This window comes from Mucilaginibacter aureus (genome assembly GCF_053514885.1).
Genome location: NZ_CP170601.1, coordinates 4,837,947 through 4,895,617 on the forward strand (window position 1 = coordinate 4,837,947; position 57,671 = coordinate 4,895,617).

The 57,671-nt window shown below is 43.3% G+C and carries 55 protein-coding genes (2 of these 55 cut by a window edge); 32 read left to right on the top strand and 23 right to left on the bottom strand.

Features of this window, described 5'->3' with window-relative positions; all coding sequences use genetic code 11:
* On the bottom strand, window positions 1-545 hold the 5' portion of the coding sequence (locus ACFGVR_RS20675; protein ID WP_448699417.1) for a maleylpyruvate isomerase N-terminal domain-containing protein. It extends 295 nt beyond the left edge of the window; only the first 545 of its 840 coding nucleotides appear in the window; the start codon lies at window positions 543-545; its stop codon lies off the left edge, out of view.
* A gap of 166 nt (window positions 546-711) precedes the next feature.
* On the opposite strand from ACFGVR_RS20675, the gene ACFGVR_RS20680 reads away from it, so the two are divergent.
* Window positions 712-870, top strand: a complete 159-nt coding sequence (locus ACFGVR_RS20680; RefSeq protein WP_448699418.1) for a hypothetical protein — start codon at window positions 712-714, stop codon at window positions 868-870.
* 167 nt (window positions 871-1,037) lie between these two features.
* Window positions 1,038-1,244, top strand: coding sequence for a hypothetical protein (locus ACFGVR_RS20685; protein ID WP_448699420.1), 207 nt, complete (start codon window positions 1,038-1,040; stop codon window positions 1,242-1,244).
* A 57-nt stretch (window positions 1,245-1,301) separates the two neighbouring features.
* On the opposite strand, the gene ACFGVR_RS20690 is transcribed toward ACFGVR_RS20685, so the two are convergent.
* A complete protein-coding gene (locus ACFGVR_RS20690) occupies window positions 1,302-1,754 on the bottom strand; it encodes a hypothetical protein (RefSeq protein ID WP_448699421.1) in 453 nt (150 codons plus the stop codon).
* A 38-nt stretch (window positions 1,755-1,792) separates the two neighbouring features.
* A complete protein-coding gene (locus tag ACFGVR_RS20695; RefSeq protein ID WP_448699422.1) occupies window positions 1,793-3,685 on the bottom strand; it encodes a RecQ family ATP-dependent DNA helicase in 1,893 nt (630 codons plus the stop codon).
* A gap of 190 nt (window positions 3,686-3,875) precedes the next feature.
* On the opposite strand from ACFGVR_RS20695, the gene ACFGVR_RS20700 reads away from it, so the two are divergent.
* The gene (locus ACFGVR_RS20700; protein WP_448699423.1) at window positions 3,876-4,307 is read left to right on the top strand and encodes a DUF6526 family protein; all 432 of its coding nucleotides are present in this window, start codon (window positions 3,876-3,878) and stop codon (window positions 4,305-4,307) included.
* Between the two features lie 55 nt (window positions 4,308-4,362).
* On the opposite strand, the gene ACFGVR_RS20705 is transcribed toward ACFGVR_RS20700, so the two are convergent.
* Entirely contained in the window at window positions 4,363-5,367 is a 1,005-nt protein-coding gene (locus tag ACFGVR_RS20705) for a carboxypeptidase-like regulatory domain-containing protein (RefSeq protein ID WP_448699425.1), read from the bottom strand.
* Between the two features lie 387 nt (window positions 5,368-5,754).
* Here ACFGVR_RS20705 and ACFGVR_RS20710 point away from each other — a divergent pair, with 387 nt between their 5' ends.
* From ACFGVR_RS20710 to ACFGVR_RS20725, 4 genes are all read left to right on the top strand, one after another.
* On the top strand, window positions 5,755-6,315 hold the full coding sequence (locus tag ACFGVR_RS20710) for a GNAT family N-acetyltransferase (protein WP_448699427.1): 561 nt from the start codon (window positions 5,755-5,757) through the stop codon (window positions 6,313-6,315).
* Between the two features lie 234 nt (window positions 6,316-6,549).
* On the top strand, window positions 6,550-7,224 hold the full coding sequence (locus ACFGVR_RS20715) for a hypothetical protein (RefSeq protein ID WP_448699428.1): 675 nt from the start codon (window positions 6,550-6,552) through the stop codon (window positions 7,222-7,224).
* A 175-nt stretch (window positions 7,225-7,399) separates the two neighbouring features.
* Window positions 7,400-10,642: an amidohydrolase family protein gene (locus tag ACFGVR_RS20720; protein WP_448699429.1), complete on the top strand. Its 3,243-nt coding sequence runs from the start codon at window positions 7,400-7,402 to the stop codon at window positions 10,640-10,642.
* A gap of 407 nt (window positions 10,643-11,049) precedes the next feature.
* Window positions 11,050-11,751: a DsbA family oxidoreductase gene (locus tag ACFGVR_RS20725; protein ID WP_448699431.1), complete on the top strand. Its 702-nt coding sequence runs from the start codon at window positions 11,050-11,052 to the stop codon at window positions 11,749-11,751.
* Between the two features lie 92 nt (window positions 11,752-11,843).
* On the opposite strand, the gene ACFGVR_RS20730 is transcribed toward ACFGVR_RS20725, so the two are convergent.
* Window positions 11,844-13,058, bottom strand: a complete 1,215-nt coding sequence (locus ACFGVR_RS20730) for an NAD(P)/FAD-dependent oxidoreductase (RefSeq protein WP_448699432.1) — start codon at window positions 13,056-13,058, stop codon at window positions 11,844-11,846.
* On the opposite strand from ACFGVR_RS20730, the gene ACFGVR_RS20735 reads away from it, so the two are divergent.
* The 3 genes from ACFGVR_RS20735 (at window position 13,057) to ACFGVR_RS20745 (ending at window position 15,152) form a co-directional block, all read left to right on the top strand.
* Window positions 13,057-13,671: an NADH-quinone oxidoreductase subunit A gene (locus ACFGVR_RS20735; protein WP_448699433.1), complete on the top strand. Its 615-nt coding sequence runs from the start codon at window positions 13,057-13,059 to the stop codon at window positions 13,669-13,671. The genes ACFGVR_RS20730 and ACFGVR_RS20735 overlap by 2 nt on opposite strands.
* Entirely contained in the window at window positions 13,664-14,137 is a 474-nt protein-coding gene (locus ACFGVR_RS20740; RefSeq protein WP_448699434.1) for an NADH-quinone oxidoreductase subunit B, read from the top strand. The genes ACFGVR_RS20735 and ACFGVR_RS20740 overlap by 8 nt, the downstream gene beginning before the upstream one ends.
* A gap of 295 nt (window positions 14,138-14,432) precedes the next feature.
* A complete protein-coding gene (locus ACFGVR_RS20745) occupies window positions 14,433-15,152 on the top strand; it encodes a J domain-containing protein (protein WP_448699436.1) in 720 nt (239 codons plus the stop codon).
* Window positions 15,153-15,237: 85 nt separating this feature from the next.
* On the opposite strand, the gene ACFGVR_RS20750 is transcribed toward ACFGVR_RS20745, so the two are convergent.
* From ACFGVR_RS20750 to ACFGVR_RS20760, 3 genes are all read right to left on the bottom strand, one after another.
* Window positions 15,238-15,756, bottom strand: coding sequence for a fasciclin domain-containing protein (locus tag ACFGVR_RS20750; protein WP_448699437.1), 519 nt, complete (start codon window positions 15,754-15,756; stop codon window positions 15,238-15,240).
* 100 nt (window positions 15,757-15,856) lie between these two features.
* Window positions 15,857-16,471, bottom strand: a complete 615-nt coding sequence (locus ACFGVR_RS20755) for a hypothetical protein (protein ID WP_448699438.1) — start codon at window positions 16,469-16,471, stop codon at window positions 15,857-15,859.
* 102 nt (window positions 16,472-16,573) lie between these two features.
* Entirely contained in the window at window positions 16,574-18,037 is a 1,464-nt protein-coding gene (locus ACFGVR_RS20760) for an NADP-dependent isocitrate dehydrogenase (RefSeq protein WP_448699439.1), read from the bottom strand.
* Between the two features lie 118 nt (window positions 18,038-18,155).
* On the opposite strand from ACFGVR_RS20760, the gene ACFGVR_RS20765 reads away from it, so the two are divergent.
* Together ACFGVR_RS20765 and purE are read left to right on the top strand one after the other, a co-directional pair.
* Window positions 18,156-19,295 (top strand): 5-(carboxyamino)imidazole ribonucleotide synthase, encoded by a 1,140-nt coding sequence (locus ACFGVR_RS20765; RefSeq protein WP_448699440.1) that lies wholly within the window; start codon window positions 18,156-18,158, stop codon window positions 19,293-19,295.
* A gap of 160 nt (window positions 19,296-19,455) precedes the next feature.
* Window positions 19,456-19,947, top strand: coding sequence for a 5-(carboxyamino)imidazole ribonucleotide mutase (gene purE, locus ACFGVR_RS20770; RefSeq protein ID WP_448699441.1), 492 nt, complete (start codon window positions 19,456-19,458; stop codon window positions 19,945-19,947).
* A 36-nt stretch (window positions 19,948-19,983) separates the two neighbouring features.
* On the opposite strand, the gene ACFGVR_RS20775 is transcribed toward purE, so the two are convergent.
* The 4 genes from ACFGVR_RS20775 to ACFGVR_RS20790 form a co-directional block, all read right to left on the bottom strand.
* Window positions 19,984-20,466, bottom strand: coding sequence for an acyl-CoA thioesterase (locus tag ACFGVR_RS20775; RefSeq protein ID WP_448699442.1), 483 nt, complete (start codon window positions 20,464-20,466; stop codon window positions 19,984-19,986).
* A gap of 47 nt (window positions 20,467-20,513) precedes the next feature.
* Window positions 20,514-21,110, bottom strand: coding sequence for a TetR/AcrR family transcriptional regulator (locus ACFGVR_RS20780; RefSeq protein WP_448699444.1), 597 nt, complete (start codon window positions 21,108-21,110; stop codon window positions 20,514-20,516).
* Window positions 21,111-21,228: 118 nt separating this feature from the next.
* Entirely contained in the window at window positions 21,229-23,799 is a 2,571-nt protein-coding gene (locus ACFGVR_RS20785; protein ID WP_448699446.1) for a TonB-dependent receptor, read from the bottom strand.
* A gap of 399 nt (window positions 23,800-24,198) precedes the next feature.
* Window positions 24,199-25,284 carry a DNA topoisomerase IB gene (locus ACFGVR_RS20790; RefSeq protein ID WP_448699448.1) on the bottom strand — a complete coding sequence of 362 codons (1,086 nt, stop codon included), beginning with the start codon at window positions 25,282-25,284 and terminating at the stop codon, window positions 24,199-24,201.
* Between the two features lie 109 nt (window positions 25,285-25,393).
* Here ACFGVR_RS20790 and ACFGVR_RS20795 point away from each other — a divergent pair, with 109 nt between their 5' ends.
* The 5 genes from ACFGVR_RS20795 to ACFGVR_RS20815 all read left to right on the top strand — a co-directional run bounded on the left by ACFGVR_RS20795 (window position 25,394) and on the right by ACFGVR_RS20815 (window position 29,971).
* On the top strand, window positions 25,394-26,689 hold the full coding sequence (locus tag ACFGVR_RS20795) for a DNA polymerase Y family protein (protein ID WP_448699450.1): 1,296 nt from the start codon (window positions 25,394-25,396) through the stop codon (window positions 26,687-26,689).
* A gap of 23 nt (window positions 26,690-26,712) precedes the next feature.
* Window positions 26,713-26,931, top strand: coding sequence for a type II toxin-antitoxin system HicB family antitoxin (locus tag ACFGVR_RS20800; RefSeq protein ID WP_448699451.1), 219 nt, complete (start codon window positions 26,713-26,715; stop codon window positions 26,929-26,931).
* Between the two features lie 30 nt (window positions 26,932-26,961).
* Window positions 26,962-27,135, top strand: coding sequence for a type II toxin-antitoxin system HicA family toxin (locus ACFGVR_RS20805; protein WP_448699452.1), 174 nt, complete (start codon window positions 26,962-26,964; stop codon window positions 27,133-27,135).
* Between the two features lie 96 nt (window positions 27,136-27,231).
* Window positions 27,232-29,019 (top strand): translation elongation factor 4, encoded by a 1,788-nt coding sequence (lepA, locus tag ACFGVR_RS20810; RefSeq protein ID WP_448699453.1) that lies wholly within the window; start codon window positions 27,232-27,234, stop codon window positions 29,017-29,019.
* A gap of 70 nt (window positions 29,020-29,089) precedes the next feature.
* Window positions 29,090-29,971 (top strand): bifunctional 5,10-methylenetetrahydrofolate dehydrogenase/5,10-methenyltetrahydrofolate cyclohydrolase, encoded by an 882-nt coding sequence (locus tag ACFGVR_RS20815; RefSeq protein WP_448699454.1) that lies wholly within the window; start codon window positions 29,090-29,092, stop codon window positions 29,969-29,971.
* Between the two features lie 70 nt (window positions 29,972-30,041).
* Here ACFGVR_RS20815 and ACFGVR_RS20820 read toward each other — a convergent pair whose 3' ends face one another.
* Window positions 30,042-31,100, bottom strand: coding sequence for a glycoside hydrolase family 130 protein (locus ACFGVR_RS20820; protein WP_448699455.1), 1,059 nt, complete (start codon window positions 31,098-31,100; stop codon window positions 30,042-30,044).
* 181 nt (window positions 31,101-31,281) lie between these two features.
* Between ACFGVR_RS20820 and ACFGVR_RS20825 the strand changes: the two genes are divergently transcribed.
* Window positions 31,282-31,500 carry a hypothetical protein gene (locus ACFGVR_RS20825; protein WP_448699456.1) on the top strand — a complete coding sequence of 73 codons (219 nt, stop codon included), beginning with the start codon at window positions 31,282-31,284 and terminating at the stop codon, window positions 31,498-31,500.
* Window positions 31,501-31,541: 41 nt separating this feature from the next.
* Here ACFGVR_RS20825 and ACFGVR_RS20830 read toward each other — a convergent pair whose 3' ends face one another.
* A complete protein-coding gene (locus ACFGVR_RS20830; protein WP_448699457.1) occupies window positions 31,542-31,868 on the bottom strand; it encodes a Rieske (2Fe-2S) protein in 327 nt (108 codons plus the stop codon).
* A gap of 6 nt (window positions 31,869-31,874) precedes the next feature.
* Window positions 31,875-32,639: a hypothetical protein gene (locus ACFGVR_RS20835; RefSeq protein WP_448699459.1), complete on the bottom strand. Its 765-nt coding sequence runs from the start codon at window positions 32,637-32,639 to the stop codon at window positions 31,875-31,877.
* 92 nt (window positions 32,640-32,731) lie between these two features.
* Between ACFGVR_RS20835 and ACFGVR_RS20840 the strand changes: the two genes are divergently transcribed.
* Complete coding sequence (locus ACFGVR_RS20840) at window positions 32,732-33,355, top strand: 7-carboxy-7-deazaguanine synthase QueE (RefSeq protein ID WP_448699461.1); 624 nt, start codon at window positions 32,732-32,734, stop codon at window positions 33,353-33,355.
* Window positions 33,356-33,395: 40 nt separating this feature from the next.
* Window positions 33,396-35,291, top strand: a complete 1,896-nt coding sequence (locus tag ACFGVR_RS20845; protein ID WP_448699463.1) for an OmpA family protein — start codon at window positions 33,396-33,398, stop codon at window positions 35,289-35,291.
* On the opposite strand, the gene ACFGVR_RS20850 is transcribed toward ACFGVR_RS20845, so the two are convergent.
* The 4 genes from ACFGVR_RS20850 to ACFGVR_RS20865 are packed head-to-tail and all read right to left on the bottom strand — an operon-like array spanning window position 35,292 to window position 38,169.
* Entirely contained in the window at window positions 35,292-35,546 is a 255-nt protein-coding gene (locus ACFGVR_RS20850) for a hypothetical protein (protein WP_448699464.1), read from the bottom strand. It lies immediately after the preceding gene.
* 30 nt (window positions 35,547-35,576) lie between these two features.
* A complete protein-coding gene (locus ACFGVR_RS20855) occupies window positions 35,577-36,326 on the bottom strand; it encodes an ABC transporter ATP-binding protein (protein ID WP_448699466.1) in 750 nt (249 codons plus the stop codon).
* Window positions 36,323-37,192 (bottom strand): ABC transporter permease, encoded by an 870-nt coding sequence (locus tag ACFGVR_RS20860; protein WP_448699468.1) that lies wholly within the window; start codon window positions 37,190-37,192, stop codon window positions 36,323-36,325. The genes ACFGVR_RS20855 and ACFGVR_RS20860 overlap by 4 nt, the downstream gene beginning before the upstream one ends.
* A complete protein-coding gene (locus ACFGVR_RS20865) occupies window positions 37,192-38,169 on the bottom strand; it encodes an ABC transporter substrate-binding protein (protein ID WP_448699469.1) in 978 nt (325 codons plus the stop codon). Before ACFGVR_RS20865 ends, ACFGVR_RS20860 begins: the two co-directional genes overlap by 1 nt.
* Before the next feature lie 506 nt (window positions 38,170-38,675).
* Here ACFGVR_RS20865 and ACFGVR_RS20870 point away from each other — a divergent pair.
* The 4 genes from ACFGVR_RS20870 (at window position 38,676) to ACFGVR_RS20885 (ending at window position 44,156) form a co-directional block, all read left to right on the top strand.
* Entirely contained in the window at window positions 38,676-39,821 is a 1,146-nt protein-coding gene (locus ACFGVR_RS20870; RefSeq protein ID WP_448699471.1) for a methionine aminotransferase, read from the top strand.
* Window positions 39,822-39,863: 42 nt separating this feature from the next.
* Window positions 39,864-40,643, top strand: coding sequence for an amidohydrolase (locus tag ACFGVR_RS20875; RefSeq protein ID WP_448699472.1), 780 nt, complete (start codon window positions 39,864-39,866; stop codon window positions 40,641-40,643).
* A gap of 248 nt (window positions 40,644-40,891) precedes the next feature.
* Window positions 40,892-43,921 carry a GH92 family glycosyl hydrolase gene (locus ACFGVR_RS20880; RefSeq protein ID WP_448699473.1) on the top strand — a complete coding sequence of 1,010 codons (3,030 nt, stop codon included), beginning with the start codon at window positions 40,892-40,894 and terminating at the stop codon, window positions 43,919-43,921.
* Window positions 43,922-43,952: 31 nt separating this feature from the next.
* Complete coding sequence (locus ACFGVR_RS20885) at window positions 43,953-44,156, top strand: hypothetical protein (RefSeq protein ID WP_448699475.1); 204 nt, start codon at window positions 43,953-43,955, stop codon at window positions 44,154-44,156.
* Window positions 44,157-44,293: 137 nt separating this feature from the next.
* Here the strand turns inward: ACFGVR_RS20885 and ACFGVR_RS20890 are convergent, their stop codons facing one another.
* On the bottom strand, window positions 44,294-45,175 hold the full coding sequence (locus ACFGVR_RS20890) for a polyphosphate kinase 2 family protein (RefSeq protein WP_448699476.1): 882 nt from the start codon (window positions 45,173-45,175) through the stop codon (window positions 44,294-44,296).
* 111 nt (window positions 45,176-45,286) lie between these two features.
* Here ACFGVR_RS20890 and ACFGVR_RS20895 point away from each other — a divergent pair, with 111 nt between their 5' ends.
* From ACFGVR_RS20895 to msrB, 4 genes are all read left to right on the top strand, one after another.
* Window positions 45,287-47,611, top strand: a complete 2,325-nt coding sequence (locus tag ACFGVR_RS20895) for a penicillin-binding protein 1A (RefSeq protein WP_448699477.1) — start codon at window positions 45,287-45,289, stop codon at window positions 47,609-47,611.
* A gap of 75 nt (window positions 47,612-47,686) precedes the next feature.
* Window positions 47,687-50,839, top strand: coding sequence for a DPP IV N-terminal domain-containing protein (locus ACFGVR_RS20900; RefSeq protein WP_448699478.1), 3,153 nt, complete (start codon window positions 47,687-47,689; stop codon window positions 50,837-50,839).
* A gap of 13 nt (window positions 50,840-50,852) precedes the next feature.
* Window positions 50,853-51,440, top strand: coding sequence for a fasciclin domain-containing protein (locus tag ACFGVR_RS20905; protein WP_448699479.1), 588 nt, complete (start codon window positions 50,853-50,855; stop codon window positions 51,438-51,440).
* A 112-nt stretch (window positions 51,441-51,552) separates the two neighbouring features.
* Window positions 51,553-52,029, top strand: coding sequence for a peptide-methionine (R)-S-oxide reductase MsrB (msrB, locus tag ACFGVR_RS20910; protein ID WP_448699480.1), 477 nt, complete (start codon window positions 51,553-51,555; stop codon window positions 52,027-52,029).
* On the opposite strand, the gene ACFGVR_RS20915 is transcribed toward msrB, so the two are convergent.
* Complete coding sequence (locus ACFGVR_RS20915) at window positions 52,019-52,387, bottom strand: GIY-YIG nuclease family protein (protein WP_448699481.1); 369 nt, start codon at window positions 52,385-52,387, stop codon at window positions 52,019-52,021. The genes msrB and ACFGVR_RS20915 overlap by 11 nt on opposite strands.
* Before the next feature lie 80 nt (window positions 52,388-52,467).
* Here ACFGVR_RS20915 and ACFGVR_RS20920 point away from each other — a divergent pair, with 80 nt between their 5' ends.
* The 4 genes from ACFGVR_RS20920 to bioD are packed head-to-tail and all read left to right on the top strand — an operon-like array spanning window position 52,468 to window position 55,480.
* A complete protein-coding gene (locus ACFGVR_RS20920; RefSeq protein WP_448699482.1) occupies window positions 52,468-53,244 on the top strand; it encodes an XRE family transcriptional regulator in 777 nt (258 codons plus the stop codon).
* A 24-nt stretch (window positions 53,245-53,268) separates the two neighbouring features.
* Window positions 53,269-53,700, top strand: a complete 432-nt coding sequence (locus ACFGVR_RS20925) for a hypothetical protein (RefSeq protein ID WP_448699483.1) — start codon at window positions 53,269-53,271, stop codon at window positions 53,698-53,700.
* A 57-nt stretch (window positions 53,701-53,757) separates the two neighbouring features.
* A complete protein-coding gene (locus ACFGVR_RS20930; protein WP_448699484.1) occupies window positions 53,758-54,873 on the top strand; it encodes an aminotransferase class I/II-fold pyridoxal phosphate-dependent enzyme in 1,116 nt (371 codons plus the stop codon).
* Window positions 54,854-55,480, top strand: a complete 627-nt coding sequence (gene bioD / locus ACFGVR_RS20935; protein ID WP_448699486.1) for a dethiobiotin synthase — start codon at window positions 54,854-54,856, stop codon at window positions 55,478-55,480. Before ACFGVR_RS20930 ends, bioD begins: the two co-directional genes overlap by 20 nt.
* On the opposite strand, the gene ACFGVR_RS20940 is transcribed toward bioD, so the two are convergent.
* Both ACFGVR_RS20940 and ACFGVR_RS20945 read right to left on the bottom strand, forming a co-directional pair.
* Window positions 55,465-56,145 carry a hypothetical protein gene (locus ACFGVR_RS20940; RefSeq protein WP_448699487.1) on the bottom strand — a complete coding sequence of 227 codons (681 nt, stop codon included), beginning with the start codon at window positions 56,143-56,145 and terminating at the stop codon, window positions 55,465-55,467. The two genes, bioD and ACFGVR_RS20940, sit on opposite strands and share 16 nt — an antisense overlap.
* A gap of 162 nt (window positions 56,146-56,307) precedes the next feature.
* Window positions 56,308-57,671: the 3' portion of a RagB/SusD family nutrient uptake outer membrane protein gene (locus ACFGVR_RS20945; RefSeq protein WP_448699488.1), read on the bottom strand. The gene runs 79 nt beyond the window's last position; the window shows 1,364 of its 1,443 coding nt (coding positions 80-1,443); its start codon lies off the right edge, out of view; the stop codon is at window positions 56,308-56,310.

Consider the following 57,671-nt stretch of genomic DNA (forward strand, 5'->3'; position numbering starts at 1 on the left):
ATAAAAATGTCGATAAACGGATAAAAAAGTTCAGGGGTCATTAAGCCCGGCTTGTTCACTGCATCGCGTATCTGTTGCTGGTGCAAAAATTTTTCGGTGTATTCGCGGGCAATATGCATCCAGTTTTTGCTTTCGCTCTCTCCTGCCCAATCAACAGCAAATGGCGCTTTGGCCATCATATCCGCCGATGCATAGATCTCACAAAACATCGGGCCGGTAATTTCATGCAGCAGTATCAGCATTTGGGGGCTAACCCTTTTCATGGCATTAACCCAATCGGCGTTAAGCGTGTTAAGATAATCAACCAGGTCGCGGGTTGAATTGATAGCCGGCGGTGCCTCGCCTGTAAAGCCATCCGTTGATGAGATAACACGCATATTGATATCGAGCAAATGCGCTGCCACATCTTTAACCTTCCACAATTTGGCAACGGTTTGCATTTGCCACTCGTGCGGGGTTAATGATCTGAGCAGTTCCATCAGCCGGGAGTCCAATACCGGCAGTAAATGCATCACATTAACAGGTATAATAGGCTGGCTTTGCATATACTTATTTTGTTACAAACCCAAAATAAGGTTTTACAAACAAAATTTATAATTTAAACTTTTTATTCCCTTTTTCAATGAAGAAATTTTACCTGACCTTGTTATTGTTACCCGCGATACTCTGGCGAACGCCTTAATTAAAGCCAACAAACGTTTTGATTTTGTATTGTTACCAGGACAGCGCCATGCTTACGGCGACATGACGGAATACTTTTTTTGGCAAAAGGCCGATTACTTTGTTAAATGGCTGTTAGGCGATTTTAGTCAGCCGGTTGATATTGTAGAAATGGACCGGGAAGTGGAGATGACGGGGAAAAAGAAGTAAAAATTCAACAGTAAAAATTCAAAATTTTCAATAGAGAGATCAGTTTTTTTACTTTTAAATTTTGAATTTTGACTTAACACAGGTAACATTTAAGCTACAATTTAAAACTGGCGGGCAAATTGCTTTGCATAGGTATCGCATAAGCGAATAACTAAATAGCCATATTTATGAAAACGTTAAAAGTATTACTGATAGCCTTTGTTGCCTTGTTAACCTTTGGCAGTGCCAAAGCACAGATAGTTTTAAGACCACATGTAGGCCCACCACCACCACCACCGCCGCACCCCAGGATTGTACTTCATCGTCCGTTCCATCATCGGGTGGTAGTTGTACGCCACCATTACCGTCATGACAGGTATCACCACAGATATTAATAGCAAAAGCCTCCGGAAACGGGGGCTTTGTTGTTTGGGTACAATTGCAATCACCCGCTAAGCGTCGGGAAATAAAACAGCCAGTACAAATATAATACTGGCAAATGCCGCCAGCGTAACTATAGCACCAATAACACCCACTAAAGCAGCACGCCATTGGCTATAAACACCGCCACTCGCTTGTACATGTGCTTTAATATCACTACCCTGATAATATTGAATGATCCAATAAGTTATACCGCCAAAAATTATCGGCACAATATATCTTGGCATTTTGTCGGCGTTGGGTGCAAAACACAATGCCCCGAATATGATTACAGTTGCGGCGATCGAAATTATCCAGGCTCTTTTTGCCTTCTCAGGCTGTCCAAAAAGTTTATAATTTTCGGCAATAAAATAGCCTGCAACTATTGGCCCGCCCAAAAACACACCTGTCCATGCAGCGCGTTCACCATATACTTTTCCGGCAGGTATTTGTTGTTCTAAAATAATGTCGTCGTTTTGCTCCACTTTGGTTTAGGTTATAGTTGACTAAAGATAATTATTCCTTACACATAGTACCGCTCGCCGTCCGTTTTAATTTTACCTGCATCCAGCAATAAGCGGATCACCGCTATGCGCTCTTTATCTGCACCGGTAGTTATGGCCTGCATCAGGTCATCCAGCGAAAGCGGATCGGTGCTCAGTGCCCTGGCAATTTCGTCGGTTATTTTATCGGTAACATCGTGTATGTTAAACAGGCGTTTTTCATCCAGGCAGATATCGCACACGCCGCATTTATGGGCATTGTGCTCATCAAAATAGCTCAACAGCATGCGGCTGCGGCAGTTGGGTGCTTCGGCATAATGAAAAACCGATTCCATTTTTTGCCTGAACACCTGCTTGCGCTGCTCGATGTAGGCTTTATCGATAAATACATTTTTGATATCCTGCCGCTGGCTTAAAAAAGTGACCTGCGGCTTATCTGTCTGCGGTTCATAATTCAGCACATCCATTTGCTGCAGTTGCTGCAAACCCTCGATCACCTGCTGCACGCTTGCGTTCATGCGCCGGGCCAGATCAAACTCGCGGATATGCACATAGCTTTCAAACGCACCGGCATAGCTGCGTAAAATGGTTTTTACAAAGCCATCCCAGGCGCTATATTGGATCTGGAATTTATATAACTCTTCGTGGCCAACCAAAAACCTGAACCGCGATGGTAAAAACACACTTTCGGTAAATGATACGTATTCGTTACGCTCTAAAAATTTTAATGAATTTAAAGTTTTGATGGGCTCAAGTTTAAAGCGGGCACAAAAATCGCCGATATCCATATCAAAACTTACACCCTCGCCGGTGCCATAAGCCAGCTGGTAATAATTGCCCAGGTTATGGTAAACCTTTTTGATCTCATCAATAGTAGGGAAACTCATTTCGAATTTCTTTTCCATTTTATAGCGGTCGCCATAATTATACAGCAGCACGGCGTATGATTTGTGCCCATCGCGCCCGGCCCTGCCCGCTTCCTGGTAATAAGCTTCGAGGCTTTCGGGTATATCTTTGTGGATCACAAAACGCACATCGGGTTTGTCAATGCCCATCCCAAAGGCGTTGGTAGCTACAATAATGCGTGTTTGGTTATTTTTCCAGGCTTCCTGTTTTAGTGAGCGTACTGCGGCATCCAGCCCGGCATGGTAAAACTCGGCGGCGTAACCATGCTGGTTAAGTATTTGGGCAATCTCCAAAGTTTCCTTGCGGCTGCGCACATACACAATTCCGCTCCCCTTTACACCTTTAACCACATCGAGCATTTTTTGCAATTTGTTTTCCTGGTGCTGTACCACGTAGCTAATATTTTTACGCTCAAAGCTTTGGCGAAAAACGTTGTGCTGTTTAAAACCGAGCTTTTGCTGAATATCATCAGCAACGTCGGCGGTGGCAGTAGCTGTAAGAGCCAGTACCGGTACGCCGGGATGCAGCTCGCGCAGATCGGCCAGGTGCAGGTACGGCGGCCTGAAATCATATCCCCATTGCGAGATGCAATGCGCCTCGTCAACCGCGATGAGATTTACCTTCATGTGGCGGATACGTTCCTTCGCCATTTCTGACAAGAGTCTTTCGGGCGAGAGATACAAGAATTTCACATCGCCGTAAATACAATTATCAAGCGCGGTTTCAACTTCGCGTTTGCTCATGCCCGATACTACGGATACCGCGTTAATGCCTTTAGCCTGCAGGTTTTCAACCTGGTCCTTCATCAAAGCGATGAGGGGTGATATCACGATGCAGATACCATCCTTTGCCAAAGCAGGCACCTGGAAACATACCGATTTACCACCACCTGTAGGCAGCAGCGCCAAAGTATCGCGCCCAAGCAAAACAGATTGAATGATCTCTTCCTGCAACGGGCGAAATTCTTTGTGTTTCCAGTAATGTTCAAGTATTTCCTGTATCGTCATGCAAAATGGCTTTTGCTGTATTTATGCGGGCATAATATCCGAATTAAATTTGATACGACGCAAGCACACCGTTTACTATCGTGACAATTAGTTTCGATGGAGGAAAATTAGAGTTAAAGTACTGAGAAACTTTGAATTACTTATTGCGATTGATGCGCATGTAGTTGTATATTGCGTAAAAAATCAACCCATGGAATCCCAAAATTACACTAATCATGCCCGTTATGTAAAAGGCTATCATTTTTTGCTGAGCCTTTTATTATTTGCGGGCTTACTTATTTCGTCGGTTAACCTGGCCAGGCACTGGAATGTAAAAGGTTTTGTAAGTGCCTCCATGATCGTGTTACTTTATATTTGTTGCGGTTTAATGTATTGGTACCTAAGGCGCTTCCCCGTTAGGGTTCAGGATCGTACCATACGCGCCGAAGAAAGCCTTCGCTATTTTATAATGACTGGCAAAGCTATTGATAGCCGTTTAACAATGGGCCAGATCATTGCGCTGCGTTTTGCCCCGGATGAAGAATACCTGGAACTGGCCGAAAAAGCAATAGCCGAAAACCTTTCGCCAAAAGAGATCAAAAAAAGCATAAAAAACTGGAAGGCCGATCATCACAGGGCATAATTACTTTGCAAAAAGGGCAGCATTTGCAAATGCTGCCCTTTTTTATTCGGCAAATTTAATGTGGTTTATCATCCTCAACCGAGTGATACTCGTAAGGCAGCATATCGCCCACCCGCTGTATGGCCATGCTGCCTATCCATTGCAATTTATCTTCACAAAAACCATTTTTATCAATGTAACAGTTTTTTTGTGTTTGACCCAGATCGGTCGGTGTGCGCTTATCGTCATTAAACAATATGGTGATTTTGTAGGGCAGAGCAATAAATTTTGCACCGGTTTTATCCATAAATAAAATACTATCTACAGTTACAGGGTCCTCATCGGGCGAAAATATCCCGAAAGAATGCGCGTCCAGGGTATTGTTCCATAAAGCACGTATAAACTGCATCCGCGAACCATAATAGGCATTTTCGCGACTATTATTAATAGCTTTACGATTGGCATCTGTAGCCTTATCCTTAAAAACAAAATGGCCATCGTAACTGGTTGTACTACCTTTTTTGTTAAAATAATCGAGGTAATAACTGATATGGTAACCCAATTTGTTATTCTCTATTTCGATGGCTTTATCACAAAAGGCCGTAAGGGTACCCGTTTTCCGGCTATAGCTCAGCTCAACATCATCCATATTTAAAATGGTGCAACTTGCCGCAAACTTTGTGGTGCCTATAAACTCGCGGATAAATGTGCGAACCATCGATTCGCGCGATCTGGAACTCCCGCCTGTAATGGTGATCGCCTTCAGTTCATTGACCTTGGGTTTTAAATAAACCTTTAAAACTTCGCCGGGCGTGTAATTAGTAATTACAGTTGAGTTATAGCCAACACAGCTCACAATGAGCGGTATTTTGCCCTCCAGTACCTGCAGTTTGAAGGTACCATTTTTATCGCTGATGGTACCCGTCATGGTGCCGCCCAGGTAAATGCTGGCATGTGCAATAACGCTATCGGTACCAAACCGATAAACCTTGCCGGTAATTACCTGCGCCCTAAGCTGCCATGCAACAAAAAGCAATAAAAAACTACAGAATAGTTTGATGAGTTTAGGGCAATGCATCATGTGAGGATATGCTGATCAAAACTTAATGCAATATACGTAAACCAACTGTTTTACCTAAATAAGTCGCCCCCCGGCAAAGTTTGGATTTATTGTTGTAATAATAACCTTAAAAAAGGAGGGAAAAATGTTAGTTCCAAACAAGCAAATCGCAAAAAACGTGTTAGCAACCGTATTTTTAATGATTATTGTAGGGTTAATTATTTTTGTTGGCGCCAAATTACTCGAACACAACCTGCACCAGCGATTTTTGTAAAAGGGTGCTGTGAACCAAATTCCCCGATGTGACACCGATCGGGAAAAATGATGTACAAACTCCACACCTAACTAACCCCTGATATTATCGCTCTTTACAGGGCGGTAATTTGCTATAACACTATATTTGTCGGCATGTTACCTGTTGCCCGACTTGCCACATTAGCCGATGTGCCCATCTTACAAAAACTGATCGCATCATCGGTAAGGGAATTGAGTAAGGATTATTATACGCCTCAACAGATCGAAAGTTCTATTAAATACATTTTTGGTATTGATACACAGCTTATTGCCGATGGCACTTATTATGTAATTGAAAAAGACAATACCATTGTGGCCTGCGGCGGATGGAGCAAACGCAATACTTTGTATGGCGGCGACCAGTATAAAGAGCAAGCCGACCCGTTGTTAGACCCGGCAGTGGATGCAGCACGTATCCGTGCTTTTTTTGTGCACCCCGGTTATGCCCGGCAAGGTTTGGGCCGCATGATGATTGACCTGTGCGAAAGCGCTGCACAGCGCGAAGGTTTTACCAGTTTTGAATTAGGCTCGACGTTGCCGGGCGAGCCGTTGTACCGCGCTATGGGCTATACCGCTGTTGAACACATCAACGCGCCAATGGCCGATGGGGAAATTTTGCAGGTGATTAAAATGCGGAAAGAAGCCCCCCAGCCCCCTAAAGGGGGAGATAAGTAATGATCGTTCTGATTGTTGTAAAACAGGACTTTTTTACGTATATTGTAGGGTTTTGAGTGTAAGGTTTAAAATTGACTAAAGAATAAAACATTGAAAAATTTCTTACAATATCCCCCCTGTGAGCAATGATTGAAGGATTGAGTTTTGAATGATTAATAACATGCTTAAAAATTTCTTACAATATCCCCCCTGTGGGCAATGATTGAAGGATTAAGTTTTGAATGATTGAATAACATGCTTAAAAATTTCTTACAATATCCCCCCTTACGCTTAAGCAATGTTATCAAAATAGCCAATGCGGTTTTCGTTACCGCGATGTTGTTTTGCTGCTTTGGATGCGGCAATACGAACACAGATACATCCGATAAATCTACAGTAGCTATTCAGCAGAAAAACAAAACTCCGTTAACTTTTTTGGATAGTGTTGAAGCGCAAATGAAGTTAAGTTCAAAACAAATACTACGGCATACTATTATAGACAGTGCTTTCCTGAAAAATGCATGGGGAGATACTACTGCCTTTACCGGTGATACGGTTTACAAGATTAGCCCTGATCGTGCTATTGTCATTTTATCTTATAGTGATCACAGAGTGTGCAGCGAAAAGTTTTTATTGATTTATAACACCAAAAACATTGTTAAAAATACAGCATATGAATTGATTGAAACGAACTGCGACGAGGATGTTTCTGCCAGCTATGGTGTGATGAATTACAAAATAGTAAACCCCAATTTGTTTTATGTTAAGGATATCTACATTGAACGGCTTAAAAAGAAGGATAAGGTTACTGTGACACAAAACTTTTTTAAAGTAACAGAAAAGGGCCTGATCAAAAAGATATCAGAAAAAAACATCCTGATTAAGTTGATTGACAAGGATGAATTTGTGGATGATCCAAACTATCATTAAGTTTTATTGCATGATTTATCGTCTAAATCAAAAACTAAAAAAAACATGTACCGGATGAGATTTGACAGCTTTAAAAAGTTGTCAAATCTTTAAAGTGTAAAAATACCGACAAATACCCATGTATTTTCTCCGCATATCATCAATTGCTTATTTTCGCAACCTTAAACTGCCTTCAATGAGATCATTATTCTCTGTAACCCTACTCCTCCTCCTTATATCCGCGGCAAACGCGCAAACCAAATGGAACGTTGAAACTCCGCCGGGCTTATCGAAAAAAGTAACCATTACTACCAACGAGGGTACATGGATGGACCTGGATGTTAGTCCGGATGGTAAGAACATTGTTTTCGACCTGCTTGGCGATATTTATACCATGCCCATTACCGGCGGTAAAGCTACGTTGCTGGCCGGCGGCAAAGCCTGGGAGGTACAGCCGCGCTACAGCCCTGACGGTAAAACCATATCATTTACCAGCGACCGCGACGGTGGCGATAACATTTGGCTAATGAACGCTGATGGCAGTAATAAACGTGCGCTTACACATGAAACTTTTCGCCTGTTAAATAACGCGAGCTGGACGCCAGATGGCCAGTATGTGGTTGCCCGTAAACATTTTACAGGCTCGCGCAGCCTGGGTGCCGGCGAAATGTGGCTTTACAATAAAAACGGCGGCGATGGCATACAACTCACTAAACGCAAAAACGATCAGCAGGATGCCGGCGAACCTGTAGCATCGCCCGATGGCAAATATATTTACTGGAGCGAGGATGTTACACCCGGCCCTTACTTTCAATACAATAAAGACCCTAACGGTGGTATTTATGCCATCAATCGCCTGAACCGCGAAACCGGCGAAATTGAAACCGAAGCATCGGGTGTTGGTGGTGCCTGCCGCCCGCAATTATCGCCCGATGGCAAGTTGATGGCTTTTGTAAAGCGTGTTCGCTTAAAATCGGTGCTTTATATTAAAGACCTTGCAACGCAGGAAGAATGGCCGGTTTATGATAACCTGTCGCACGATCAGCAGGAAACCTGGGCCATATTTGGCGTTTATCCAAACTTTTCGTTTACGCCGGACAGCAAGAACGTGGTGTTTTATGCCAAAGGCAAGATCTGGAATTTGGGTATCGATAGCCTGAATATTAAGCAGATACCCTTTGATGTAACCAGTACGCAAACCATCAGCGATGCGCTGCATTTTCCGCAGAAGGTTTTCCAAGATGAGTTTACAGTGAAGATGATCCGCCAGTTAACCACATCGCCGGATGGCAAACACATTGCGTTTAATGCGGCGGGTTATATTTATACCAAATATCTTCATCCCGATAGTTTACCTCATCGCATCACCGCTACTCCCGACTTTGAATATGAGCCATCGTTTAGTCCGGATGGCAGGATGTTAACTTATATCAACTGGAGCGACGAACTGAAAGGATCCGTTAACACTATCGACCTTACCACACATGTGGTAACCCGCTTAACCACAGACAAAGGTTTTTATTACATGCCTAAGTTTTCGAACCGGGGTGATAAGGTAATTTTTGTTAAGGGCCAGGGTAACGATAATTTAGGCTATTATTTTGGTAATGCGCCTGGTATTTACACCATCCCGGTTACCGGCGGCAAACCGCAGTTTATACAAAGCGATGGTATTTACCCGCAGTTTTCGCCCGATGATTCAAAAATATATTATCAGGGCACTGAGGGTGATAAAAAAGCATTTAAGGTAATGGACGTAAGCGGCGCCAACCGTAAAACCTTATACACCTCAACTTACGCCACACAGTTTGCGCCCAGTCCGGATGGCAAATGGATGGCCTTTACCGAACTGTTTAACTGCTACCTTACACCGATGGTGAGCACCGGCAACGCCCAGGATCTGTCGGCCGGTAACAAAGCTATACCGCTAATCAAATTAACCCGCGATGCAGGCACCTACCTGCATTGGGCAAAAGACAGCCAGCATTTAATGTGGACGCTTGGCCCTAAATACTTTAGCCGCGATATCCACAGCGCTTTTCCGTTTATTGAGGGTGGGCCCGATAAAACCCCGGCCATTGATACCGCGGGTACCGATATTGGCCTGAAACTAAAGAGTGATCTGCCGCAAGGCAAAATAGCCTTTAAAAATGTGCGTATCATTACGATGAAGGGCGACGAAGTGATAGAGAATGGAACGATAGTGATTGACCAGAACAAAATAGTTGCCGTAGGTAAGGTTGCCGATGTAGCGATACAGGCCGATGCCAAAGTTTACGACATGGCGGGTAAAACTATAATGCCGGGTATTGTTGATGTGCACGCGCATTTGCATACCAGCCCGGACGGTGTATCGCCCCAGCAGGATTGGAACTATTTTGCCAACCTGGCCTTTGGTGTGACCACCTCGCACGATCCATCGAGCAATACCGAAATGGTGTTTAGCCAAAGCGAAATGGTAAAAGCCGGTGTAATGACTGGGCCGCGCATTTATTCAACAGGTTCTATACTATACGGAGCCGACGGCGATTTTAAGGTAGTGATCAACAGTTTGGATGATGCCCGCGCCAACCTGCGCAGGCTAAAAGCCGTTGGGGCGTTTTCGGTGAAGAGCTATAACCAGCCCCGCCGCGAACAGCGCCAGCAGATTATTGCCGCTGCCCGTGAACTGGGCATGGAAGTAGTACCCGAAGGCGGCTCAACCTTTTTTACCAATATGAATATGATACTGGATGGGCACACCGGTATTGAGCATAACATACCCGTAACACCGGTTTATAAAGATGTAAAGGCCTTGTGGAACGCCAGCAAAACCGGCTATACCCCTACCCTGATTGTGAGCTATGGCGGACAGTTTGGCGAAAATTACTGGTATGACCGTACCGAGGTATGGAAGAACGAGCACCTGCTGAGCTTTACACCACGGGCTATCATCGATTCGCGTTCGCGCAGACGCACTACAGCCGAGTATGGCGATTACAACCATATCGAAGTATCAAAAGCAGTTAAGCAAATAGCCGACGGCGGTACCAAAGTAAACCTGGGCGCACACGGGCAGTTACAGGGTTTAGGCGCACATTGGGAATTGTGGATGTTAACACAGGGCGGCATGTCGCCAATGCAGGCTATACGCTGTGCTACTATTAACGGAGCCGGTTACCTGGGTATGGATAAAGAGATCGGATCGTTGGAAACAGGTAAACTGGCCGACCTGATCGTGCTGAATGAAAACCCGCTGGAAGACATCCACAATAGTGATAAAATAAAATATGTAATGGCAAACGGCCGTTTGTACGATGCAGAATCGATGAATGAAATTGGCAACCGCGAGAAACCAAGATTGCGTTTTTGGTGGCAAATGAACCGCGGCGACGTAGCTAACCTGCCTTTGGGCAACCAGCAAACCTGGTTGTACACCGTACAGGATGGCGACCAATAAAAAAGCCACAACAAGTTGCAGCTATAAAATCAATATGTAAATCAATTAAGAAAAGGGACTAAAGAAAGGATTGTTAGGCTACCGCTAATGCTTGCTCTTTTTTAGAGCGCTGAGCCCTGATATACAATACAACTCGGGTTATAATAAAAGCGATTATCATATAATTTGTATTATTAAATTAAATCAATATTTTCTGAATCAGGGGAAATCAGCAACAAATGTGTCACAAAAGTAATACATTAAAACTATTTTCCTAATAGTTTATAAAATTATTTTCAAAAAGCATTAAACCTTTACATCCTTCATTGCAGCGTCATTTTAGAACCGTTAAAATGCTTATGCTCAGGCAATCTTTACCTTTGTACGGTAATAGTTTACAAAGGTTATACCTATAAACTAAAAAGCAAATGAAACACGAAAAATTAAAAGTTGAGATCTGGTCGGACGTAATGTGTCCGTTCTGTTATATAGGTAAACGCCGTTTTGAAGGCGCTTTGCAACAGTTTGAAAATGCGGATAATGTTGAGGTGATCTGGAAAAGTTTTCAGCTCGACCCTGCTATGAAAAGTGAACCGGGTAAAAATATTCACGAATACCTTGCCGAACGGAAAGGATTTTCACTTGAGCGCTCGATACAGCTGCACGAGCAAATGACAGCGAACGCCGCCGAGCTTGGCCTGGATTATAATTTTGATAAGGCAGTAATTGCCAACTCGTTTGATGCACACCGTTTTTCGCATCTGGCAAAAGCACATGGCGTACAGGATGCTGCTGAAGAAGCTTTGTTTAAAGCTTATTTTACTGATGGGAAGGATATCTCAGATCACGACACACTGGCAACATTAGGTGCCGCCATCGGACTCGACCCAGCCCTGGTAAAACAAACTTTAGCAGGCAACCAATATGCAGATGAGGTAAACCAGGATATTTACGAAGCGCAGCAGATAGGTGCCCGCGGCGTACCGTTCTTTGTGCTGGGCGATAAATACGCCGTATCAGGCGCGCAACCAACCGAAACCTTTTTGGGTGCGCTGAACCAAACCTGGAACGAGGTAATGCCTGCCGAAAGCATTGATGGCCCGGTTTGCGGCCCTGACGGAGACTGTTGATAAGATGGAAGATGTATAAGGTACGATGGAAGATGTGTTTTTACAAGTTGAAGTTTACATCTTCCATTTTACATCCGTCATCTTCCATGAATCTAAATTCCCTGTGCTATTACAAACCCGCAGGCCCATGCCCATTGAAAATTGTAGCCTCCGAGCCAGCCGGTAACGTCAACACATTCGCCTCCGAAAAACAGGCCGGGTATTTTTTTGGATTCCAATGTTTTAGACGAAAGCTCATCGGTTGATACACCGCCGCGCATTACCTCGGCTTTGTCGTAACCTTTATCGCCGGCAGGTTTTACCCTGAAATGGTGAATCAGGCTATCTATAGCTTCCATATCCTGCCGGGTAAGTGATGCCAGGTTCTTTTCGATGGGTAAAAATTTAGCCAGGGCATCGGCAAACTTGCGGGTATATAAATTGGCCAGCAATCCGGCCAACGGTCGTTTACCATTGGTTTGGCGCTCGTTTTCAATAATCTCTAAGATGCTATCATGCGGAAGCATATCCAGCTCGATCCATTCGCCGGGCCGCCAGTACGATGATATTTGCAATATGGCCGGGCCGCTTAACCCCCAATGCGTAAACAGGATATTCTCCTCAAAACTGATCTCCTCGTTTGATACCCGGCAGAAGATGCTGTTGCCCGAGAGCGCTTCGTACCATTCCTGGTCCTTGCCGGTAATGGTAAGCGGCACTAAAGCAGGCGCGGTTTCGGTTATCTTTAAGCCAAAATTGCGGGCAGTGCGCAGGCCAAAATCAGTAGCACCCATTTTAGCAATAGGCAGGCCGCCCGCGGCTATCACTACCTTAGGCGTAAAAAGCTGTTCTTCCCTGCCGTTGCGCTCAAACTTTACGACAAAGCCGCCATCGGTTTGTTCAACGGCTTTTACGTCGGTATCGCACCATATCTGTTGCTCCATATCGCGGCAAAGCGAGGTAAATACGTTTACAATATCTTTGGCTTTATCCGTTACCGGGAAGAGTTGCCCCAGCGTTTTTTCTTTACCCTCGATACCATAAGTTTCGAAAAAGATGATGGTATCCTCAACGCTCCACTGCGAAAACGCCGATTTGCAAAAATGCGGGTTTTGCGATATAAACTGCTGATCGGTAGCGTACATGTTGGTATAGTTGCACCTGCCGCCGCCGCTGATCAGTATCTTTGCACCAGGCTGTTCGTTCTTTTCCAGGACGAGGGTGCGCTTGCCTAAAAAGCCCGCCTGCACGGCACACATTAGTCCGCAGGCGCCGCCACCTATAATAATAGCGTCAAATTGGGTTTGTTTTATTATTTTTGTTGTCATGGACGAAGTGGGGCAAATATCAGAATTTGGAAAGATATTGATCTTTTTAATTGCCGGTTTTATAATGGTGGGGCTAACTTTTTTTTTATCGAGCCTGATCGCACCAAATAAGCCCAATCCCGAGAAGCTCATGTCGTACGAGTGCGGCGAAGAACCCGAAGGTAACTCGTGGATGCCGTTTAACCCCAAGTTTTATGTTATTGCACTGATATTTTTGGTGTTTGATGTGGAAATGGTTTTTATTTTTCCCTGGGCAACAGTATTCGGTAACCATCAATTGATCAAAATTGAGCCGCTTTGGGGCTGGTTTAGCCTTGCGGAGATGTTTATTTTTATAGGGATACTGATATTAGGATTGGTTTACGTTTGGGTAAAAGGCGACCTGGACTGGATAAAAGCCAAACCCATTGTACCCACTACCGACATTAAAATACCGCAATCGTTATATGATAAAGTAAACCAGCAGCAAAGCGCTTACCAAGTGAAAACTTTTAGCCTCGAAACTGCCGAAGCGACTGTTGCTACTGCCGGTGCTACTGCGGCTCCTTCAGCACCCGCGGCTGCTCCTGCCATGAGATTCAAACCCGCATTTAAAAAGCCAACCAATGAGTAACGAAACCATGAGCCAGGGTGGCGACGTTATAGTTACCAAACTCGATGACCTGTTAAACTGGGCGCGAATGTCGTCTTTATGGCCGTTAAGCTTTGGCATTGCCTGCTGTGCGATAGAAATGATGGGATCGATGGCTTCAACTTACGACCTGGACCGGTTAGGTGTTTTCCCGCGGCCATCGGCGCGCCAGGCCGACGTGATCATTATTGCCGGTACCGTTACCTTTAAAATGGCCGAGCGCATTAAACGCCTGTACGAGCAAATGCCCGAACCTAAGTATGTCATCTCCATGGGCTCGTGCTCTAACTGCGGCGGCCCCTACTGGCAGCATGGCTATCATGTGGTTAAGGGCGTAGACCGTGTTATCCCTGTGGATGTATATGTACAAGGCTGCCCACCACGACCGGAAGCGCTAATTGGCGGGATTATTGAGTTGCAAAAAAAGATAGCGGGGGAAAGTATTTGATCAAGAGTAAAGTATTATTATTTTTATAATATTACTCACATATAGTTTCAAATATGGCATCTTGTTATCATTGCGGCAAAAGTGGTGCTACTTATAGACGAAGCGTCATAACAGGGCATTCAAAAGGTAGCTGGGTAAGCAAAAAATCTTACGGCTCAAGTTCGAGGACTTATTATGGTTTAAGATCTTTATGTGAAGATTGCGCTATCAGTATTGATAAAACAAACGCCATATTTTCAACTTTAATTTTGTTTGCGATAGCCTGTTGTCTATTATATTACCTGATTGTTAGATAGTGAAAAATCATTATGATATTTTAGGTATTTCCAGAAAAGCTACGCAGGATGAAATTAAAACTGCGTATAGGAAACTTTCTGTAAAATTCCACCCAGATAAAAATGATGGAGAAGCTTTTTTTACAGAAATGTTTAAACAGATCAATGAAGCGTATTCTGTTTTGTACGATACTTCTAAAAGAAAAATATACGATAACCAATTATATCAATTTGAAAACCCTACTTCAAAAAACGCATATCAGGAAGTAAGAAGAGAACAGCCTCCACCTCCCGTCACTAAAACATACAGTAATACAGGATATAATTCGTCTGCAATTAATTCCAAGTGGGATGAAGTAAAAAAATGGCAAAAAGCAAAGCACATCTTATTGTTAATAAATTGCTTGTTGGTTCTCTTTATATTCATACTACCAAAAAATTCTACAAGTACTCCTACTCCTGAGGTTAGTCCAACTGATACTATTCAGAATAAATCAACTTCTCTTCGAAAGCACAGAAAACATAAAATTACATTGCGTCATATTCAACAAACAAATTCAGGCACTGTGAATTATCGGGATTCAGTACAGAATCAAACTCAACCCGATAAAGTAACAAGCGATAGTATTGCTCCAATTATTCAAGAAAAAAAAGCCCTGCCAGACACAATCAAAACTGAAATCAAAAAAAAGAAAAAGGGATTTTTCAGAAGGTTATTTGGCAAAAAAGATACCAGTTAAATATAAATTAAAATCGAAACAGTATTTCATAAAAAAGCCCAACCTTCTATATAAAAGGATTGGGCTTTTTAATGCGTGATTTTATTTACTTCCCGATTATCAGCACATTATCAATGCCGTGTAATACGCCTTGCGGGTCCATCATATCAAACTTTATAAAGGCCGCCTTATTGCCTTTTACATCGGTAACTATCAAAGCCTTATCACCGCCAAGTGATAATTTCAGCGGCTGGCCGAGCAGGTTTGTAAGGGTAGCTTTACCCTTGCCCAGGCTTAGTTTTTTTATGATATCGGCTTTGGTTAATTTGCCTTTAATAATATGTGCCTTTAAAACCATGGCCAGTTTTACGGGGTCTTTTTGCAGGCTATCCAGTTTGCCTGGGTCCATGTTGCGAAACAGTACGTTTGGTGGTGCCAATACGGTGATAGCGCCTGCAGCCTTCAGATCGGCATCAATACCAGCCGAACGTATCAGCGCAGCAATTTTGTAATAGTCGGATTCATCGCCAACGCTGGTTAAAATAGTTGGCGTTTGCGCTAAAGCCGGATGGGTTAAACCAATTGAAGCTGTTGCAATAAACAGCATAATTAATAGTCTTTTCATTTTTGTTTTTAGAGATTGATGTAACGTTATTTAGTACGACAGGTATCGTTAACGCTAAAATATACAGAAGTATTGCCCGATTAAATATGTAATACGAATATTACCTGCTAAGCATCTTTTTATGCTCTTCAATTACATATTTCATAATAGCCTGCAGAATATAGGCGTTCCAGTCGTGCAAAAAGTTGAAGCTTTTGTTTAGCCTTACATTTTGCTTGTGATGCACTACAAAATAACTCCGGTAATTGCTCAGTGCTATTTGCCGCCAGGGTAATATGCCGTTGTTGCCCCAACTGATACCATCTTCGTGAAAGGTTACACCCAGTATTTCAAAAGATTGCCGCATGTGCAATAGTTCCAGGTACAGGTCAAGCTGGCTCGAAAAATAAAAGGTATACAGGTGGTTAATGGTATCTGTCCAGGCTTCTTCATAGGTTTGCAGCCGCATGCCGTAATAGCTGCTGAGTTTTATCCTGGTGCTGCTGTCGTCGGGATGCAGCAGGTCGATTATAAAATGCTTCCCCGAAAGAAAACTAAACCAGCGCATTCGTTTCTCTCCCAGCCTGATGGCCGAAAGGTTTTCGGCAGGGATAAACAACGATGAGTCAAAGCTAAAAGGCTTTTCGATGGTCAACCCTTCGGTTTCAAAAATAAGGCGCTTGCTTATTTTATTGCTAAACAAGCCCGGTACTTCCAAAATCTGATTTTGTTCCATCGCTTTTAAAGATATAAAAAATCTCTTAAGTCTCAAATACAGCGTCTTAAGCAAAAAATATTTTCACTTTAAGTTAACCTGTCCCGATAAGGATTTTTTAAACTATTGACCTTGTGCCAGGGTATAACCTATTTTACCGCCAAATTTCATCAAAAACTCAACAGAGCAAACTTTGGCATCCTGCGAAAAATCGGCAGCAATGTGCAGCAACTCCTTCTGAGTAACCGTTTTACCTTCTTTCTTTTCAAAACGCACACGGTATTCATTAACCAGTTCGGTATAGATCGATCCGGTAGGCCAAACCTGCGTACCCCGGTTTGATATCATTACCAGTTCAAAGTTATCGTTGTAAGTTAATTGCCTTTTTGCCATCGCAGCCAGCTCGTTTGGCTGCATATCGCCTGCTTCAACAAAAATATCCACACCAACCATTTCTTCTACAATGCCTTCGGTAACAGTCAGCTTGTTTTTAGACAGGTGCGCTACATGGCTTTTCATCTCAATATCTCCGGTAGCTTCAACAGCGCCCTTTGCGGGGATCTTACCCAAATTGGCAATTATCGCATCAGCAAATTGCATGGTGTTTGAGGCCGGCGTACTTCTGTCGCCAAAATCGCCGGTGTGTACACCTTGTTCCAGGGTATACAGCAAGGCATTTTCAATTTGTGCAGCTTGCGATGAGAAACCAAGGAAGCGCAACATACCTATACCCGACAACAATAAAGCTGTTGGATTAGCAATGCCTTTACCTGCAATATCAGGTGCGGTGCCGTGCACAGCTTCGAATATGGAGATATTATCGCCTATGTTTGCCGATGGTGCAAAGCCCAAACCGCCAACCAAACCTGCGCACAGGTCGGATACGATATCGCCCTGCAAATTGGTCAGTACAATAGCTTCGAACATTTCAGGTTTCGAAACCAGTTTCATACACAGGTCATCAACAATAATATCCGACGATTCGATATCCGGATATTCCTTTGCTATTTCCTGGAAAACTTCAAGGAACATCCCGTCAGTCAGTTTCATGATATTGGCCTTGTGCGCGCAGGCCAGTTTTTTTAAACCTTTACGGCGGGCCATTTCAAAAGCGTAACGAATTACCTGCGCCGAGCCCGGGCGGGTAATAATCCGGCGGCCAACGGCCACATCATAAGTGAGCAGGTGTTCAATGCCCCCATAAGTATCTTCAATGTTTTCGCGGATGATGGTAATATTTATCGGGATACCGGCTTTTGAAAATACAGTGTTAACACCGTTCAAACTGCGAAAGTCGCGCTGATTGGCATAAGTGTTCCAAACTTTACGGGCGGTAACATTGATGCTTTTTACACCTTTACCCTTCGGGGTTTCCATTGGCCCTTTAAACAGGATACCGTATTTTTCGATAGCTTCTTTAGCCGCGGTGGTCATCCCGGTTGAATGGCCGGCATCAAAAATCGATTTCCCCATTTCAACAAATTCGTATTCCAGTTGTACATCGTTGGCATCAAAAATCTTCAATACGGCGTCCATTATTTCCGGGCCAATACCATCGCCCTGGGCTACTGCTATCTTTGTCTTCATGTAAGGTGTGTGTGTTTGTAAAACGCTGCAAATATACGGCTTAAATAGCGTTATACGAACCTCAATGCCAAATTGATTTAGGCTTTTTAAAACTTTTACGCTAAACTTGCACTATAAAATGAAAGCATTTTACGGAGACCTCAAATTAGGCATATTAGGCGGCGGTCAGCTTGGCCGGATGCTGATACAACAAGCCATCAATTATAATGTTAATATCAAGGTGCTCGACCCCGACCGTGAGGCACCCTGCCGCAAATTGTGCGACGAGTTTGTAATAGGCTCGCTAAGCGATTACGAAACCGTATACAATTTTGGCAAACGTGTTGACCTGCTTACCATCGAAATTGAAAAGGTAAATGTTGACGCGCTCGACCAGTTGGAGCGCGAAGGTGTTTTGGTTTATCCGCAGCCGCGCGTTATCCGGTTGATACAGGATAAGGGCCTTCAAAAGCAATTCTTTAAAGAAAACGACATCCCGACAGCACCCTTTCAATTGATCACATCGCTGCAGCAATTAAAAGAAAGCGGATTTTCATATCCGTATATCCAAAAGCTGCGCCGCGATGGTTACGATGGCCGCGGGGTTTATAAGGTTACCGACGAAAAGAGCTTGGATAAAGCCTTTACCGAACCGAGCCTGATCGAAGAACTGATCGATTTTGAAAAAGAAATATCAGTAATTGTGGCCCGTAATGATAAAGGCGACATCAGTACCTTTCCTTTGGTAGAAATGGAGTTTAACCCGCAGGTTAACCTGGTGGAGTTTTTAATATCGCCTTCCACCCTTCCGTCCGAAATACAGGCAGAAGCCGAAACGATCGCCAAAAAGGTAGCCGAAAGCTTAAAGATAGTTGGCTTGCTGGCTGTTGAGATGTTTTTGACCAAAGACGGTAAGATTTTGGTGAACGAGGTTGCGCCCCGTCCGCATAACAGTGGCCACCAAACCATCGAAGGTAACGTGGTATCGCAATTTGAGCAGCACTTACGTGCGATATTCGATCAGCCTTTGGGCAATACCGCCAACCTTAATCATGCCGTGATGATCAACCTTTTAGGCGAACCCGGCTTTGAGGGCCCTGCCCAATATCAGGGATTAGAGCAGGCATTAAAATGCAGCGGGGTTTATGTACATTTATATGGCAAGACCCTAACCAAACCATTTAGAAAAATGGGACACGTAACTATTGTTGACGCAGATAGGGAAAAAGCCATTGAAAAGGCAAGATTTGTGCAGAACACATTGAAAGTGATATCATAAAGAAATTGTCATTGCGAGAGATCGCGCGTTGAAAACAGCGATCTCGTGGCAATGACATACTATACAGAGAGACTATGCAAGTCCGCTTTTCTCCGTGCGATTGCTTCGTCCCTCGCAATGACATGAAGAAGAAATCAATAACTTAATAACCAATAACACAATGACCAATATAAAAGTAGCAATCATCATGGGCAGCAAATCGGATCTTCCGGTTATGCAGGATGCCGCCGATATATTAAAAGAATTAGGTGTTGGGTATGAGATCACCGTAGTATCTGCCCACCGCACACCCGACCGTATGTTTACCTATGCCCGCGAAGCAGCAGGTCGTGGTTTAAAAGTGATCATTGCCGGAGCAGGCGGCGCTGCGCATTTGCCGGGGATGGTAGCTTCATTAACACACTTACCGGTTATTGGCGTGCCTGTAAAATCAAGCAATTCTATTGATGGGTGGGATTCTATCCTGTCTATCCTGCAAATGCCAAATGGCATACCTGTGGCAACTGTAGCGCTTAATGCTGCTAAGAATGCAGGCATCCTGGCGGCACAGATCATTTCGACAGCTGACGAAGCGATTGTTAAAAACCTGATCGACTACAAAAATTCGCTCAAGGAAGCGGTTGAAAAATCGGCGAAGGAGATGGAAAAATAAATTCCCTTACTCATCCTGAAACAAGTTCAGGATGACTTATCCGGCTTTTCCCTGCCTCAACAAATGCATTTTCCGTTCCTCGAACGTGGCTTCTCCTATCGGCAATATCACATCAGCAAAAAGCTGGTTAAACTCCGGCGAATGATTTACCGGCCGCTGTATTTTAAGGTCTACGTGGATAAAATTAGTCCACAATATAGCTTTCAACGTACTCCCGGCTTCGTCCCACATCCGCATTTCAACCATCAGGCTTTTAGCACTGTGTGCTATTAATTGCGAGTCGATCAGCACCCTTTCCATGGTCAGCGCCGGCTTTAAATAACAGATCTGGTTTGATGCCACAACCCAGCTTAATCCCTGTTTACGGGCAATCTCAAATATATCGAGTCCATAGTTTTCCAATAACTGATCTTCTCGCGCGTTGATAAAGTAATCAATATACTTTGCGTTATTTAAATGATTGAACGGATCGCAATCCTGAAACCGCACTTTTCTAACAGATGTCAATATTTTTTTCATATAATTTCGGTTAACATACCAATCGGTATGTTGAAGGTTAAAAAATTTTATACTTTTAATTTATCGTTTATTAATTCGTCTATCATATCCATCATGCTATCAATGTACTTTCTGTCCTGATGTGTTAATGCCAGAAAAATGCTTCCCTCTACCATCGCATAAATATTCTTTCCGTATGTTGTGGCATTAGTTTCCTGTTTAAGTTCGGCCATGTCTATCCCGGTTTGGATCATTACGATCAGATCATTTTCTAACCGTTTCGATACTTTTTTTACCATATCAAACAGTATAGGGTTAATGTGATTGGCATCGGCGCTTACATTCAATATCGGGCACCCCCCGCTTTCAACTATCATATCATAATAACCGCGATAGTAAGTGGTTAAAACCTTTAACTTATCAATGGCTCCGTTTGCTGCGCCAAGCTGGTCGGCAAGTGGAGCTATTACCTGCTTTACATTAAACTTAAAGGCTTTAATAGCTAACTCTTCTTTGTTTTTAAAATTAAAATAGATAGCACCCTTCGTTAAACCCGTAGCCTCCGTTAAATCCGACAAGCTGGTGCCCACATACCCCTGCTTATTGAATATCGGGGCAACCCTCTGTAAAATAAAATCGCTTGTATTTAATGTATTTGCTTCCAATGTCTTTAACTATCATACAAATATAACACAAATACCAATCGGTATGTAGCTTATTTAAAAAAAAAGCGGACAGGTAACTACTCCTGTCCGCCCCAACTAACACTTAAAAAAAAGCTCTTTATTGTTTACCTGCTAAAACGTAGCGCAGGGTTATACCAAAGGTGCGTTGATCGCCAAGCACGCCTGCGTATTGGCCCGCGTTACCGCCGGCGACTAACAATTGCTCGTAGTAATCCTGGTTAAATAAGTTACGGCTCCAAACATAGGCCGAAAAACCACGATTGGCTCTAAAACCTAACCTTGCGTTAACCAAAGTGTAACCGGCAATATTTAAATAGGCCGACGGGGTTGCGCTTGAAGAAAAACGCGAACGGAAATAATCATCTACACCGATAAAGAATTTTGAATCTTGATTAAAAAATTTCGCATCGGTAGAAAACTCGGTGCCTGCTGATGTTGACCATTTTGAAACTCCCGGAAGTTGTGAACCGGAAATATCTTTCAAAAACACGGCACTCCCACCTACAGTTAAACCGGTTTCTTCGAGCGGCAGCGGAGCATTCGTAAATTTAACATATTTAGCGTCGGTATAAGCGCCCGAAAGGAAAAATGAGAAATATTTACCTGCCTGGTAATTGGCATCAAACTCAACGCCCTTAACGTTCACCTTTTCGGCAGTAGCCAAATAGCCCCGGTTTACAGAAGGATCAGGCGAATTAACATTAGTTTGGTAATCTTTAATATCCGAATTATGGAGCGTAATATTTAAAGTCAGGTTCTCTGCCAAATTTGTTTTAGCACCAATTTCAATGTGCTGGGTTTTTTCTGGTGCAATTACGGCCAGATCAAGCGCCGGGGCATTATTGATGGTTGGTAAGCCCGCTACGTTAACACCCGATGGTTTGTAGCTGGTTGAGTAAGTACCAAACAGGTTGATCTTTTTATTCGGCCTATACGATGCTGTAACCTGGTAGGTAAAGTTTTTCTCGTCAAAATTAGTCGTGTAAAACTGGCTGCTGTATAATGCTGTTCTAAATCCCAACAATACCGGGTCTGCTATGGTAATACCGCCATCGGCTACCCTATTATAGTAAACATCTTTCTTATCGTAGTTTAAACGAACGCCCGGTATAATATGGAACGCAGTGCCCAATGTCCAGTCAACGTTGGCAAATACGGCTGCCGATTGTGTTTTGATGGATGAATTGGTTGTTATACCATAACCTTCAAACAAGCCGGGGGTTTGCCACAATGCTGTATTGGTGGTACTTTGTGCGAAACGCCATTGTGCTGCACCGGCTTCCTCCCTGCCATTAACTGTTATTTGTTGATTAAGGTAATACAAACCTACCACGCCGCTTAATTTGTCAGTCAAATTACCCGCATAACGAACCTCTTCGGATACCTGATGGTGCTTTGAATTATTTTGTGACTTAGTTAACACTGGCAAGCCTGTAAAGTCGCGGTCGCTGTTAGGTTTCCAATCCCAGTAGCGCCATGCGGTGGTGGTGGTCAATGTTCCTGCGCCAATCTTAAAGTCACCGTTCAAGGTTATGCCTCCCAATTGATTACCTGATCTCCATGGAGCGTCCGAATCAATAACACGGTCGAAAGCATTGGTTGATGGCAACGTATAATGTAAATCGGCTATAATATTGTTAAACTGACGGTAACTTGCGCGCAGCGTAGGTGCTACACCTGCAAATACCTGCGCATAACCGTTAGGGTTTTGATTTGATATATCACCTGTTAAGGTAATGGTAGCTTTGTCCGAAGGTTGGAAAAGTATCTGGGCACGGCCGCCAATATTGTTAATATTGTTAACCGGTACTTGAGTTTTGGTATTTTGGATCAGACCATCGCGCTGCGTTCCTGAAAAAGACAGGCGAACCGCAAACTCTTTACTTAGCGGGCCGGTAACCGAAGCTTTTGTTTGGATATAACCATAATTACCAAAGCTGCTTTCAAATGCAACACCCGGTGTAAAGCTGGCTTTGCGGGTGGTAATGTTAATAGCACCGGCTGAAGTATTTTTACCAAATAAGGTACCTTGCGGGCCACGTAATACCTCAATATTATCAACATCGATAAAATCAAGCGTTGCAGCAGCCGGGCGGGCATAGTACACACCATCTACATAAAAACCTACACCCGGATCCAAACCATCATTGGTTAAACCAAATGGTGAACCGATACCACGGATATTGATACCTGTGTTGCGCGGATTTGAAGTATAAAGCTGTACAGATGGTATCAGCTCTTTTACACGATTAACGTTAAACGCGCCGGTTTGATCAACCTGCGCACCGCCTATTACCGAAATAGCGATTGGTACATCCTGTGCTATCTCTTTGCGTCTTCTTGATACCACAACAATTTCCTGTAGCTGATCATCGTCTACCAGTACAAATTCTGAAGGCGCACTTTGAAGGTTTAAAACCTGGAAATCCTGGGGTTTAAAACCAACAGAACTGATCCGGATATAAAATGGTGGCTGTACAGTAACTTTAAGTGAAAACTTACCGTCTTTATCGGCACTTGTGCCTTTGCCTGTACCTCTTATTATTACCGATGCATTAGGTACCGGCTGGCCCTTGCTATCTTTAACTGTGCCCGTTATAACGTTCTGGGCAAAAGTATATCCTACCGAAAGTATTACCGAGAGGAATATGAGTAAACTCTTTTTCATTATTTTAAGATTGATGGTTGATACGTATTACTAATTAGGCTTTATTGCACAAAGCCAGGCCTGGGGCACTTTTTAAATGCCTTTAGTAAATAATTACAAAATTTGTTTGTTATAAACTGATCTGTCGATCAGTGGCCCGCGATACCGGGTTTCAATTTTTCTTGTGTTAGCGGCAGCAACAACACATGATATAGATTTGCATAGTTGACGTAAGTGAGGTTTTTAATATTATTTATATAAAGTCTATAGAATTAATAGACAAATATACGGCAGCTATTGTTATCTCCAAATTTTATTTAAAAAAAGTCTACTGATTTTATAGTTTACTTATATAAGTAACTAACAATGAGCATTATAATGCAATATTTTTTTACTTGCACTGCCGCCTACCTAAGGGCCTTAGCCTGCTTTCGCTAAACTTGCATGTTCCAGCAATTTCAAAAGCACTTTTTCAGCGGTATTTAGTTCAATGGCTTTTTCGTTATCATCTTCATCCAAATCACTGATATATTTCAATATGATGCCATCCTCATAGCTCTTTATTACGGCGGGGTGCACATAATATTTCTTACAAACCGTACGGGTATTGCCCAGGTTACCGGCAACTTCGTCTAATACATTTACAATGTTCTTTTTGCACTCGGTAGGCGTTTCAAAACCACCAACAGTTTTAAAGGCGTATAAAGCGCTCACGCTGCCCGCCCAGGTGCGGAAATCTTTCGCGGTAAAATCCTGACCGGTTATTTCTTTGAGGTAATGGTTCACATCGCCTGAGCCTATGGTGCATCGGTGTCCATCAGCATCATAATATTGAAAAAGCTCCTTACCGGGGATATCGCGGCATTGCTTTACCAGTTTAGCCAGCCGTTTGCTTTGCAGCGATATTTTTTGGTACACTCCCTTCTTCCCTTTAAACTCAAAACTCATGCTCGATCCATCGATCTTAACATGCCGATTTTGTAAGGTGGTGAGTCCGAATGAGCCATAAAGCTTTTTATAGGCATCATTCCCTACCCTGATGCTGGTCAATTCCATCACCTTAACTACCAGCGCCAAAACCTTTTCGTATCCCATATTATGGCGCAGCAAGTCTTTAGCAACCTGCGCCCGTATAGCAGGCAAATAACTTGCAAAAAGCTGCATATGGTGAAACTTGGATTGATTACGGATCTGGTTCCAGTCGGGATGATACCGGTATTGCTTGCGCCCGGCAGCATCTTTACCGGTAAATTGCAAGTGTCCGTTTTCGTATGGAGATATCCATACGTCGATATATGCCGGCGGGATGACCAGCCTGTTAAAACGTTGAACCAATTCTTTGTCCTTTATTATTTTACCATCGGCATCATAAAAATTAAAGCCCTTTTTGGCTGGCTTGCGGGTATAACCCGGTGCCGAATCGCTTACATAGCGCAAGCCCACGGCCCTCGCCGTTATCTTAGGGTCGCGGCCTATCTTCTCTAACTTTTTTTGCAGTCGGTTCATTGTGATGATAATAACATGTTACATTAATTTAAGTTTGAGTTAATTTTCGATCTACACCAAAAAGCTAAAATTAATTTGTAATTACTAATATTTTTAGCAATTTTGAGATGTGAATCAAAACTCCATAGAAGTACGTACCGAAGCGCGGGTGTTGTTTGTTGATATGAACAGCTTTTTTGCACGCTGTGAGCAGCAGGTAAATTATTGGCTGCGCGGCAGGCCCTGCGGCGTTTGCGTGTATACCGGCAAATATGGGTGTGTGATCTCGTTATCTACCGAGGCTAAGGAACGCGGACTTAAGGCTGGCTGGCGGTTAAATGATGTAATGGCTGCCTGTCCGGATTTTATCCCGATAGAAAGCAACCCGACGCGCTACCGCGAATATCACGTCAGGATCATTAACGTGTTGAAGGAATATTGCGAGGATGTAGTACCCAAAAGTATCGACGAGGCTATTATTAACCTCAATAATTATAAGCTTATCCATCCCGACCCGATGCTTGTAGCTAAAAAAATAAAACGCGACATCCTGACCAAGGTGGGCGATTTTTTAGAATGCTCTGTGGGTGTGGCTCCAAATGCCTTTTTAGCCAAGTTGGGTTCGGTAATGGGTAAAAAGCGTGGCGGTTTGTTCCTCATCGATCAGCATAATATTGATGATGTTTTGAAAACCCTGCGCCTGGGCGACCTGCCCGGCATTGGTGCCAATATGTGTTACCGCCTGGAGCGCGGCGGTGTAAAAACACCCTATGACATGCGCCATACCCCACCCGACCGTTTAAAAGCCATTTTTAAAAGTATTGAAGGCATTTACTGGCACTATCGCCTCAACTTTATCGAAACCAATATTGCCTCGCACGATTACCGGGGTATGCAAGCCATGCGGCAGATCTCTGCTGAAAAGCGCGCCACACCAGGCTATATCGACCAGTTGTTTATGACGCTTTGCCTAACGCTCGAAAAACGAATGGTACGACATAAATTTTACTGCAAAGCCATAGGTTTTACCGCCAGTTATACCGATGGAACACGCTTTGACGATGCCTTTAAGGTAAACACGGCCGTACAGGATGCAATTAGTTTGATGCGGATGATCCGTAAACGCATAGCGCGTTTTGAAGAGATAACCAAAACCGGCCCGGTTATGAACACCGAAATAAGCAGCATGCGCGTGGGCGTGACCAATTTTGTGGATAACAGCAACGTGTTGTATAGCTTATTCGAAGATATCAGCCGCGAGGATACCGCCCGTAAAACCATGCACCAGATCAAAGATAAATTTGGACAAGATAAACTGGTGCGCGCCGTTGAAATGACGGATGGTAAAGTAATTAAAGATGTGATTGGTTTTGGCTCGGTGAAGGATCTGACGGATTTGGATTATGCGGCAAGGCCGAGGTATTGAAAAATATTTTAGTAAATTTGAATATGAAAACCGTTCAATTGAATAACGCTGTTTGGAAAGAAGGTGAGCATTTTGTTGCGCAATGCTTAAATGTTGATGTATCAAGTTTCGGGAATTCAAAAGATGATGCTTTAGCTAATTTGCAGGAAGCACTGGAATTATATTTTGAAGATAACGAACATCCTGAAGTAACAATGATCGAAAAAACAGAGATTGTTGGCAGTACATTAAAGTATGCCTAACTTTATTCGTCTGCCCATATTATCAAAATCTTGAACAACCATGGGTTTAATTTTATTTCTCAAAGAGGCAGTCATGTTAAACTTCGTAAAGATGGCGATCCGGTTTTAACAACTATCGTCCCCGCTGACAGAAAAGAAATCCCATTCGGCACATTTCGTTCTATTGTCCGTCAGTCAGGCTTGAACGAAAACGATTTTAAATAGCATTCAAACGCTTGTTCTCAACCAAGTCTTATTCAATTAACTAATTCATCAACACCTCTACAAATTATCCCTTAAAAAACCTACTTTTGCGGTTGAATGAAGCATATCCGTAATTTTTGCATTATAGCACACATCGACCACGGTAAAAGTACTCTTGCCGACCGATTGCTTGAATATACCAATACCATTACCAAGCGCGAAGCGCAGGCCCAGTTGCTTGACGATATGGACCTTGAGCGCGAGCGCGGTATCACCATAAAAAGCCATGCCATACAAATGGATTATGTGCTTGATGGCCAGCCTTATGTGCTCAACCTGATAGATACGCCCGGCCACGTGGATTTTAGCTACGAGGTGTCGCGTTCTATCGCCGCCTGCGAAGGGGCTTTGCTGATCGTTGACGCGTCGCAAGGGATACAGGCGCAAACCATATCAAACCTTTACCTGGCTTTGGAGAACGACCTGGAGATCATCCCGGTTCTCAATAAAATGGATCTTCCCGGTGCTATGCCCGAGGAAGTGAAAGACCAGATTGTTGATCTGATCGGTTGCAAGCGCGAAGATATCTTAGCAGCATCGGGTAAAACCGGTTTGGGTGTGATGGATATTTTAGAAGCCATTGTTAAACGCGTCCCTCCCCCTGTGGGCGATCCGGATGCGCCGCTGCAGGCTTTGATCTTCGATTCGGTATTCAACTCTTTCCGCGGTATTATCGCTTACTTTAAGGTAGTTAACGGCGAGATCCGCAAAGGCGATAAAGTAAAATTCTTCGCTACCGAAAAGCAATATATCGCCGATGAGGTTGGTACGCTGAAATTAAACCAGCTACCTAAAGATGTCATTAAAACCGGCGACGTAGGTTATATCATCTCAGGTATTAAAGAAGCGCGTGAGGTTAAGGTTGGCGATACCATTACTACCATTGCCCGCCCCTGCGAGGCCGGGATACAAGGTTTTGAAGAAGTAAAGCCAATGGTATTTGCCGGTATTTACCCGGTAGATACCGAGGATTACGAGGAACTGCGTGAGGCAATGGCCAAGCTGCAATTAAATGACGCTTCGCTGGTTTTCGAACCGGAATCATCTGCCGCATTAGGCTTTGGTTTCCGTTGCGGTTTCCTGGGCATGCTGCACATGGAGATCATCCAGGAACGTTTGGAGCGCGAATTTGATATGACGGTGATCACTACCGTACCTAACGTATCTTATCTTGCATATACCACCAAAGGCGAAGAACTACCGGTTAATAACCCCTCCGATCTTCCCGACCCAAGCAAATTAGAATACGTTGAAGAACCTTACATTAAGGCCAATATCATCACCAAATCCGAGTTTGTTGGTCCGGTAATGTCGCTTTGTATCAATAAACGCGGCACTATTGTTAACCAATCATATTTAACTTCCGACAGAGTTGAGCTGGTGTTTGAGATGCCAATGGGCGAGATCGTATTCGATTTTTACGATAAGCTGAAAACCATTTCAAAAGGTTACGCCTCGTTCGATTATCATCAAACAGGCTACCGCCAGAGCGACCTGGTACGTTTGGATATTAAACTGAACGGCGAACCCGTGGATGCGCTATCATCATTGATACACCGCAGCAACAGCTACGATTTTGGTAAAAAGATCTGCGAAAAGCTGAAGGAGCTATTGCCGCGCCAGCAATTCGAGATCATTATACAGGCCTCTATCGGTGCCAAGATCATTGCCCGCGAAACAGTGAAAGCCATGCGTAAAGACGTAACCGCCAAATGTTATGGTGGTGATATCTCGCGTAAGCGTAAATTATTAGAAAAACAAAAAGCCGGTAAAAAGCGCATGCGCCAGGTTGGTAACGTAGAGATACCGCAATCGGCGTTTATGGCGGTTTTGAAATTAGATTAGATATGCGTACAGCGTATTGCGTATTGCGATGTTTTGTCTCAATACGCAATACGCACATCTCAATACTCACATGCAATTACTCGACGGAAAATACGTATCAGAAAAACTTAAAGGTGAAATAGCCGAACAAGCTGCCGAATACTTAGCTAAAAGCGGTCGCAAACCGCATTTGGTGGCTGTTTTGGTTGGGCACGATGGCGGCAGCGAAACCTATGTGGCCAGCAAGATGAAGAACTGCGAAAAGGTAGGTTTTAAGTCGAGCCTGGTACGTTATGAAGATGATGTTACCGAAGAAGAGTTATTAGCCAAGGTAGCAGAACTGAATGCCGATGCGGATATTGACGGCATCATCGTACAACTCCCTTTGCCCAAACATATCGATCCTGAAAAGGTGACCGAGAAAATTGACCACCGTAAAGATGTGGATGGCTTCCACCCTATTAACCTGGGCCGTATGCAGCGTAATCTGCCGTCGTTCATCCCAGCTACACCTTACGGCATCACTTTAATGCTAAAAGAATACGGCATTGAGACCGCAGGCAAACATTGTGTGGTTATCGGCCGCAGCAATATTGTAGGGTCGCCTATGAGTATCCTGATGGCGCGTAACACCACTCCGGGCAACTGCACCGTGACCATTTGCCACAGCCGCACACCTGATATCAAGAAGTTTACGCTGGATGCCGATATCCTGATCGTAGCCATAGGTAAAAAGAACTTTGTCACCGCCGATATGGTAAAAGATGGTGCCGTAGTTGTTGACGTAGGTATGAACCGTGAAACTTCAACTACAACCAAATCGGGCTACAAATTATATGGCGATGTTGATTTTGACGGCGTGGCTCCTAAAGCATCATGGATAACCCCGGTACCCGGTGGCGTTGGTTTAATGACCATTATCGGTTTATTGAAAAATACGTTAAGTTCGGCCAATAAGGAAGTATATCAGTAATGGAAGATGTGAAAGGTAAAATGGAAGATGTAATCAATAAGGCCACATTTTCCATTTTACATCATCCATCTTACATCCAAACAAGGCATTCAAATATCTCTTTTATCGAAAACATGGCTCCGCAAACAAACTCATCGGCAGCGCCATAGTAAATGGTAATGGTATCGCCATCAGGTTCAATAATATGGCCGTTGGTAAATACTACATGGCCAAAAAACCCGCTGGTTTCGTAAATCTCGGTTGGTACCATAATTGGTTCGTCGGTTCGGGCCAGCACTTTTGAGGGGTCATCCAGATCAAGCAAAAAAGCGCCCAGGCAATAATTGTGTTCGTAATTTGCGCCGTGATAAATTTCCAACCAACCCTTTTCGGTTTTAATAGGCGCGGCACCGGCTCCTACCCTTGCGCTGTCCCAGTTATCTTTACGTGTTTTGATAATACATTTGTGATTTCCCCAGTGCACGCCATCCGGCGATTCGGCCAGCCAGATGTAGTTACCGCCAATATCCACGCTGCTTGGGCGGTGCAGGGCATAAAACAAGCCGTTTATCTTTTCCTCAAAAATGGCGCAGTCCTTATTATGCGGTGGCATGATCATGCCCTGGGTTTCAAAATTTACCCAATCTTTGGTGGTTCGCATACCAATGCCTACTCCGCTATCAGATACGGCAGTAAACGTCAGATAAAATGTATCGTCCAATTTGGTAACCCGGCAATCCTCTATCCCAAAAGTTTGCAGCGGGCCTTTGCCAAACAGTTTTTCGTACCCATCGGGCTCGTAAAATTGTTTACCGTCATCGCTGCAAAGCAAACGCAGGTGCGATAGCGTAGTTAAATAATCTACACCTTTATAGCGTACCACGCGGGCATCGGTAGCGATCAGGTCGGCATCATCCAAGGCTATCCGCATGATCTCTGTTTCGCCGGTGGCTGTGAGGATGGGAAAGGAAACCACGATCTTATCCTGCTCCGGCCGCTCGGCAACGCGTACCAGCAGCCATGTTTTACCATCAAATTGAAACACGCCCGGGTTTAACAAACAAGCGATATGCAAGCCATCTGTAGTGGCTTTTAAGTCTTTAGGCGATAATAACGGATTTTCGGGAAAGCGCCTGGCAATGTCTCTCATACCGCGTATAACAGGCGGTAAAAGGGAAAGGTTTTAAATTGATGGAAGATGGGAAAGGTAAAATGGAAAAGGTAATTATTCCTGATGGCTTCGGCTCTTTGCCAACTAAAAAAATGCTGGTTAATTAGTACGGAAAAAAATAAAGTTTATATATTTGCCGCATACAGTTCAATTATTCCACATGACAAAGATCTTAAGCCTTTTAATTACGTTTATAGGTATAGCCATAGTAGCCGGCGGTTTTATTTTCACCCCTGCACACTCGTTTAACGCTGTTGATTCAAACAGCGGTATCAGTGCTTCAGCCGGGTTAGTATTTGGCGGCCTGATCGTTTTTGGTGCCGGCCTGATCTGGTACATGTCTACCACTCCATTTGCCGGAGAGAAAGACAAAAAGTAATTAATTTGCTTAAAATTCGATAGTGGTTTAAGTGGCTTTGGCTATTTAAACCAATTCCATATCGATTTTATCCCCACGTATATCCCATCTTCACGCATTTCAACCGGGTAGGTTTTGATGTAATCGCCTTGTCCGGGGCTGCCGCGGCCCGTTTGTATATCATAGCTGTAGCGATGGTACGGGCACACCAGTTTACCATCCTTACACCAGCCCTGGCTGATATCGGCACCGGCATGCGGGCATTTGGCAGCCAAGGCGTGCACCTCGTTATTTACCCCAACCAAACAAACGGATGTACTGCCGGCCCTGGCCTTTGTTAAAAAAGGATACTTCAAATCCTTATTATCCAAAACCTTATACCACTTCATTTAAAACTAATAATCTATTTTAAAATTCATGATATCGGGATTTTTAAACGCATCCTCGATATTGGTTTGCAGGGTTACCGTTTTTTTATCGGCCGATAAAACAGCTTTGGCATTATCAACCCTGGTAACCGGATCTGGAAAAGTAAGCGTGATACGGTATGGCATATCAATAAGCATGGCTTTTGACAGGTTAAATACCGATTCGTTGGTTTTGATGTATTGGCTGAATTTGGCCTTATCGATGGTCCGGTAAAACTTATGCGGGCCTATGTCGTAATTATAATAATCCTGCCCTAAAACAAACTGGCTGCCATCGGCTTTTTTAAGGCTTTTACTCTCCGGCATCATGGTGCTCAGATGCTGTTGGGATGTCATCTTCGACAAGTGTTTCAGGTAATAATCCAGATCGTGTGAGTTATCGGCCGAGTACCTGATGCTGGCTTTCATTAAATTACGCTTCAGATTCATCATCAATACCAGATCGCTGTTTTTAGCCATACCAACCTGGATGGAGTCCATTTTTTGTTGCGTAGTGTCCGGCAAGGCGGTATAAAAGTTTACGGTGGTATCTTTAGCTTCGCCGTACTGCGGTGATTGCTTTACCGAATCGGGCAGCAGGTTAGCCAGTACCGATACAGCGGTGCTCATATCAAAATTATAGATCACGTTACATGAGCCATCCGCATGAAAAACATATTCCTCTTCCAGGTCTACACACGAGGTGAGGCTGGAAACAAGCACTACGAAAATAGCCACGTAAAGTTTCTTCATACATTTATCCCGCGTTCTTTGTAATCCTATTCACACAAAACTAAGTGTTTTTTAATGGATTTAAGTGTATTGCTTATCTTTGTTTAATTATTATGATTAATCAGATTCCGGAAGACGGTACATTACTTCCTTTAATGGAAGAGTTTTATACGATACAGGGCGAAGGGTTTAATACCGGTAAGGCTGCATATTTTATTCGTTTGGGCGGTTGCGATGTGGGCTGCCATTGGTGCGATGTTAAAGAAAGCTGGGATGCGTCCATCCACCCGCTTACCTTAGCCGATACCATTGTTGAAAATGCTGTAAAATATCCCGGCAAGGCAGTTGTAGTTACGGGCGGCGAACCTTTGATCTATAACCTGGAATATCTTACCGCGCAATTACAGCAAAAGGGCATCAAAACCTTTATTGAAACATCGGGGGCATACCCTTTGTCAGGATCCTGGGATTGGGTGTGCTTATCGCCGAAGAAATTCAAAGCGCCACGCAAAGATGTTGCCCCATTTGCTCATGAGTTAAAAGTTATCGTATTCAACAAATCGGATTTTGAATGGGCCGAGCAGTATGCCGAGCTGGTACCCGATACCTGCAAGCTGTATTTACAACCCGAATGGTCCAAATCAAAAGAGATGATCCCGCTGATTGTTGATTATGTAATGAACAATCCGAAGTGGGAAATATCGCTCCAAACGCATAAATACCTTAATATTCCATAATAAAATGTATCTTGCTGCGTATTCTCCTAAGTACGCAACTATGAAACGTTTGTTACTTTCATTGTTATTATGCTTACCGTTTGTTTTACAGGCGCAAGACAAGCAATACACCACCAACAATAAGGATGCGATAAGGTTATACCTGGGCGCCCGGCAAAGCCTGGACTATCAGCTTTATTTTCAGGCCATTGCCACATTAAAACGCGCGGTTGATGTTGACCCTAAATTTTTAGAGGCCCAAAATCAACTGGCCGACGTTTTACGGATAACCAAGCAACATAAAGAAGCCGTTGAACATTACCTGGCAGTTATTGCGGTTAACCCGGAGTTTAACAAAGGTGTTTACTCAAACCTTGGCAGCGAAGAGATCAACATAGGCGATTATACCAACGCACAAACCCACCTGCTTAAATATCAAACCTACGAGAATATTAGTCCCGAAAGGAAAAGATATACCGACCATTTGTTAAGTGATTGTAGGTTTGCGCTCGAAGCGTTGCAGCACCCGGTAACTTTTAAACCTTACAACATGGGCCCGGAGGTTAACAGCGCCGACGACGAATACATGCCCGTAGTTACTGCCGACGAAAGCGAACTGATATTTACCCGTAAAGTAAACGACAACGAAGATTTTTATAAAAGCACCAAGCAAAACGGCAAATGGGCCAAGGCGCTTTACCTGAGCAGGCAGATCAACACACCCAAATACAACGAGGGCGCGCAAACCATTACCCAGGATGGCGAATACCTGTTTTTTACCGGCTGCGACCGCCCTACAGGCATGGGGCAGTGTGATATTTATGTGACCAGGAAAGCAGGTGAAGATTGGGAGCCGCCTTATAATTTAGGTGCGCCGGTAAACTCAAGGGCGTGGGAATCACAGCCTTCTATTAGCGCCGATGGTAAGACCTTGTATTTTGTAAGCAACCGTAAAGGTGGTTTTGGCGGTTATGATATCTGGAAATCGACGCTGACCGATAAGGGCTGGACAGAGCCTGAAAACCTGGGCCCTAATGTTAATACGCCTTACGATGAACAATCGCCGTTTATACACCCGGATGATAACACGCTTTACTTTTCGTCAAACGGATGGCCCGGAATGGGTAATATGGATATTTTTGTAAGCCGCCGGGATAAAGACGGCAAATGGCAGAAACCTGAGAATCTGGGCTACCCCATTAATACCTACGCTGATGACAGCGGATTAACGTTAAATGCCCGCGGCGACCTGGGCTATTTTGCATCGAACAACATGAAAGGGTATGGTGGGTATGATATCTATGCTTTTGAGATGCCTGTAGAAAAACGCCCGAAGGTGGTAAGCTTTGTAAAAGGCGACGTAAAAGATGCCAAAACCCACCAGACGATTATGGCGATAGTAGAGATCATTGATCTTGAAACCAACAAAACTGTGTATCAGAATACCTTAGGCGATAACGGCCATTTTTTAGCAACCTTAATCACCGGCAAAAGATATGCGCTCAACATTTCCAAAGGGGGGTATATGTTCTATTCAGAAAATTTTTCTTTGACGGGCAAAGATGAGAAAAAGCAGTTTCAGATAGATGTGCCATTGCAAACCATTGAAGCGGGTAATAAAGTGGTTTTAAAGAATATTTTCTTCGATACCAACAAATTCGATATCAGGGATGAATCGAAGATCGAACTGCAAAAACTGATCTCGTTTTTAAACGATAACCCTAAAGTGGTGATCGAGGTTTCGGGCCATACGGATGATGTCGGCAATGATGCTTTGAACCAAACCTTATCGCAAAACCGCGCTAAAGCTGTTTACCAATACCTGATCGCGCAGCACATAGCTGTTTCCAGACTGGTTTATAAAGGCTACGGCAAAACCCAGCCCATTGCACCCAATACAACCGATGACGGTCGCCAGCAAAACCGGCGCACCGAATTCAAGATCGTGTCAAACTGATCAAGCGGCTTTTGCTTTCAGGGCCTTGGCTTCTATTTCGTAATCGTAACGAAGTTCGTTTTCGCTTACTACTACCCCGAAATCGTTAAACTGCATGCCCTGGTCAAAAGGGTAAATAAGGTATCCCCTTTTGTTGGCATCATAGCGGTCCAACACAAATACTTCTTCCGGGTATTTTTTCGCGCGGATCTTGGCGCCTTCTACCAATTGGTAGGCATCATTTATGGTGATATAATCGTTTGTTGTTGCTTTCATAGTGACCAACACTATGCAATAACTTTGCCATCAGGCAAACCATTCAAACAGGTCGGTTTGTTTAAGTTGCAATTTTTCGGAAGTATCCTTATCGTGGATGATCCGCCCTTCGGCCATCTGGATAATGCGGTTGCCGTAGGTAAAGGCATCCTTCAGGTTATGGGTGATCAGTATGGAGGTAAGGTTAAAATTCTTGATCAGTTTATCGGCGGTTTTCATTACAATATCGGCCGAGCGTGGGTCTAAAGCTGCTGTGGGCTCGTCCAAAAGCAATATTTTACAATCGTCCATTATGCTCATTAACAAGGTTAAAGCCTGCCTTTGCCCGCCCGAAAGCGTACCCATGGGCTGGTTGATCTTGTTTTCGAGTCCCATATTTAAAATGGCTATCCTATCCTTAACCTGCTGACTAAAAGCTTCATTAACACCAATGCTTAAACCTTTTTTATGTGTACGCAAGGCCGCTAAACGAAAGTTATCCAATATACTCAGATCGGGCGCGGTACCGCTTAACGGGTTCTGAAAAACGCGGGCTATCCATTGGCTGCGCTTGTAATCGGGTAAATTATTAACAATTTTTCCGTCAAGGCTAATTGTGCCTGTAGTCGGCTGTATACTGCCTGCAATAATATTCAGTAGTGTTGATTTTCCTGAACCATTTGAGCCTACGATCACCACAAACTCGCCCTGGGCAATATGCAGATCGATACCACTTAAAGCAACCACCTCGTTAGGTTTGCTTTTATTGAAAGTTTTATGTACTGATACGAGATCGATCATGCTGATTTTAATAATTGTAAACGCGGTAAACTAACAATCAACAACACGAAAACTGCGGTAACCAATTTAAGCAGGTTGGCATCGACACCTAAACTTAAAGTGAGTGCCAGTACCAACTGGAATATTATTGCACCGAACAGTACCAAGGCCAAGCTTAACCAAACGGAGGTGATGTTAAACCAGTTGATCAATGTTTCGCCGATAATGACTGAACCCAGGCCCACGATAACAATACCAATACCCATGCTGATATCGGCAAAACCCTGGAATTGTGTAATGAGGTAACCGCTTGTAGCAGTTAAGGCATTGGCAATGGCCAGGCCAATGATCTTCATGCGGTCGGTATTTACGCCCAGGGCCTTGATCATCGATTCACTGTTGCCGGTTGCGCGCATGGCAATACCGAAATCGGTTTTGAGCAGGTAGCCTATCAGTAAAGTGATTAACACTACAAAGATGATGAGCACCATAAGTGCGTTCTGGTTGGCATCGGTAACCAATTTAACCAAAGTGAATAAAGTATGGTCGATATCTATTGGAAGGTTCGATCTCCCCATTATTACCAGGTTAACCGAATACAAAGCCGTCATGACCAGTATCCCGGCCAGCAAAGCATTTATTTTTAGTTTGGTGTGGATCAAACCGGTTAAAGCCCCGGCAATTGCACCGGCTACAATGACGATAGGTAATACCACGTAAAAAGGCAAATGGTGGGTTAGCATTACAGCCGTTACCACACCTCCAAGCGTATAGCTCCCGTCGGTAGTAATATCGGGGATGTTGAAGATCTTCATGGAGATATAGATCCCCAGCGCAATGGCCGAGAAACACAAACCCTGTATAATTGCCGTGAGCAAAAAATCCATTATTTAACCGCTTCGAAATTTGCAGGAATGGTGATGCCGTATTTTTTCGCTGCTGCGGGATTGTATACCCGCTTACGCACTTTTACCATTTCCCACTTAAAATATTCACTTTTGTGAGTTTTTAAGTATTTAGCAGCCTGTACACCGGTTTGATAGCCCCATTGGTAAATATCAGCCCCAAAGGCGGCAACTGCACCGCGTTGCACCAAACCTGCCTCACTGGTAAAAATGGGGACATTTTTGTTGTTGCAGCTTTTTACGATGGTTTCGAATGAGGCAAAAACAGTATTATCAGGATTAGCGAAAAAAACGTCAATATTTTTACCTAATAAGGCTTGTGTAACTAATTGGGCATCAGCAGAAGTATTAACTGGTAAAGCTACCAACGTAACCTTAAGCTTTTCGGATAGGTCCTTTATTCTGTCCATGGCGTCGACCGACTGTGGCTCAGATTGGTTATAGATCATCCCGACCGTTAATTTGCCATGCTTAGGCTTTACCAATTGCGGAATAATTGAAAATGAGGTATCAATATAATCCAGGTCCTCACATGTTCCGTAAAGATTATGCGGGGCGTCACCAGCTTCGTCATTAACTTTCATTAACAACGGGGTTGGTGACACCATAGCAAATACCGGTAGATCGGTATCTTTTGTTTTTTGAAGTGCGGTAATAGTTGATAAGGTAGTGCAGGTAGCCAGCAGATCCACCTTTTCGCCAATAAACTGGTTAACTATCAATGTTAATGTAGGGATGCTGCCCTGCGCATTGTGATATTCTATTTTTACATTATGCTGATCTTCGCTAAAGCCGTTCTGCTTCAAAGCATCAGTAAAACCGGTGCGGGCCTGGGCAATGGTGGCATCTTCAAAGGCATCAACAAAACCAATTACAGGTACATTGGCTTTTTGTGATGAATGGCACGAGGCTAATACAAAGGCTGTTGCTGCGCAAAGTAGTAAATGTTTGATCTTCATGGGTACTAATTTAGGAAATTTGTAGGTAATTAGGCATAGCGTGTGGTGTTGGGAGGTCACAAGCGGACGCTTGCGCTGAATGGGATTCTCAGGTTGCATGTCATCGGACCTTTGGATCGCGTTAGGGGGTGAAGCGGATACCGGCCCGTGGCTAAGGCCAGTGTAGTATGAGCGGAACACCCGGGCCGAAGGCAACGCCCTAAAAATACTTTCAACGTTCAGGGTACTCCTCCGGAGTAAAAATCAATGTAATAAACACCTACAAACACGAAACTCATCCGGAGTTTTGCTTTTGTTAACCACCCTCTGTTTTTACCTAAAGAATGATCGTATTTCAAGTTGCTTAGGGAGGCTGCCTGTTTGCAAAAACTGTGTCTTAAACCCCTTAAGCTTCCTTAAAACCATCATATTGCAACCACCATTTATTCCTATCTGTTATTTTCTAAATTCTCAATGTGAATATTTAATTATTAATTAATCCGCCGTTTTCCCTATTTTCGCCGGTAATGATACGTATAACATCCAAACTTCCACAAACAGGTACAACCATATTTACCACGATGAGTGCCCTGGCTGCCGAGGTTGGCGCTATTAACCTTTCGCAGGGTTTTCCGGATTATGATTGCTCGCCGGTACTGGTAGACCTGGTGCACAGGGCCATGAAAAACGGGCATAACCAGTACGCACCTATGGCAGGGTTAATGAGCCTGCGCGAACAGATCAGCATGAAGACCGAAAATCTTTATGGTGCATGCTATAATCCCGAAAGTGAAATAACCATTACGGCCGGCGGTACGCAAGCTATATTTACCGCCATTTGTGCCACCATACAACCTAACGACGAGGTGATTGTGTTTGAACCGGCTTACGATGCTTATGCCCCGGCTATCAAATTAATGGGTGGTGTGGTAAAGTCGCTGGAACTTTCGCCGCCCGATTACCGTATACCCTGGAATATGGTACGCAGGCTGGTGACCAATAAAACCCGGATGATCATTTTAAATTCGCCGCATAACCCAACCGCCACCGTTTTACAGCAACAGGATATTGACGAATTGACCGGTATTGTAAAAGACTCGGATATATTGATTTTGAGCGACGAAGTATACGAACATTTGGTTTTTGATGGCGACGAGCACCGGAGTATGGCACGTTATGAAGAACTGCAAAAACGTAGCTTTATAGCAGCATCATTTGGCAAACTTTTCCATAATACCGGCTGGAAAATGGGCTATTGCCTTGCTCCTGCTTTTTTAATGCAGGAATTTAGAAAAGTACATCAGTTTTTGGTGTTCAGCGTAAACTCGCCTATGCAGTACGCCATTGCCGAATACCTGAAAGACGAAAGTGTATATCTTGATCTGCCCGGCTTCTTTCAGCAAAAACGCGATCATTTTCGTAATGCCCTGGCTCAAACCAGGTTTGAATTATTACCCTGCGCGGGCACTTATTTTCAATCGGTTAAATACGACAGGATAAGCGATGAAAAAGACAGCGATTTTGCGCTGCGTATAACTAAACAATTTGGGGTGGCATCAATACCTACATCAGCGTTTTATACCCGTGGTACAGACCACCACGTATTGCGCTTTTGCTTTGCTAAAAAACAGGAAACGTTAGACCATGCGGTTGAAAAACTGCTTAAAATATAATATACATGCCGATGGAATAGTTTTTACTAAACTATACGTACTATGGAAAATTTAAAAATAACCGTGTTTCAGGGTCACCTGTTTTGGGAGAACATTGATAAAAATCTGCAGAATATTACACTGCGTTTATCAGGCATCCGCGAAAAGACAGACCTGATCATTTTACCAGAAATGTTTAACACCGGTTTTACCATGAATGCCGAAACCCTGGCCGAACCCATGAACGGCAAAACCATGCAATGGATGAAGGAAACGGCCCAAAAATACGACAGCGTGGTTACAGGCAGCCTCATCATCAACGAAAAAGACAAATACTACAACCGCCTGATATGGATGCGCGCCGACGGCAGTTTTGAATGTTATGACAAGCGCCATTTATTTGCCCTGGGTAAAGAACACCATACGTATACCGCAGGTACCAAACGCCTGATAGTTGAACTAAAAGGCTGGAAAATATGCCCCATAGTTTGTTACGACCTGCGTTTCCCGGTGTGGCTGCGCAACAAAGATACCGCTTACGACCTGATGCTGGTTGTAGCCAACTGGCCCGAAAAGCGCTCGCTGCACTGGCGCACGCTTATCCCCGCAAGAGCGGTTGAAAACCAATGTTATATCATTGCCGTTAACCGTGTTGGCCATGATGGTAACGAAATTTACCATTCGGGCGATTCGATGTGCATTGACCCTAACGGCAATGTAATATATTACAAACGCGACGAGGAAGACGTTTATACGTTTACCATTAACCCCGAAGAACTGATCAAAGTGCGCAGGCAGTTGCCGTTTTTGGCCGATGCCGATGATTTTGAGATAGAACAGTAGTTTTGATTTCGGATGTCGGATGTTCGATTTCGGATTTTTTTAGGATTAACCACAGAGGCCGCAGAGAGTCTAAAACACGGAGGTCACTGAGCTTTTTAGTTGTTTATAAAATCTCTGTGTTCTTTGTGCTTATTCTCCGCGCTCTCTGTGGTTAAATCCAACTTTATAATTCACTCTTAAAACTGTGAGACGGAAATTAACTTTTTTGTCACGATATTCACGGCAACATTTTTTTCGTTTATAGTACCATGAAGTATAAACACCATCTTTTTATATCCCTCTTAACCATTTTATGTATTACTGATCTGTCGCTGCAGGCACAATCAAAGCGCGATTATACCAGGCTTGTAGACCCGTTTATCGGTACCGGCGGCCATGGCCATACTTATCCCGGCGCGGTGGTTCCTTTCGGGATGGTGCAGTTAAGTCCGGATACCCGCTTAACCGGTTGGGATGGCTGTTCAGGCTATCATTATACTGATACCATAGTTTATGGCTTTTCGCATACGCATTTAAGCGGTACCGGCATTGCCGACTATTGCGATGTACTGTTTATGCCCACAACCGGTGAGCCTGAGTTTAAAAAAGAAGATTACAGTTCGCCGTTTCAAAAGAAAAACGAGCAGGCATCGCCCGGGTATTATAAAACCCATCTGGAAAAATACAATGTTGATGTGGAGTTAACCGCAACCAAACGTGTGGGTGTGCACCGCTATAGTTTTCCAGGTGGTACAAAACAGGCTAATATCATTATCGATCTGCAATACCGCGACAGGGTGCTCGACTCGTGGATAGAAATGGTGAACGATCACGAGATCCGGGGTTTCCGCCGTTCAAAATCATGGGCGGATGACCAGTACGTTTATTTTTACGCCAGGTTTTCAAAACCGTTTAAAACGTACGGTATAGCCTTAAACGACGCTTTACAAAACGATCAGACCAGGATCGAGGGGAAAAACGTAAAGATGTACATCCAATTTGATAATCCCGGCGAGGTAATAGCCAAGGTGGGTATATCATCGGTAAGCGCCGACGGAGCATTGAACAACCTGGATAAAGAAGTGCCCGATTTTGATTTTAAAAAGGTGCAAAGGGCAGCTAAAGCCGATTGGAACAATGAACTGGCAAAAATTGATGTGCAGGGCGGAGCTTCGGAGCTTCCGCAAGTATCGAATAATGATCAGAACAGTAATTACGGCGGTGTCGGACAGTCGCGCGCTAACAGGCAGCCAAATATTGATTACGCAAAAGTTAAGCAGACTATTTTTTATACATCGCTTTACCACAGCATGTGCGCGCCAAACGTGTACAGCGATGTTGACGGACAATACCGCGGCCTGGATAAAAAAGTGCATAAAGCCGAGGGCTTTGACTATTATACAGTTTTTTCATTATGGGATACCTACCGTGCTGAAAACCCGCTGCAAACCATTATTAACCGCAAACGCACCACAGATTTTATTAAAAGCTTTTTAGCGATGTATGAGCAGGGCGGCCTGTTGCCCATATGGCCATTGGCATCAAGCGAGACTTACTGTATGGTAGGTAATCACTCCATCCCTGTTATTGTTGATGCTTACGCAAAGGGTATCCGTGATTTTAACGCAGAAGAAGCGCTTACCGCGATGAAGGCCGCAGTTAACCGCAATCAATATGGGTTAGACTCATATCGCGCAAACGGAGCGGTTTTGGCCGATAGAGAACACGAATCGGTATCAAAAACACTGGAATACGCTATTGACGACTGGTGCATTGCCCAGATGGCTAAAATGATGAACAAGCCGCAGGACTATGCTGACTTTATTAAACGCGCCCAATACTGGAAAAACCTGTACGACAACGAGACGGGCTTTATGAGGGCGAGGGTAAACGGCGGCTGGTTCGCGCCGTTTTTGCCTACCGATGTCAATAATAACTACACCGAAGGTAACTCGTGGCAATACTCATTTTTGGTACCGCAGGATGTTGACGGGCTGATAGATCACATGGGGGGTAAAGAAAAATTTGAAGCCAAACTGGAAGAATTGTTTACCACTACAGATAAACTAACCGGTCGTGCGCAATCGGATATTACGGGTTTAATTGGCCAGTACGCGCATGGTAACGAGCCAAGTCACCACATGGCTTACCTGTTTAATTTTACCGATGATCCGTATAAAACACAATTTTATGTGAACAAAATTATGCGCGAACAATACCATGCCACGCCAGATGGCTTAGCAGGTAACGAAGATTGCGGACAAATGAGCGCATGGTATATAATGAGCGCTTTAGGTTTTTACACCATAGCTCCGGGTGGGCCGGATTACCTGATCGGCTTACCGGGCTTTGATAAAATTACCATCAACCTGGAGAATGGAAAAAAATTCAACATCACAGGTTCGGGCTACTCGGCATCCAGCTTTTATTTGCAAGGCATGAACCTGAACAACAAGCCTTATAATAAACTGTATTTAACTTTTAACGACATTGCCAATGGTGGCGATTGGGAGGTATTTACCGGTCGCCTGCCCAACAAACTATTTATGCAGGAACTGGAGAAACCGGCATCACGCATCAGCGATGAACTGATCGTGCCAAACCCCTATGTAATTTATCCGGCGTCTACCTTTAAAGGGCAAACTACCGTATCATTCGGCTGTAATGAAAGTGACGTAAAGATCTATTATACGCTGGATGGTTCAACGCCTACTGCTTCTTCTACCCTGTTCGTTAAGCCATTTACCTTATCAGCAACCACAACCATCAAATGTATCGGGATCAAAAATGACAGATCGAGCTTTGTGGTTGAAGCTAAACTGACCAAACTGAATGATAACTTGAAGATCGGCTCGTTAAGTAAAGTTCATCCTAACTATACCGCCGGTAGCAACGATGCCCTGATAGACGGCCTTTACGGTACTACCAACTGGCGCGTTGGGCACTGGCAGGGTTTCCAGGGTAATGATCTGGAAGCGGTGCTCGACCTGGGTGCCGTTAAACCGGTAAAAAAGGTAAGCATCGAAACTTTACAGGATACAGGCGCATGGATCGTGTTCCCAAAATCGGTTGACTACTATACGTCTGACGATGGCAAGAACTTTATCAAAACCGCCACCGTGAATACTAAGATCGATATCAAAGACCTTGAAGTAAAAGTGCAGGCCTTTACCGCCGATTTGAACGCCAAAGCCCGGTACATTAAAGTAGTGGCCCACCAGTACGGCCCGTTGCCCGAATGGCATGAAAGTAAAGGCGAGCAGAGCTATATTTTTGCCGATGAGATAACGGTGGATTAGGCGTTTTGAATGATTATTAGTATATTTGAATATGGTGATTGAACGCACAAATAATGAAATTATCTTCCGTTTGCCGTCTGACATAGACACTTCGGGGTTTGAGCGTATAGTTAACTATCTTAAATATAAAGAAGCTATCAGGAATAGCGAAGCCACCGAAGAGCAGGCCAACGAGTTAGCTGACGAATCAAAAAAGAATTGGTGGGCAGAAAATAAACACCGCTTTATTAAGTGAACAAATAATTCTCTCCATTAACATTTCGGCAATACTTTTAGAAAATCATTTAAAATATACCGACAAATACCCACCTTTTACCAACGTTTAAGTCAGGATAATTATAAATTTGATAAAAAATTCAAACCTGTTAAATTCTACTTTTCACCTCTTAGCACGGCCGCTGCCTCCTGTAGCTTTTCCTTTTCAGCTTTGGGTAAAACGGGATAACTTAGCTTCAAACCCTCCAGGGTTTTGAGCATAATGGTTGAGATAGCTATCCGGGTAAACCATTTTTTATCGGCCGGGATAATATACCAGGGAGCTTTATCATCCGCAGTAGCGTTAATGGCTTTTTTATAGGCATCCATGTATTTGCCCCAATAATGCCTTTCGGCGATGTCGGTTGCAGAGAATTTCCAGTTCTTTTCACGGTCATCGATGCGTTTAAGAAAGCGGTCGCGCTGCTCACCTTTCGACACGTTTAAAAAGAATTTAATAATGACGGTGCCGTTGTTGCTGAGATGCTGTTCGAACGATCGGATGCTTTGATAGCGATCTTCCCAAAAGTCATGTCCAATATCGTTAACGTGCCCGATACCGGGAATGCGCTGCTCAACCACCAGTTCGGGATGCACCTTGCAAACCAGCACGTTTTCGTAATGCGAGCGGTTATGGATGCCGATGCGGCCGCGTTCGGGCAAAGCCTGGTAGTGGCGCCATAAAAAATCGTGATCCAGTTCTTCGGTGCTGGGCTGCTTAAAGCTGTAAACCTGGCAACCCTGCGGGTTTAGGCCGCTCATGGTATGGGCAATGGCACTGTCTTTACCTGCCGCATCCATCGCCTGGAAGATAATGAGCAGCGCGTGCTTATTTTCGGCATAAAGTTCTTGTTGCAGCAATCCTATTTTTGTTTTAAGATCAGCTAACAGGGTTTCGGCATCTTCCTTTTTGTAATCGCCGGTATCGTCCGTTGGATGATCCTTAAAATCGAAATGGCTACCCGAAGAAATTTTGAATTTTTTAACCAGACTTTCCATACTAAAAAATAGCTTTGTACAAGTTAACCCTAATATTCGTTAAACAAACCAATAATGTTAATATTTGTTGTGGAGCTATGAATTAGCCCCATAATTTTACATCTTTACCCAATGTTCAAACGTATAAAAAACCGTTTCCTACGTTACTTCGTTATTTTCGTCTATTTCCTTATCCTGTTCTTTTGTGCAATTGAGCTTAATTTTTTGTGGCTATTTGGCTATTCTCCTGATATGCAGGACATTAAAAGCCCAAGCCTTTCACTCTCGTCAGATATCTATTATTCGGATGGGAAACTGCTGGGAAAATTTTACAAAGAGAACCGTTCGCCTGTCGAATTTAAAAACATATCACCTAATCTCATCAACGCATTGATTGCTACCGAAGATCAGCGTTTTTACCAGCACGGCGGCGTCGACTTCTACTCGTTCTTTACCAGCATGCTTTCAACAGCCAAAGGCGGAAGACGTGGTGGCAGTACCATTACCCAGCAATTAGCCAAAAACCTTTTCGAAACACGTAAAAAGAAGTCGCAGGGTTTTATACGGCACATCCCTATTTTGCGAACCCTGGTTTTTAAATGTAAAGAGTGGATAACAGCCTATAAAATTGAGCATGTTTACAGCAAGCAGGAAATTTTAACGCTTTACCTCAATACGGTACCGTTTGGTAATAACTCGTTCGGTATCAAAACAGCATCACGCAAGTACTTTAACAAAGATCCGTTTGGCGTAAACACTGCAGAAGCTGCTACACTGATCGGTATGTTAAAGGCAACATCAACCTACAACCCGATCAAAAACCCCGAAAAATCGTTAGAGCGGCGCAATACTGTACTTAAGCAAATGAATAAGAACAACTATTTAACCAAGGCTGATCTTGATCTGTACAGCGCCAAACCGCTTAATCTCGACCTGAGTTATGTAGAAGATGAATCTCAGGGCGACTCGTACATCCGCCGGGCAGTTGAAAAATGGCTGGCCAAGTGGTGCACTGATAATGGTTATGATCTGTACGAGGATGGCCTGAAGATATATACCACTATTGATTCGCGGTTACAGCAATACGCCGAAGAAGCTGTTGCCGAAAAAATGAAAATGCTGCAAAATAGGTTTAATAACCTTTGGGGTAAAAAGAACCCCTGGCGCGACCCTGACGGCAATGAAATACCTGATTATGCCATGAAGGTAGCCGCCAAGCTGCCTGTCTTTAAAGCTTTGGACAAAAAATATAAAGGCAATATCGATTCGATACGCTGGTTTTTAAGTCGCCAGAAAAAAATGAAGGTATTTACCTGGCATGGCGACCGCGATACGACCTTCTCATCGCTCGACTCGATACAATATTATGCTCGTATGCTCAATACCGGTATGATGACCATTGAACCAACAAGCGGCAAGATCAAAGTATGGGTGGGTGGCATTGACCATAAATATTTTAATTACGACCACGTTAACCAGTCCAAACGCCAGGCGGGTTCAACCTTTAAGCCGTTCGCTTATGTTACTGCGCTTGATAATGGCTTTTCACCTTGTGATAAGTTTGTGGATCAGCCCGTATCCATCAAATTTAAGGATGGTGGCAAGGATGAGGTTTGGGAGCCAAAAAACGCTTCGTTCAGTTTTTCGTACCAGGAAATGTCGTTACGCTGGGCTATGGGTAAATCGGTTAACTCGATAACCGCGCAGCTTACCGAAAAAGTAGGTTGGGATAAAGTGGTTGAATATGCGCACAAATGTGGCATTGAAAGTCCGTTAAAATCCATACCATCAGTGTCTTTAGGCACCAACGATGTTTCGGTTTACGAAATGGTGCGTGCTTACAGTACATTCCTTAACAAAGGCAACAAGATAGATCCTATCCTGGTAACCAAAATAACCGATCAGGATGGCAATGTATTGCAGGAATTTAGCTTGAAAACCGAAAAAGTGCTAAGCGAAGAAACTGCATGGCTGATGCTGTATATGTTCCGCGGGGGCATGGAAGAACCGGGTGGTACTTCGCAGGCTTTATGGGAATACCCGGGCTTATGGAAGAAAAACGACAACCAGATTGGCGGTAAAACAGGCACTTCGTCAAAATACGTCGATGCCTGGTATATGGGCGTCACCAAGGACCTGGTAACAGGCGTTTGGGTGGGCGCGGATGACCGAAGTGTACACTTTACCACTACCGACAGTGGCGAGGGCTCGCACACGGCTTTACCTATCTTCGGGCGTTTTATGGAGAAGGTTTATGCCGATCCGAAATCGGGTTATGCACCCGGGCCGTTCCCTAAACCCTGGACCAAGATCACCAAGCAATATGATTGCCCGTCGCCGCACATTAAAACAGACACGCTATCGGCCGACAGTACTTTGCTTGATACTGCTCAGTTAAAACTAAATGAGCCGGACCCACAAAAAAATCCGGCTGAAAACGTTCCGCCGAACAAATAAATAGCGACTTTAACCGTTATGTAAAGGTTAATTTTGATTATATTAACGCCATATATGGCTCACAAATATCAATATATGAATAAACGATATTTACTTTCGCGATTCAATATAGCTGCTATTGCTTTCTTTATTTTTACTGCAGCCGCTCTTTTAACATCTACCAATGCCCAGGCCCAGTATTTTGGTCAAAATAAGGTACGTTATAAAAACCTCGACTTCCAGGTGTTTCGCACCCCGCATTTTGAGATCTATTATTACATCAAAAACGATAGCCTGATCAAACGATTTGCACAGGAGACCGAATTGTGGTATACCTTGCACCAGCAGGTTTTTCGTGATACTTTTAAGCGCCCCAACCCGATCATTATTTATGCGGATCATCCCGATTTTCAGCAGACTACGGCTATCGAGGGCGAGATTGGCGTTGGTACCGGCGGTGTTACCGAAGGCTTAAAAAACCGGATAGTAATGCCTTTTATGGAAAACAACCAGACTACCCGCCACGTGATCGGCCACGAAATGGTTCACGCTTTCCAGTATCACTCGCTGATGGACAACGATAGTACTAACTTTTCTGAAATTGGTAACATACCATTGTGGATGATAGAGGGTATGGCCGAGTATCTGTCGTTAGGTAAAAAAGATGCTTACACTGCGATGTGGATGCGCGATGCTTATTTGACCAAAGACATACCCACCATCCGCGATCTGACCGAGAGCGGCAAATACTTCCCTTACCGTTATGGCGAGGCATTCTGGTCGTTCATTGGGTCTACCTATGGCGATACCGTGATCGTACCCTTCTTTAAAAACACCGCGCGTTTCGGGTTAGATTACGGCATACGTAAAACGTTTGGTTATGATGAGAAAACCCTATCCAGTTTATGGAAAAACTCGATACAGGCGGCCTACAAACCCTTTTTAAAGGATACTGCCCAGGTACCTAACGGTAATAAAATTATTGATTATAAAAACTCGGGCGAAATGAATGTGGCGCCTGCCATTAGTCCGGACGGTAATTATGTAGCTTTCCTTTCGGAGAAGGACCTGTTTACGGTCGATCTTTACCTGGCAGATGCGCATACGGGCAAAATTTTACGAAAGTTAACCAGTAAGGTATCCAATACCCACATCGACGAATTTAACTTTATTGAGTCGGCGGGCGCATGGTCGCCGGATAGTAAGCGCTTTGCCTTTAGTGTGTTTAGCGGCGGGCGCAATAAGCTGGTTATTGTTAACGTAGCTAACGGGCACATCCTGGCTACTATCCCCATGGGCGAGGCCGAACAATTTAGCTACGTAACCTGGTCGCCCGATGGTAATAACGTGGTATTTAGCGGAATGTCTGAAGGGCAGAGCGACCTGTACATGTACAGTTTTGAAGATAAAGAGCTAACCCGGTTAACCGATGATAAATATTCGGATTATCAGCCAAGCTATTCGCACGATGGCAAATCACTGGTGTTCTCGTCGGATCGTACTACTTACGATAAATCATTGGCGCAAACTATTCCGTTTAACCTCGCGGTAATGGATCTGGCTACCAAAAAAATAACCGACATTACCATATTTAACGGCGCCAATAACCTTAACCCGCAGTTTTCGGCTGATGATAAGCAGATCTATTTCCTGTCAAACCGGGATGGCTTCAGAAATATGTACCGCTATACCTTAAGCGATGGCAAGGTTGAGCAAATGACAGACCTGTTTACCGGCATCAGTGGTATTACCGAGTTTTCGCCGGCGCTGAGTTTATCTTATAATAATGATGTTGTTTACTCATATTACAAAGCGCAGAAATATGCGCTGTACAACGCTCGCGTGTCCGATTTTAAGCCTAAAGTTGTCGATCCGCAGGGGTTAAATTTTGATGCGGCATTATTGCCACCTGCAAAGTCGGTAGGTGTCGACCTGATCAACTCCAATTTAAATAACTTCCTGGCTTATCAAAAACTCCCGATAGATTCGATCGAGAGTGAAAGATACCGCCCCCAGTTTAAACTGGATTACCTGGCCAGCAGTGGCGTAGGTATCGGCGCAAGCACACAATACGGTGCAAGTTTGGCAAGCGGTATACAAGGTGTATTTAGCGATATACTCGGTCAAAACCAGATTTTTGCAGGTGCAAATGTTAACGGCCAGGTTTATGATTTTGGTGCGCAGGTAGCTTATATCAGGCAAAAGGGCCGTTGGAACTTTGGTGTAGGTTTATCGCACATACCACAACAGTATGGCTTTTATAGTGAAGTTTTTATCCCTAATTATCCCCTAAACAATTCGCAAACCACCACCGCAATTCAGGAACGGCAGGATATTATCCGCAATTTTCAGGACGGGATCCAATTGTTCACTTCTTATCCGTTTTCAAAAGTACACCGGATAGAGTTTGGTACGGGAGCGGTTTACAACTACTTTAGAGTTGACCGGTACTATACCGACTTTGATTATACAACCGGCAGTTATTTAAACAGCGGCCATGTTAAGGTACCTAATAACGAGGAAACTCAGGATCTGGCGGCGCAAAGATATTTTACCAACCTAAATTCGTACGCCTTATACCAGTTAAGCGCAGCCTTTGTTGGCGATAACTCGTATTTTGCCATTACCTCTCCGCTAACCGGCTTTAGGTATCGTTTAGGTATTGAATACGATTTTGGCACCTATAAATTCTTTGCCCCTACTATTGATCTGCGTAAATACGTGCGTGTAGCCCCGGTAACTTTTGCAACAAGATTTTTTAGCTATGGCCGCATCGGCAACAGCAGCGGGTTATACCCCTTGTATGTAGGTTATCCATTCTACATTCGTGGGTACGAGCCTAACACCTTCTATAACAATAATGGTTCTACATCAACGCCAACATCTAATAATTTTACTATTGATGAACTGTCGGGTAACAGCATGGCAGTTTTTAATTTCGAAGTTCGTTTACCGTTTACCGGACCAGAAAAACTATCGCAGATCAAATCAAAGTTCTTCTTTTCGGACCTTAATTTGTTTTACGATGCCGGTTTAGCATGGAACGGCGGTGATAAAATTTCGATCTTTAAAACTAATCCCGATATCATTAATGGTAAATTGGAGCGTGTACCTGCAACCAGCGTTGGTCTGTCGCTACGGATAAATGTGTTTGGCGCGTTTATTTTAGAACCTTACTATGCGTTTCCGTTTAACCGTACCGATATCCGGAGACCTGTATTTGGCTTAAACTTTGCACCGGGTTGGTAATTACATAAAACTTATGAAAAAGATCATCATATTATTAGCTGTTGTAATGATAGCCTTTAATGCGAACGCTCAAACAGATTCTTCAAAAAAAACAGCGGCAAAACAACCTACGCCTAAAACACGTATGGTTGGCGATGGTATGATGAGTTCGGTTAACGACCTGGTGAAAAACTTATCTAAATCAAAAGATCATACCATATTTGCTGCCATGCTATCGGCATCCGGCTTAGCCGAAACACTAAAGAGCGGTACTTATACAGTGTTTGCCCCTACCGATAATGCCTTTAAAAAGCTGCCTGCGGGCACTATTGATTCGCTGATGAAACCGGCACATAGCGCCGACCTTACCCAACAGGTTAATAGCTATTTAGTAAAGGGTAAATTAAGTGCAAAAGATATTGCGAAACAAATTAAGGCTAACGGGCAAACCAGCATCACAACCGTAGCTGGTACTACGCTAATGGCAAAGATCAATCCTGATAGAAACATTGTTTTAACCGATGCCAATGGAAACCAGGCTACTGTTAGCCAGTTTGATATTGAACAAAGCAATGGTTTGCTTGATGTGATAACCGCTCCGTTGTCTTTCAAAACAAATTAGTATCATTAGTTTGTAAAACCCGGCTTACTCAAAAAACCGGCTTGTATTTTAATGCGTATTTAATTACAGTTGCCAATATGGGCAAACTATAACTAAACCAATTGAATATCAAATGAAAAAAGCATTAAACATTTTAGCGCTGACGTTATTTATCGCTTTTTGCGGATATACTGCTACTAACGCGCAAACCAAATCTGCCCAAAGGTCTAAAGCAAAAACTGCGGCCGAATGGAAAAAGATATTAACACCCAACCAGTATTACATTATGGTTGAACAAGGCACTGAGCCGCCTTATAAAAACGCGTATTTTGATATGCACGAAAAAGGTGTGTTTGTAAGTGCTGCTACAGGCGATGTATTATTTACATCGGACGACAAGTATGATAGCGGAACCGGTTGGCCAAGTTTTGTTAAACCGGCAAACCCCAATGTTATTGAAATAAGAAGAGATGCCGACGGCGAGCGCAGCGAGGTTATTGAGAAAAGTACAGGTTTACACCTGGGCCATGTTTTTGATGACGGCCCGGCCAACAGGGGCGGTAAAAGATATTGTATGAATTCGGGAGCATTAAAATTTGTTAAGAAATAACATACTTGCGCTGCTTAGCCATAGCAGGACGAATTGCCCGGCGTTGCTGTAACTGCTGGGCAGCATTAATTTCAAAACGCAAACCAATGGTCAGGTCTACCCAGTCGGGATTAACAGATCTGATCATTTTTTCTTTTTGAGCCCTGGTAAAGGTGCTTACAAATTTAAAGCGTTGCATGGCTTGTTCCTCGTTAGTAAATTCTTCAAAATATACCAGGCGGTTAAGCTGTTGTGCACTGTCAAAAAACAAGTTTGGCATTTGCGTGTAAAAGTCTAATGTCTTTAGCAAATCGGTGCACATGCCGGTATGTAAACAGTTGCGGTTACGGTCTGTAATGATATAAATGAAGCTGTTCATAATTTTTATTTGTTAAATGAAAAATAATTACTAATTTTATTGGCATAAAAATACTAACAATTTTAGTAAATCCAAATTTTATGTCAAATATTTCATCAAATATTAAATTCCTTAGAAAAAAGAAGGGATTAACACAGCAACAGTTTGCAGATCAGATAGATATAAAAAGATCACTGGTAGGTGCATACGAAGAAGAACGTGCTGAACCTAAGTACGATTTGCTAAAAAAGATAGCATTATTTTTCGATATTACTGTTGATGATTTTATAAATGAGGTGATTGATGACAAATGGGCGCCCAAACCAAAGGGCAACCCTGCAAACTTAAGGGTGTTAAGTATTTCTGTTGACAGGGATGATAACGAGAACATCGAATTGGTGCCGGTTAAAGCCAGCGCCGGTTATATGAATGGTTATGCCGATCCTGAATATGTAGCTAAACTACCAAAGTTTAGCCTGCCTATGTTTACCAATGGTACTTACCGGGCCTTCGAGATCAAAGGCGATTCGATGCTGCCATTACCATCCGGGTCTATTATTATAGCCGAATATGTAGAAAACTGGGCCGATGTAAAAAATGCCGAAACCTACGTTGTGGTAAGCAAAAATGATGGTGTGGTTTACAAACGCATTGGTAACAAATTTAAAGATCAAAAAAAGCTGAAGTTAGTCTCGGATAATCCGGTATATGAGCCATATGAAGTTGGCAGCGAAGACATACTTGAATTATGGAAAGCAAAAGCCTTTATATCAACACAGTTACCACAACCTGTTGCCGAACCTACCATGGAAAGCCTAACTGCTATGATGATGCAAATGCAGCGTTCTATATCAAAAATGGAGCAAAGCAACAATTAAGTTACGTATTTGATATTAAACTAAATGCCGTTATCTTTATCATATACAATAAAAAACTTAAAGAAAATGAAAAAACTATTGATGGTATGTTGCTTCGTGGTAAGCATAGTGTCTCTGAGCAAGGCTCAGGGTCGTCAAAGAATGACTCCGGCAGAACAGGCCAAAAATTTACAAACCCAGCTAACGCTAACCGACGATCAAACAGCTAAAGTTACTGCCATTTTTACAGCACAAGCTGCAAAAATGGATAGCATCAGAACTGCTGCAAATGGCGACAGGCAAGCGATGATGACTGCAATGATGCCGATGAGAAAAGCTACAACTGATAAAATCAAAGCAATTTTAACTACTGATGATCAGAAAAAAGCTTATGATAAAATTTTAGCAGATCAGGCTGCAAGAATGCAGAACCGTGGCGGCGGCGGTGGCGGCACTCCTCCTCCATCACAAAAATAATTTAAAAGAAAAAGCGGCCTTGAGCCGCTTTTCTTATTTTAGTGCAAAATTATTGCATTGACTAAAGCTGAGATCTATATTCAGAACAAACTTGAGGAAAGGAAGGCAAACGGAACTTACCGGTCGCTCAAACCTGAAAACGGCCTGATCGATTTTTATTCGAACGATTACCTGGGCTTCGCCAGATCGCCTGAAATCAAAGAAGATATAAGTCAATATCTGCACCAGCACACACATTTAAATGGATCTACAGGCTCGCGGTTGCTGAGCGGCAATACAGCCCTTTGTGAAGAACTTGAACACCACATAGCCACATTCCACAAGGCTCAGGCCGGATTGATCTTTAATTCGGGATATGATGCTAATGTAGGGCTATTCTCAAGCCTGCCGCAACGCGGCGATACTGTGATTACCGATGAGCTGATACACGCCAGTATTATTGACGGTGTAAGGTTAAGTCATGCTAACCGGTATACCTTTAAGCATAACAATCTCAATAACCTTGAGGATAAGCTAAAGCAGGCTAAAGGTAATTGTTATATCGCGGTAGAAAGCGTATACTCAATGGATGGAGATACCGCACCGGTTACCCAAATAATAGCTTTGGCTGATAAATACAATGCGCACGTAATTGTTGATGAAGCACATGCCGTGGGAGTATTTAACCGGGGATTAATAAACGAGCTTAATTTACAGGATAAAGTATTTGCTACGGTTGTTACTTTCGGCAAGGCATTGGGTGCGCATGGGGCTATTGTTTTAGGAAGTGAGTCGCTGCGCAATTACCTGATCAATTTCGCGCGATCATTTATATACACCACTGCAGCTTCGTTTGCGCAACTGGCGGGTATTAAGGTAGCTTACCGTTATTTAGCGCAATCGGTAAAACAACAGGAAATGCTGAAAAGCAATATCGAATTATTTAAAGCACATGTAACTATACCGGGCCTGGTTGAAAGCAACAGTGGTATCCAATGCATTGTTATCGGCGGAAACGAATTAACAGCTAATACTGCAGCCTTGATCCGTAATGCAGGCTTTGATGTAAGGCCGATTTTAAGCCCTACAGTAGCCCAGGGTACGGAGCGTTTGCGGTTATGCCTGCATGCCTTTAATACCGACACTGATATTACTAAGCTTACCAAGTTGTTAAATGAAAACATCCATGACTAAACGACCGCTATTTATTACCGGAATTGGTACCGGAATTGGTAAAACCATCGTATCGGCAATTTTAGTCGAAAAACTAAAAGCTGATTATTGGAAACCCATTCAATCCGGCGACCTCGAAAACAGCGACACCTTGTTGGTAAAAAGCCTGGTATCAAACCAGGTATCTAAATTTCATGCGGAAGCATACCGCTTAACCCAGCCATTTTCGCCACATAAATCAGCAGCGCTGGATGGTATTGAAATTGATCCGGCAAAAATCATCATCCCCGAAACGGACAACCAATTGATTATTGAAGGTGCGGGCGGTTTAATGGTACCGTTAAACGACCGTTTTCTAATGATCGACCTGATCAAACAACTCAATGCCGAGGTAATATTGGTTTCGCAAAATTATTTAGGCAGCATTAACCATACGCTGTTATCTATTGATGCGTTACGCTCAAGGGACATCCCAATTAAATGTATTTTATTTAACGGAGAGAGTGATGAATATACCGAGGCGGTAATTAAATCAATTACCCATATCAGCCAGGTAGCTTACGTACCTATCCTAAATTTGATAAACAAGGCTAATGTTTTAACGATGGCTAACTATATTGAATTATAATAATTAATCAACTTAGCGAGGTCTTCGTCATTTTTCAAATCTAATTTATTGGATTTAATATACGTCTCTAATTCGCTTTGCTTATTGCTCAATAAAGCCAGTACTGATTTTTTGTCCTTTTTTATCAAAGTAGCCACGCCTGATATAATAATGTAATAACTTTCTTTTTCAGTAAACTTTTGGGTTACTGTACCTAAATCAATTCCCGTAGTTTCTGTCACTGAACATCTGTGCTTTTTTAATAGCTGTACACTTCCTTCACTAAGTACCTGAAAAAAAGATCGTGCTGTATAGCCTGATATATTGGTAAAGCCGTTTTTAAAATCTTGTGAGTTAGAATTACCGCCTTCTATTTTAAACTCCCTTACCAAGTTTGAAAATGACTTTGTTTCTCCATTCGGGTCTTTAAAATACAACTCATCTTTGTATATGTTATATTTTAAAGACATATCCTTAAAAGTTCTGCCATCTGCAAGCATAACCAGGCCGGTTGCCCAATCATCATTTAAAAAAGGAGAACCCTCAATCCCAGAATGATCAGTTTCTTTTACAGAGACCCCATTCATGTACACCTGGTTTTGCCCTGGCTTACCCTGTGCAAACACAGCTTTATTATTTAATACAAAAGCAAAAAAAAGGAGGCAATAAACTAATTTTATTTTCATGATGATGCTTACCGAACGTGCGATTATTAGTTATGTTTACTTAAATATATTAAAAACATAATAAATTGAAGTAGTTTTAATTTATCAATTATTACTACCTCGGGTTTGTAAATAAAAAGGCCCCGAAAACCAGGGCCTTTTTATTGTTATATCAATCTCATATCATGGATAGCTTGGATTTTGCACCATGTTTTTGTTGGCATCAATTTCTCCTTGCGGGATGGGTTGAAGCCTTCTGAAATCGGTTGTCGAAACATTAGGATACGATGCATAAGCATGACCTTGCGCAGGGCGCGTGATTGGAAGATTTAACCTTGTAAAATCAAAGAACCGTAATCCTTCAAAGGCAAGTTCCTTGCGCCTTTCATTTAAAATATCAGTTATTAATTGTGCGCCTGTTGAACTGTAACCAATAAACGCCGGATCACGCAGTTTTGCTACCTGATTTAAATATAGTTGCGCGTTAGTATTATCGCTAAGATTTGCATAAGCCTCAGCAAGCGTTAAAATAACTTCTGCATAACGTATGATCTTTACTTCGTCCTTATCTGTATTAGAATAATTAGAATACTTATTAATGATATAAGCTTGTGCACCACCCCTGGTGCCATTTATCATTAATGATTTTCGGAAGTCTGTAGTACTATACGAATCGTAAAGGTTAGTAGTAGCCTGTATATCGCCATATCCTGCCTGAGAATACATAGCATCTAAACCAGTATTGCCTAAATTACTCGAAGCATTTTGATTCAATTCAAAAATAGTTTCAAGCTTGAGTGTAGTTGCTGTAGCGCTTGCCCAATATGCAGTAAAGGCACTTGAAGTTTGAGCTAATGTATAACCGCCGTTTTGAACTACCAGGAGCGCTGCATCGCGGGCACTAGCATAATCGCCTTTATACAAATACGCTCTTGATTCAATGGCCTTGGCAGCATATTTAGCAATAAAGTCTGAATTTGTTGCATGCAATGGAGTAGATGCGGTAGGCATAATAGCATAAGCACTATCTAAGTCACTTATAATTTTACTATAAACTGCCGTAACGGTTCCTCGGGATGGTTGAATATTAGCACCGGTAATATATTCGGGAACGGTAATCAACGGAACGCCCGGCGCATTTGGGTTAATGGTATAAGGTGTTGAATAAAAGTTAACCAATTCTAAATATATCAATCCACGTACTGCGTAAGCCTCACCCAGCAATTGATTTACATTATTGCTTGCCGGCAATTTCCGACCTTCGTAAATAATGCGGTTTGCCTGTAGTATTGAATAATAACCTTGTGTCCAAATATTGCTCGCTTCTGCCGAAGATGCAATAAATGTATAGTTATTTTCAGATAAATACCTGCCGGAATTCGTAAAATTAACGTAGGTATTGTCTGCTAATAAATCGCCTAACACAGGAATATCCCTGCCAAATAAGGTAGTTGCTTTCATTGAATTATACATCCCGTTAACAGCGTCAGCCAAATCGTTTTCGGTTTTAATAGCTTGGGTAACTGTTACTGCACTTGGCGGCACCT

Bases quoted from the DNA above. Each gene is read 5' to 3' on its own strand.
- ACFGVR_RS20905 (WP_448699479.1), top strand. From the start codon at position 50,853: ATGAAAAAGATCATCATATTATTAGCTGTTGTAATGATAGCCTTTAAT.
- ACFGVR_RS20830 (WP_448699457.1), bottom strand. From the start codon at position 31,868: ATGAAGTGGTATAAGGTTTTGGATAATAAGGATTTGAAGTATCCTTTT.
- ACFGVR_RS20865 (WP_448699469.1), bottom strand. From the start codon at position 38,169: ATGAAGATCAAACATTTACTACTTTGCGCAGCAACAGCCTTTGTATTA.
- ACFGVR_RS20815 (WP_448699454.1), top strand. From the start codon at position 29,090: ATGCAATTACTCGACGGAAAATACGTATCAGAAAAACTTAAAGGTGAA.
- ACFGVR_RS20720 (WP_448699429.1), top strand. From the start codon at position 7,400: ATGAGATCATTATTCTCTGTAACCCTACTCCTCCTCCTTATATCCGCG.
- ACFGVR_RS20920 (WP_448699482.1), top strand. From the start codon at position 52,468: ATGTCAAATATTTCATCAAATATTAAATTCCTTAGAAAAAAGAAGGGA.
- msrB (WP_448699480.1), top strand. From the start codon at position 51,553: ATGAAAAAAGCATTAAACATTTTAGCGCTGACGTTATTTATCGCTTTT.
- ACFGVR_RS20820 (WP_448699455.1), bottom strand. From the start codon at position 31,100: ATGAGAGACATTGCCAGGCGCTTTCCCGAAAATCCGTTATTATCGCCT.
- ACFGVR_RS20880 (WP_448699473.1), top strand. From the start codon at position 40,892: ATGAAGTATAAACACCATCTTTTTATATCCCTCTTAACCATTTTATGT.
- ACFGVR_RS20785 (WP_448699446.1), bottom strand. From the start codon at position 23,799: ATGAAAAAGAGTTTACTCATATTCCTCTCGGTAATACTTTCGGTAGGA.
- ACFGVR_RS20845 (WP_448699463.1), top strand. From the start codon at position 33,396: ATGAAACGTTTGTTACTTTCATTGTTATTATGCTTACCGTTTGTTTTA.
- ACFGVR_RS20940 (WP_448699487.1), bottom strand. From the start codon at position 56,145: ATGAAAATAAAATTAGTTTATTGCCTCCTTTTTTTTGCTTTTGTATTA.
- ACFGVR_RS20825 (WP_448699456.1), top strand. From the start codon at position 31,282: ATGACAAAGATCTTAAGCCTTTTAATTACGTTTATAGGTATAGCCATA.
- ACFGVR_RS20755 (WP_448699438.1), bottom strand. From the start codon at position 16,471: ATGGAACAAAATCAGATTTTGGAAGTACCGGGCTTGTTTAGCAATAAA.
- ACFGVR_RS20915 (WP_448699481.1), bottom strand. From the start codon at position 52,387: ATGAACAGCTTCATTTATATCATTACAGACCGTAACCGCAACTGTTTA.
- ACFGVR_RS20850 (WP_448699464.1), bottom strand. From the start codon at position 35,546: ATGAAAGCAACAACAAACGATTATATCACCATAAATGATGCCTACCAA.
- ACFGVR_RS20855 (WP_448699466.1), bottom strand. From the start codon at position 36,326: ATGATCGATCTCGTATCAGTACATAAAACTTTCAATAAAAGCAAACCT.
- ACFGVR_RS20735 (WP_448699433.1), top strand. From the start codon at position 13,057: ATGGACGAAGTGGGGCAAATATCAGAATTTGGAAAGATATTGATCTTT.
- ACFGVR_RS20685 (WP_448699420.1), top strand. From the start codon at position 1,038: ATGAAAACGTTAAAAGTATTACTGATAGCCTTTGTTGCCTTGTTAACC.
- lepA (WP_448699453.1), top strand. From the start codon at position 27,232: ATGAAGCATATCCGTAATTTTTGCATTATAGCACACATCGACCACGGT.
- ACFGVR_RS20790 (WP_448699448.1), bottom strand. From the start codon at position 25,284: ATGAACCGACTGCAAAAAAAGTTAGAGAAGATAGGCCGCGACCCTAAG.
- ACFGVR_RS20710 (WP_448699427.1), top strand. From the start codon at position 5,755: ATGTTACCTGTTGCCCGACTTGCCACATTAGCCGATGTGCCCATCTTA.
- ACFGVR_RS20760 (WP_448699439.1), bottom strand. From the start codon at position 18,037: ATGAAGACAAAGATAGCAGTAGCCCAGGGCGATGGTATTGGCCCGGAA.
- ACFGVR_RS20800 (WP_448699451.1), top strand. From the start codon at position 26,713: ATGAAAACCGTTCAATTGAATAACGCTGTTTGGAAAGAAGGTGAGCAT.
- bioD (WP_448699486.1), top strand. From the start codon at position 54,854: ATGAAAACATCCATGACTAAACGACCGCTATTTATTACCGGAATTGGT.
- ACFGVR_RS20900 (WP_448699478.1), top strand. From the start codon at position 47,687: ATGAATAAACGATATTTACTTTCGCGATTCAATATAGCTGCTATTGCT.
- ACFGVR_RS20715 (WP_448699428.1), top strand. From the start codon at position 6,550: ATGCTTAAAAATTTCTTACAATATCCCCCCTTACGCTTAAGCAATGTT.
- ACFGVR_RS20730 (WP_448699432.1), bottom strand. From the start codon at position 13,058: ATGACAACAAAAATAATAAAACAAACCCAATTTGACGCTATTATTATA.
- ACFGVR_RS20835 (WP_448699459.1), bottom strand. From the start codon at position 32,639: ATGAAGAAACTTTACGTGGCTATTTTCGTAGTGCTTGTTTCCAGCCTC.
- ACFGVR_RS20725 (WP_448699431.1), top strand. From the start codon at position 11,050: ATGAAACACGAAAAATTAAAAGTTGAGATCTGGTCGGACGTAATGTGT.
- ACFGVR_RS20750 (WP_448699437.1), bottom strand. From the start codon at position 15,756: ATGAAAAGACTATTAATTATGCTGTTTATTGCAACAGCTTCAATTGGT.
- ACFGVR_RS20765 (WP_448699440.1), top strand. From the start codon at position 18,156: ATGAAAGCATTTTACGGAGACCTCAAATTAGGCATATTAGGCGGCGGT.
- ACFGVR_RS20775 (WP_448699442.1), bottom strand. From the start codon at position 20,466: ATGAAAAAAATATTGACATCTGTTAGAAAAGTGCGGTTTCAGGATTGC.
- purE (WP_448699441.1), top strand. From the start codon at position 19,456: ATGACCAATATAAAAGTAGCAATCATCATGGGCAGCAAATCGGATCTT.
- ACFGVR_RS20705 (WP_448699425.1), bottom strand. From the start codon at position 5,367: ATGATGCATTGCCCTAAACTCATCAAACTATTCTGTAGTTTTTTATTG.
- ACFGVR_RS20885 (WP_448699475.1), top strand. From the start codon at position 43,953: ATGGTGATTGAACGCACAAATAATGAAATTATCTTCCGTTTGCCGTCT.
- ACFGVR_RS20695 (WP_448699422.1), bottom strand. From the start codon at position 3,685: ATGACGATACAGGAAATACTTGAACATTACTGGAAACACAAAGAATTT.
- ACFGVR_RS20875 (WP_448699472.1), top strand. From the start codon at position 39,864: ATGGAAAATTTAAAAATAACCGTGTTTCAGGGTCACCTGTTTTGGGAG.
- ACFGVR_RS20870 (WP_448699471.1), top strand. From the start codon at position 38,676: ATGATACGTATAACATCCAAACTTCCACAAACAGGTACAACCATATTT.
- ACFGVR_RS20925 (WP_448699483.1), top strand. From the start codon at position 53,269: ATGCCGTTATCTTTATCATATACAATAAAAAACTTAAAGAAAATGAAA.
- ACFGVR_RS20890 (WP_448699476.1), bottom strand. From the start codon at position 45,175: ATGGAAAGTCTGGTTAAAAAATTCAAAATTTCTTCGGGTAGCCATTTC.
- ACFGVR_RS20700 (WP_448699423.1), top strand. From the start codon at position 3,876: ATGGAATCCCAAAATTACACTAATCATGCCCGTTATGTAAAAGGCTAT.
- ACFGVR_RS20840 (WP_448699461.1), top strand. From the start codon at position 32,732: ATGATTAATCAGATTCCGGAAGACGGTACATTACTTCCTTTAATGGAA.
- ACFGVR_RS20860 (WP_448699468.1), bottom strand. From the start codon at position 37,192: ATGGATTTTTTGCTCACGGCAATTATACAGGGTTTGTGTTTCTCGGCC.
- ACFGVR_RS20740 (WP_448699434.1), top strand. From the start codon at position 13,664: ATGAGTAACGAAACCATGAGCCAGGGTGGCGACGTTATAGTTACCAAA.
- ACFGVR_RS20895 (WP_448699477.1), top strand. From the start codon at position 45,287: ATGTTCAAACGTATAAAAAACCGTTTCCTACGTTACTTCGTTATTTTC.